Annotated in this window: 63 protein-coding genes, 1 pseudogene and 1 riboswitch (2 of these 65 only partly in view); of the genes and pseudogenes, 43 read left to right on the forward strand and 21 right to left on the reverse strand. The window is 59.1% G+C overall.

The genetic code is table 11. The annotated features are described in order from the left end of the window. From AC1DV9_RS21650 to AC1DV9_RS21660, 3 genes are all read right to left on the reverse strand, one after another. On the reverse strand, positions 1-102 hold the 5' end (the start) of the coding sequence (locus tag AC1DV9_RS21650) for a hypothetical protein (RefSeq protein ID WP_477949976.1). 462 nt of this gene lie to the left of the window's left edge; only the first 102 of its 564 coding nucleotides appear in the window; its start codon is at positions 100-102; the stop codon falls past the left edge of the window. Further along, a complete protein-coding gene (locus tag AC1DV9_RS21655; RefSeq protein ID WP_477949977.1) occupies positions 102-479 on the reverse strand; it encodes a hypothetical protein in 378 nt (125 codons plus the stop codon). The genes AC1DV9_RS21650 and AC1DV9_RS21655 overlap by 1 nt, the downstream gene beginning before the upstream one ends. Positions 480-558: 79 nt before the next feature. After that, positions 559-720 carry an Arc family DNA-binding protein gene (locus tag AC1DV9_RS21660; RefSeq protein WP_477949978.1) on the reverse strand — a complete coding sequence of 54 codons (162 nt, stop codon included), beginning with the start codon at positions 718-720 and terminating at the stop codon, positions 559-561. Between the two features lie 110 nt (positions 721-830). Between AC1DV9_RS21660 and AC1DV9_RS21665 the strand changes: the two genes are divergently transcribed. Then, positions 831-1250, forward strand: coding sequence for an Arc family DNA-binding protein (locus AC1DV9_RS21665; RefSeq protein ID WP_477949979.1), 420 nt, complete (start codon positions 831-833; stop codon positions 1248-1250). A gap of 4 nt (positions 1251-1254) precedes the next feature. On the opposite strand, the gene AC1DV9_RS21670 is transcribed toward AC1DV9_RS21665, so the two are convergent. The 3 genes from AC1DV9_RS21670 to AC1DV9_RS21680 form a co-directional block, all read right to left on the reverse strand. Beyond that, complete coding sequence (locus tag AC1DV9_RS21670; RefSeq protein WP_477949980.1) at positions 1255-2295, reverse strand: hypothetical protein; 1041 nt, start codon at positions 2293-2295, stop codon at positions 1255-1257. Then, on the reverse strand, positions 2282-2419 hold the full coding sequence (locus AC1DV9_RS21675; RefSeq protein ID WP_477949981.1) for a hypothetical protein: 138 nt from the start codon (positions 2417-2419) through the stop codon (positions 2282-2284). The genes AC1DV9_RS21670 and AC1DV9_RS21675 overlap by 14 nt, the downstream gene beginning before the upstream one ends. Positions 2420-2486: 67 nt before the next feature. Beyond that, positions 2487-3221: a helix-turn-helix domain-containing protein gene (locus tag AC1DV9_RS21680; protein WP_477949982.1), complete on the reverse strand. Its 735-nt coding sequence runs from the start codon at positions 3219-3221 to the stop codon at positions 2487-2489. Between the two features lie 97 nt (positions 3222-3318). Between AC1DV9_RS21680 and AC1DV9_RS21685 the strand changes: the two genes are divergently transcribed. Then, positions 3319-3591, forward strand: a complete 273-nt coding sequence (locus AC1DV9_RS21685) for a hypothetical protein (protein WP_477949983.1) — start codon at positions 3319-3321, stop codon at positions 3589-3591. 101 nt (positions 3592-3692) lie between these two features. Here the strand turns inward: AC1DV9_RS21685 and AC1DV9_RS21690 are convergent, their stop codons facing one another. Further along, positions 3693-3818, reverse strand: coding sequence for a hypothetical protein (locus AC1DV9_RS21690; protein ID WP_477949984.1), 126 nt, complete (start codon positions 3816-3818; stop codon positions 3693-3695). On the opposite strand from AC1DV9_RS21690, the gene AC1DV9_RS21695 reads away from it, so the two are divergent. The 4 genes from AC1DV9_RS21695 to AC1DV9_RS21710 all read left to right on the forward strand — a co-directional run bounded on the left by AC1DV9_RS21695 (position 3808) and on the right by AC1DV9_RS21710 (position 8416). Next, a complete protein-coding gene (locus AC1DV9_RS21695; RefSeq protein ID WP_477949985.1) occupies positions 3808-4692 on the forward strand; it encodes a ParB/RepB/Spo0J family partition protein in 885 nt (294 codons plus the stop codon). The genes AC1DV9_RS21690 and AC1DV9_RS21695 overlap by 11 nt on opposite strands. A 565-nt stretch (positions 4693-5257) precedes the next feature. Further along, positions 5258-6745, forward strand: a complete 1488-nt coding sequence (locus tag AC1DV9_RS21700; protein ID WP_477949986.1) for a DEAD/DEAH box helicase — start codon at positions 5258-5260, stop codon at positions 6743-6745. Beyond that, on the forward strand, positions 6735-7685 hold the full coding sequence (locus AC1DV9_RS21705; protein WP_477949987.1) for a DUF7146 domain-containing protein: 951 nt from the start codon (positions 6735-6737) through the stop codon (positions 7683-7685). The genes AC1DV9_RS21700 and AC1DV9_RS21705 overlap by 11 nt, the downstream gene beginning before the upstream one ends. Positions 7686-7687: 2 nt before the next feature. After that, the gene (locus AC1DV9_RS21710; RefSeq protein WP_477950042.1) at positions 7688-8416 is read left to right on the forward strand and encodes a transcription termination/antitermination NusG family protein; all 729 of its coding nucleotides are present in this window, start codon (positions 7688-7690) and stop codon (positions 8414-8416) included. A 133-nt stretch (positions 8417-8549) separates the two neighbouring features. On the opposite strand, the gene AC1DV9_RS21715 is transcribed toward AC1DV9_RS21710, so the two are convergent. Both AC1DV9_RS21715 and AC1DV9_RS21720 read right to left on the reverse strand, forming a co-directional pair. After that, complete coding sequence (locus tag AC1DV9_RS21715; protein WP_477949988.1) at positions 8550-9284, reverse strand: hypothetical protein; 735 nt, start codon at positions 9282-9284, stop codon at positions 8550-8552. A gap of 172 nt (positions 9285-9456) precedes the next feature. Further along, the gene (locus tag AC1DV9_RS21720) at positions 9457-9783 is read right to left on the reverse strand and encodes a hypothetical protein (RefSeq protein WP_477949989.1); all 327 of its coding nucleotides are present in this window, start codon (positions 9781-9783) and stop codon (positions 9457-9459) included. A gap of 101 nt (positions 9784-9884) precedes the next feature. Here AC1DV9_RS21720 and AC1DV9_RS21725 point away from each other — a divergent pair, with 101 nt between their 5' ends. From AC1DV9_RS21725 to AC1DV9_RS21795, 15 genes are all read left to right on the forward strand, one after another. Beyond that, positions 9885-10334, forward strand: a complete 450-nt coding sequence (locus tag AC1DV9_RS21725) for a terminase small subunit-like protein (RefSeq protein ID WP_477949990.1) — start codon at positions 9885-9887, stop codon at positions 10332-10334. A gap of 106 nt (positions 10335-10440) precedes the next feature. After that, positions 10441-11829 carry a terminase gene (locus tag AC1DV9_RS21730; RefSeq protein ID WP_477949991.1) on the forward strand — a complete coding sequence of 463 codons (1389 nt, stop codon included), beginning with the start codon at positions 10441-10443 and terminating at the stop codon, positions 11827-11829. Beyond that, positions 11829-12071: a hypothetical protein gene (locus AC1DV9_RS21735; RefSeq protein ID WP_477949992.1), complete on the forward strand. Its 243-nt coding sequence runs from the start codon at positions 11829-11831 to the stop codon at positions 12069-12071. The genes AC1DV9_RS21730 and AC1DV9_RS21735 overlap by 1 nt, the downstream gene beginning before the upstream one ends. A gap of 697 nt (positions 12072-12768) precedes the next feature. Next, positions 12769-14367, forward strand: a complete 1599-nt coding sequence (locus AC1DV9_RS21740; RefSeq protein WP_477949993.1) for a hypothetical protein — start codon at positions 12769-12771, stop codon at positions 14365-14367. Next, a complete protein-coding gene (locus AC1DV9_RS21745) occupies positions 14364-14708 on the forward strand; it encodes a hypothetical protein (protein WP_477949994.1) in 345 nt (114 codons plus the stop codon). Before AC1DV9_RS21740 ends, AC1DV9_RS21745 begins: the two co-directional genes overlap by 4 nt. Before the next feature lie 27 nt (positions 14709-14735). After that, the gene (locus tag AC1DV9_RS21750) at positions 14736-15992 is read left to right on the forward strand and encodes a hypothetical protein (protein WP_477949995.1); all 1257 of its coding nucleotides are present in this window, start codon (positions 14736-14738) and stop codon (positions 15990-15992) included. 23 nt (positions 15993-16015) lie between these two features. Then, positions 16016-17032 (forward strand): phage major capsid protein, encoded by a 1017-nt coding sequence (locus tag AC1DV9_RS21755; RefSeq protein WP_477949996.1) that lies wholly within the window; start codon positions 16016-16018, stop codon positions 17030-17032. Between the two features lie 13 nt (positions 17033-17045). Further along, positions 17046-17561, forward strand: coding sequence for a hypothetical protein (locus tag AC1DV9_RS21760; protein ID WP_477949997.1), 516 nt, complete (start codon positions 17046-17048; stop codon positions 17559-17561). Positions 17562-17642: 81 nt separating this feature from the next. Beyond that, a complete protein-coding gene (locus tag AC1DV9_RS21765) occupies positions 17643-18455 on the forward strand; it encodes a hypothetical protein (RefSeq protein WP_477949998.1) in 813 nt (270 codons plus the stop codon). Between the two features lie 3 nt (positions 18456-18458). Beyond that, entirely contained in the window at positions 18459-19160 is a 702-nt protein-coding gene (locus AC1DV9_RS21770; RefSeq protein ID WP_477949999.1) for a phage adaptor protein, read from the forward strand. After that, complete coding sequence (locus AC1DV9_RS21775) at positions 19157-20737, forward strand: hypothetical protein (RefSeq protein WP_477950000.1); 1581 nt, start codon at positions 19157-19159, stop codon at positions 20735-20737. Before AC1DV9_RS21770 ends, AC1DV9_RS21775 begins: the two co-directional genes overlap by 4 nt. Then, positions 20734-21114 (forward strand): GNAT family N-acetyltransferase, encoded by a 381-nt coding sequence (locus AC1DV9_RS21780; RefSeq protein WP_477950001.1) that lies wholly within the window; start codon positions 20734-20736, stop codon positions 21112-21114. Before AC1DV9_RS21775 ends, AC1DV9_RS21780 begins: the two co-directional genes overlap by 4 nt. Continuing rightward, positions 21114-21896, forward strand: a complete 783-nt coding sequence (locus AC1DV9_RS21785) for a tail fiber domain-containing protein (protein ID WP_477950002.1) — start codon at positions 21114-21116, stop codon at positions 21894-21896. The genes AC1DV9_RS21780 and AC1DV9_RS21785 overlap by 1 nt, the downstream gene beginning before the upstream one ends. An 81-nt stretch (positions 21897-21977) precedes the next feature. Then, complete coding sequence (locus AC1DV9_RS21790; protein WP_477950003.1) at positions 21978-23933, forward strand: hypothetical protein; 1956 nt, start codon at positions 21978-21980, stop codon at positions 23931-23933. Further along, a complete protein-coding gene (locus AC1DV9_RS21795) occupies positions 23933-25966 on the forward strand; it encodes a hypothetical protein (RefSeq protein WP_477950004.1) in 2034 nt (677 codons plus the stop codon). Before AC1DV9_RS21790 ends, AC1DV9_RS21795 begins: the two co-directional genes overlap by 1 nt. Here AC1DV9_RS21795 and AC1DV9_RS21800 read toward each other — a convergent pair. After that, positions 25942-26184, reverse strand: coding sequence for a hypothetical protein (locus tag AC1DV9_RS21800; RefSeq protein WP_477950005.1), 243 nt, complete (start codon positions 26182-26184; stop codon positions 25942-25944). The two genes, AC1DV9_RS21795 and AC1DV9_RS21800, sit on opposite strands and share 25 nt — an antisense overlap. A 66-nt stretch (positions 26185-26250) precedes the next feature. Between AC1DV9_RS21800 and AC1DV9_RS21805 the strand changes: the two genes are divergently transcribed. The 6 genes from AC1DV9_RS21805 to AC1DV9_RS21830 are packed head-to-tail and all read left to right on the forward strand — an operon-like array spanning position 26251 to position 29842. Then, complete coding sequence (locus AC1DV9_RS21805; RefSeq protein WP_477950006.1) at positions 26251-27714, forward strand: hypothetical protein; 1464 nt, start codon at positions 26251-26253, stop codon at positions 27712-27714. A 2-nt stretch (positions 27715-27716) separates the two neighbouring features. Continuing rightward, on the forward strand, positions 27717-28103 hold the full coding sequence (locus AC1DV9_RS21810; protein WP_477950007.1) for a hypothetical protein: 387 nt from the start codon (positions 27717-27719) through the stop codon (positions 28101-28103). A 1-nt stretch (position 28104) separates the two neighbouring features. Next, a complete protein-coding gene (locus AC1DV9_RS21815) occupies positions 28105-28596 on the forward strand; it encodes a DUF7338 family protein (protein ID WP_477950008.1) in 492 nt (163 codons plus the stop codon). Between the two features lie 18 nt (positions 28597-28614). After that, positions 28615-29145, forward strand: coding sequence for a peptidoglycan recognition protein family protein (locus tag AC1DV9_RS21820; protein WP_477950009.1), 531 nt, complete (start codon positions 28615-28617; stop codon positions 29143-29145). 23 nt (positions 29146-29168) lie between these two features. After that, positions 29169-29483 (forward strand): hypothetical protein, encoded by a 315-nt coding sequence (locus AC1DV9_RS21825; protein ID WP_477950010.1) that lies wholly within the window; start codon positions 29169-29171, stop codon positions 29481-29483. Next, positions 29483-29842 (forward strand): hypothetical protein, encoded by a 360-nt coding sequence (locus tag AC1DV9_RS21830; protein ID WP_477950011.1) that lies wholly within the window; start codon positions 29483-29485, stop codon positions 29840-29842. The genes AC1DV9_RS21825 and AC1DV9_RS21830 overlap by 1 nt, the downstream gene beginning before the upstream one ends. Positions 29843-30207: 365 nt before the next feature. Here the strand turns inward: AC1DV9_RS21830 and AC1DV9_RS21835 are convergent, their stop codons facing one another. Both AC1DV9_RS21835 and AC1DV9_RS21840 read right to left on the reverse strand, forming a co-directional pair. Continuing rightward, on the reverse strand, positions 30208-30684 hold the full coding sequence (locus AC1DV9_RS21835) for a helix-turn-helix transcriptional regulator (protein ID WP_477950012.1): 477 nt from the start codon (positions 30682-30684) through the stop codon (positions 30208-30210). A gap of 304 nt (positions 30685-30988) precedes the next feature. Beyond that, the gene (locus tag AC1DV9_RS21840; protein ID WP_477950013.1) at positions 30989-32026 is read right to left on the reverse strand and encodes an IS110 family RNA-guided transposase; all 1038 of its coding nucleotides are present in this window, start codon (positions 32024-32026) and stop codon (positions 30989-30991) included. 489 nt (positions 32027-32515) lie between these two features. On the opposite strand from AC1DV9_RS21840, the gene AC1DV9_RS21845 reads away from it, so the two are divergent. Together AC1DV9_RS21845 and AC1DV9_RS21850 are read left to right on the forward strand one after the other, a co-directional pair. Then, positions 32516-32791, forward strand: a complete 276-nt coding sequence (locus tag AC1DV9_RS21845; RefSeq protein WP_477950014.1) for a hypothetical protein — start codon at positions 32516-32518, stop codon at positions 32789-32791. A gap of 155 nt (positions 32792-32946) precedes the next feature. After that, positions 32947-33585 (forward strand): hypothetical protein, encoded by a 639-nt coding sequence (locus AC1DV9_RS21850; RefSeq protein WP_477950015.1) that lies wholly within the window; start codon positions 32947-32949, stop codon positions 33583-33585. An 11-nt stretch (positions 33586-33596) separates the two neighbouring features. Here AC1DV9_RS21850 and AC1DV9_RS21855 read toward each other — a convergent pair whose 3' ends face one another. Further along, positions 33597-33950, reverse strand: coding sequence for a hypothetical protein (locus AC1DV9_RS21855; protein WP_477950016.1), 354 nt, complete (start codon positions 33948-33950; stop codon positions 33597-33599). A gap of 265 nt (positions 33951-34215) precedes the next feature. Between AC1DV9_RS21855 and AC1DV9_RS21860 the strand changes: the two genes are divergently transcribed. Then, positions 34216-34740, forward strand: coding sequence for a hypothetical protein (locus tag AC1DV9_RS21860; RefSeq protein ID WP_477950017.1), 525 nt, complete (start codon positions 34216-34218; stop codon positions 34738-34740). Between the two features lie 1374 nt (positions 34741-36114). Here AC1DV9_RS21860 and AC1DV9_RS21865 read toward each other — a convergent pair. The 6 genes from AC1DV9_RS21865 to AC1DV9_RS21890 all read right to left on the reverse strand — a co-directional run bounded on the left by AC1DV9_RS21865 (position 36115) and on the right by AC1DV9_RS21890 (position 40323). Next, positions 36115-36411, reverse strand: a complete 297-nt coding sequence (locus tag AC1DV9_RS21865; protein WP_477950018.1) for a hypothetical protein — start codon at positions 36409-36411, stop codon at positions 36115-36117. 65 nt (positions 36412-36476) lie between these two features. Further along, positions 36477-36971: a hypothetical protein gene (locus AC1DV9_RS21870; RefSeq protein WP_477950019.1), complete on the reverse strand. Its 495-nt coding sequence runs from the start codon at positions 36969-36971 to the stop codon at positions 36477-36479. Then, the gene (locus AC1DV9_RS21875) at positions 36968-37330 is read right to left on the reverse strand and encodes a hypothetical protein (protein WP_477950020.1); all 363 of its coding nucleotides are present in this window, start codon (positions 37328-37330) and stop codon (positions 36968-36970) included. The genes AC1DV9_RS21870 and AC1DV9_RS21875 overlap by 4 nt, the downstream gene beginning before the upstream one ends. A 26-nt stretch (positions 37331-37356) precedes the next feature. Continuing rightward, positions 37357-37539 (reverse strand): hypothetical protein, encoded by a 183-nt coding sequence (locus AC1DV9_RS21880; RefSeq protein ID WP_477950021.1) that lies wholly within the window; start codon positions 37537-37539, stop codon positions 37357-37359. Between the two features lie 70 nt (positions 37540-37609). Next, complete coding sequence (locus tag AC1DV9_RS21885) at positions 37610-37933, reverse strand: hypothetical protein (protein WP_477950022.1); 324 nt, start codon at positions 37931-37933, stop codon at positions 37610-37612. Positions 37934-38751: 818 nt separating this feature from the next. Beyond that, a complete protein-coding gene (locus AC1DV9_RS21890; RefSeq protein ID WP_310297442.1) occupies positions 38752-40323 on the reverse strand; it encodes a putative bifunctional diguanylate cyclase/phosphodiesterase in 1572 nt (523 codons plus the stop codon). Between the two features lie 227 nt (positions 40324-40550). On the opposite strand from AC1DV9_RS21890, the gene AC1DV9_RS21895 reads away from it, so the two are divergent. The 4 genes and pseudogenes from AC1DV9_RS21895 (at position 40551) to AC1DV9_RS21910 (ending at position 43260) form a co-directional block, all read left to right on the forward strand. Then, positions 40551-40793 carry a DUF6894 family protein gene (locus AC1DV9_RS21895; protein WP_112385414.1) on the forward strand — a complete coding sequence of 81 codons (243 nt, stop codon included), beginning with the start codon at positions 40551-40553 and terminating at the stop codon, positions 40791-40793. Positions 40794-40868: 75 nt separating this feature from the next. Further along, positions 40869-41212, forward strand: a pseudogene (locus AC1DV9_RS21900) (hypothetical protein). A 114-nt stretch (positions 41213-41326) separates the two neighbouring features. Continuing rightward, entirely contained in the window at positions 41327-42820 is a 1494-nt protein-coding gene (locus AC1DV9_RS21905) for a sensor histidine kinase (RefSeq protein ID WP_310297447.1), read from the forward strand. Next, the gene (locus AC1DV9_RS21910) at positions 42817-43260 is read left to right on the forward strand and encodes a response regulator (protein ID WP_112385412.1); all 444 of its coding nucleotides are present in this window, start codon (positions 42817-42819) and stop codon (positions 43258-43260) included. Before AC1DV9_RS21905 ends, AC1DV9_RS21910 begins: the two co-directional genes overlap by 4 nt. A gap of 258 nt (positions 43261-43518) precedes the next feature. Here the strand turns inward: AC1DV9_RS21910 and AC1DV9_RS21915 are convergent, their stop codons facing one another. Continuing rightward, positions 43519-44076 carry a histidine phosphatase family protein gene (locus AC1DV9_RS21915; RefSeq protein ID WP_477950023.1) on the reverse strand — a complete coding sequence of 186 codons (558 nt, stop codon included), beginning with the start codon at positions 44074-44076 and terminating at the stop codon, positions 43519-43521. Between the two features lie 57 nt (positions 44077-44133). Beyond that, positions 44134-44284, forward strand: a riboswitch (adenosylcobalamin (AdoCbl) riboswitch). Between AC1DV9_RS21915 and AC1DV9_RS21920 the strand changes: the two genes are divergently transcribed. From AC1DV9_RS21920 to AC1DV9_RS21930, 3 genes are all read left to right on the forward strand, one after another. Continuing rightward, positions 44284-44493, forward strand: a complete 210-nt coding sequence (locus tag AC1DV9_RS21920; protein ID WP_027508197.1) for a CbtB domain-containing protein — start codon at positions 44284-44286, stop codon at positions 44491-44493. It overlaps the preceding riboswitch by 1 nt. A 12-nt stretch (positions 44494-44505) precedes the next feature. After that, a complete protein-coding gene (locus AC1DV9_RS21925) occupies positions 44506-45243 on the forward strand; it encodes a CbtA family protein (protein ID WP_477950024.1) in 738 nt (245 codons plus the stop codon). A gap of 169 nt (positions 45244-45412) precedes the next feature. Next, complete coding sequence (locus AC1DV9_RS21930; protein WP_477950025.1) at positions 45413-46024, forward strand: hypothetical protein; 612 nt, start codon at positions 45413-45415, stop codon at positions 46022-46024. On the opposite strand, the gene AC1DV9_RS21935 is transcribed toward AC1DV9_RS21930, so the two are convergent. Next, a complete protein-coding gene (locus AC1DV9_RS21935) occupies positions 46009-46671 on the reverse strand; it encodes a sulfite oxidase-like oxidoreductase (RefSeq protein WP_477950026.1) in 663 nt (220 codons plus the stop codon). The genes AC1DV9_RS21930 and AC1DV9_RS21935 overlap by 16 nt on opposite strands. Positions 46672-46943: 272 nt before the next feature. Here AC1DV9_RS21935 and AC1DV9_RS21940 point away from each other — a divergent pair, with 272 nt between their 5' ends. From AC1DV9_RS21940 to AC1DV9_RS21965, 6 genes are all read left to right on the forward strand, one after another. Further along, positions 46944-48677, forward strand: a complete 1734-nt coding sequence (locus AC1DV9_RS21940) for a sensor histidine kinase (RefSeq protein ID WP_477950043.1) — start codon at positions 46944-46946, stop codon at positions 48675-48677. After that, positions 48674-50005 (forward strand): sigma-54-dependent transcriptional regulator, encoded by a 1332-nt coding sequence (locus AC1DV9_RS21945; RefSeq protein ID WP_477950027.1) that lies wholly within the window; start codon positions 48674-48676, stop codon positions 50003-50005. Before AC1DV9_RS21940 ends, AC1DV9_RS21945 begins: the two co-directional genes overlap by 4 nt. Before the next feature lie 201 nt (positions 50006-50206). Continuing rightward, entirely contained in the window at positions 50207-51190 is a 984-nt protein-coding gene (locus AC1DV9_RS21950; protein WP_112541106.1) for a tripartite tricarboxylate transporter substrate binding protein BugD, read from the forward strand. Between the two features lie 99 nt (positions 51191-51289). Continuing rightward, entirely contained in the window at positions 51290-51751 is a 462-nt protein-coding gene (locus AC1DV9_RS21955) for a tripartite tricarboxylate transporter TctB family protein (RefSeq protein ID WP_477950028.1), read from the forward strand. A 10-nt stretch (positions 51752-51761) separates the two neighbouring features. Next, entirely contained in the window at positions 51762-53267 is a 1506-nt protein-coding gene (locus AC1DV9_RS21960) for a tripartite tricarboxylate transporter permease (protein ID WP_310297477.1), read from the forward strand. 93 nt (positions 53268-53360) lie between these two features. After that, on the forward strand, positions 53361-53822 hold the 5' portion of the coding sequence (locus AC1DV9_RS21965) for a M20 aminoacylase family protein (RefSeq protein WP_477950029.1). It continues 708 nt past the right edge of the window; 462 of the gene's 1170 nt are visible here — the first part of the coding sequence; it begins with the start codon at positions 53361-53363; the stop codon falls past the right edge of the window.

A 53822-nucleotide genomic window follows, 5' to 3' on the forward strand; every position in this document is an offset into this window, starting at 1 on the left:
GCCGATCCCGAGATCCGGATGCTCGCGGATGATTTCACCGGCCTCCAACATCAAAGCGGTGAGACAATTGTTAGCCTCGTAGTTTTCGAGATCGGTCTTCATTAGAATTCCCTCCGCTTCTGTTCCGCAGAAAGCCAGCCTTTGGCGGCGTTCAACATTGCGGGGATGCGAGGGTGCTCGCCTGTTTCGTAATCCTCGATCGCGAATTCGACAGCCATAAGGGCTTCGACGAGATCCTCGGCGGGACGATCCCAATTTGCAAGGACATCAGATGCCTCGTTCGAATGAGGCAAGTCGCTGTTCTCTCCGCGCTGCTCAGCTTCCAAGCAATCAGCGAGGTACGTGTTCCAGACACCCCGATAGCGGAGGATGGCGGCCGTCAGCGAATAAGGATGCTTCGGCGCGAGCTTCGCGATGATGTTCTTCGAAAGTTCGCCTATACTTTCAGGCGCAGTTTTGCTAGTCCTGTGATCGCTCATCAGGCAAATCCTTTTGCTTGTTGATGTTCAGCAGGGGCGGGGAAAGAGTCGCCAAACTTACATTCCCCGTCCTGCTCTCCTACTTTCCGGCCGTAGCCGGGCCTTCCGATTTTTCCATCTGCTCTCGGATGCAGCGAACGACTTCGCTGTTCATTGAGCTTGCGTACTTTTCTGCCTGGCGCTCCAAGAAGCGCTTGATTTCCTGCGGAAACCGGCAGAGCAATTTAGCTTCGTCTTTCATACGTTATCTCTCCGGTAAGGTTAATATCAACTCGATATCATCGCCTGTCAACTCATCATATCGAGATGATATCATTTATTGTATATCGAGTTGATAGTATGGAGATAAACATGACGAAAGCACCGAAACCTCCCAGTGAAGAACTCGACAAATTTCTATTGCGGCTGCCTGAGGGGCTTCGAGCTAGCTTGAAGACCGTTGCCGACGAGAACAATCGCTCCATGAATGCCGAGATCGTCTCTCGCCTTGAGTTCTCGCTGCGTATGCATCCGCACGCATACATCATCCGGGCCCTCTTGGATCTGCAGGGGGAGCTGCTTGCGCACCACAGCGTTACTCTGTCTGACGAGATCAGCGAAATGCTTACCGAGCGTGCGGAACGGGCTGGCTTTTCACCTTCCGAGTTCCTGAATATGCTTCTCAGATCCGCCCTGCATGAAATGGACAACAAGACTGAGATCGGCCTGAAGATTGCCGAGCACCTTGATAAAGCCCTGACGAGCAGCACCGAAGAGGAGGTTGAAAAATAGGTTGTCACGCCGCCCTCACTTGGGTCGGTCGGCCCTTTTTCGTCTTGCGGAACCATGTGATTGCCAGAGCCTTCCACAGTGGCCACTTGTTCGCCAGAGATATCTGTTTAGCCTCGTCGATATCGTTAAGCCATGCGCCGGTTATTCCTGCCGCAATATCAGCAGGTTTCAGGACCGCACAAAATTCCTCTTTCGTCATCAGTTCTTCGACTGCGCGGATCTGATCCTTCAAGATCGGCGCAAACTTCGCCTTTGCCAGCACCTCAAGAATTTCTCGCGATTTCTCGTTACCGCGGCGACCGACAAGCGAGTTGACGGCGTTGATCGAAATCGTCTCGCCAGGCTGATAGCTGCCGTTGGCGCGCGGTTGGCGCATGATTGTCACGCCGGCCTGCTGGCAGAGCATGTCGATCTTCATGGCGTCCAGATCGCGGGCAACCAACGCCGACTGATGGAGTTGAAGGGCAGTGACCTGCAGGCGCTGCGTGTTCTGGCCGACGAAGGCTTCCGCCTGCAGAGACGTCGCGGCCGCCTCAACGATCATGATCGGGATGAAATCAATTTCCGGATGACTGGCCGCTGCTATCGCCGTGTGCTGACCGTCGAGAACCTTCAGGACCGTGACGCCTGCCTCGTCCTCCGCATACGCGCAGATCGGCGGCTTGAAGCGGTTCCAATTCCAATCTTCGATAATCTGCCGGATCTGCCTCAGTCCGCGCGCGCCGATCTGCCGCTGATAAGCAGGATCGACATAGAGCGCTGCCGGATTGACGCGCTCGCATATCGGCTCCCCGTTGGCCGGGGATGAAATGTCGAGTCCGGTAACGTTGACAGCCTCGATCTTGCGCAGCTTGTAAAGGCTGTCTTTGCCGATGATGTCGTTTGCGAGCCTCAAAGCTTGCTCGATGGTCGCCCGTTCCGTCGTCGGGAACTCTTTCGCCACGACCTTTGCAATGGCGTTGACAGTGTCGTCCTTCGTACCCTTGCGGCCGGTGATCTTCGCCGCCTCGTCGAGGAGGAACTTCGCGATCTCAAGCGGCGTCATCGGCGCCTCCAATAGGCTCGCCGGTGTTGCTGAACACCGCTTCGTCGGCGCCGACCGTCGTACGATGTCGGGCAATTACAATGATGATCGCAGGATTGCGGTCGTCTGAAGCGGTTGTATCCATATTAGCCTCCAACTGTGAAGGCATATTAGTTTGTGGATATATCCATCGTCAAGAGGCAGTGATGGATTTATCCATTTTCCGGAAAGTCCCTCACAAGGCGGGTTACGATGCCGGTAATCATGATCCCGTGGCCTTCGGCCGTGAGCCATCGCTGTGTTTCGGATCCGGGTTTTATCTGCCGGTCGAGGATTATTTCATCGCCTTCGCCGTCAATCGGCCGAGTGCAGAGCGATGTCGTGCCATCCTTGTTGATCTGGACTTGCCGTAAGGACTCTTCCTTTATCCCAGGAGGGTCGATGTAGCGAACGACTGTCACTATATCGCCGTTTCTCAGGGGCGCGTCGATTGTGCGGGTAACGGACGTGACGACGTCGCCTTTCATGATGCCTACGGCTTCCATGCTGTCATCCCCCGCTCGACTTAGAAGCAGGTCACTCGGCCCGAAGTCGCGGCTGTCATACGCAATCCCCCGACCGAATGTCTCTACGATAGACGAGACCGTCTTGCTAAAATTGCCCGAGCTTAAGTTGGCCATTACCGGGACAATTCTCACGTTTTTGATTTGAGCATCGGTTTCGCGAAATCCCGCAGGATGGATCGCGTCTCCGAGGAGGTAAGAAACCGTGCACTCAAGAGTACCAGCCAGCGCCGCAAGAGTGGCTACTGTCGGGCTCTTGGATTTACCAGCAATGATATCCCGTACGGCCGTCTTTCCTAACCCTGAGTTCAACGCGGCATTGGTTGCGTTGATCCCCATGGCCTTCAGTCGTTCTTGGATGCGTTCTGCTAAAATGTTTCTCATGTATGGCAGTATCCATTTTTGTTGAAAAATTCCAAGTCTGATATAACCATACTTTTGGCTTGCTAAAGCCTGATTAATCCATATAGTTAACGCTACTATGGAAAAAGAACTTCGCAACACTCTTCTTGAAACCGCGGCCGCCTTTGCGAAGGCGCGCGGCTGCGCGATCTCTACTGTCTCGAAGCGGGTAAAAAATGACCCTAACTTCTTCGCCCGTCTGCACGACGCAAAGGGCACGTTCACGGTGCGGACCTTTGACGAGGTCATGAGATGGTGCGCCGACAATTGGCCAGAGGGCAAGCCGTTGCCTTTGGTGATGATGAAGTGGATGGCGGATGCCGGATATCAGCCTGAGCGGTCGCCTGCATGAACCCGAGTGGCAGCGTTAACACGCCGCGACTAACGCATACCGAGATGACTGAAGGCCTAGACGGCCTCATAATCTCAAAGTCCGACTGGATCGCGACTTTCTCAACCGGGGCCAAGAAGCGCCCTGACCACGAGATTGAAACTCAAAAACATCACCTCAGAGTTCTTGAGCAGGCCGCCGCTGACTACCGGCGTGCCGCCGCGCGCGGAGATAGTAATGGACGTCATAACGCCAATTCCACTCGATCAGATTGACACAAGCGGGCGTATCCGGTCGCCATCACCGGAACAGGTCGCATCCCTGAAAGCAAGCATTCTCCTGGTCGGTCTACTCAATCCGATTACGGTAATTCACACCGGTGACCAGTCCTATAAGCTCATTGCCGGCGGCAACCGCCTCGAAGCATGCCGGGCAGCAGGATACATGGAAGTCCCGGCAAACGTCGTTGACATGACGGCGCCCGAAGCAGTCATTGCCGAGTGCGATGAGAACCTTTGTGGTCCTAACCTTTCGCCGTCAGAAAGAGCAATTTTTACAGCTCGTCGAAAAGAAGCTTACGAGGAAATTTATCCACACACGCGGCATGGGACAAACCAGCACGAGAGGAGTGGCCAACTTGGCCACTCCTCCGACGAAGGTGATTTTCTTCCCGATGATCAGCCTCGATTCACCGCACAGACAGCCAGTGCCACAGGCCAGTCGGAAAGGGTCGTCCGGCGTGACGCCGAGCGCGGCGGCAAAGTTATTCCCGAAGCTCTGAACCTCATCTCAGGAACAAAGCTCGATACCGGCGTCTATCTTGATACCCTCAAAAATATGCCTCCGAATGACCAGATACAGAAGGTCAGGCGCGACCTCGCGCAGCAGAGACGGACTGATAGTTTGCCGTCATCGACAAAAGTTCCTGAACGTTCCGAAAAGCCGCCAGAAAGGAAGATGCCCACCTACGAAGAGGTGCGCGCGGCGCTCTACGCTCTGGGGGATCTCACGGCACAAGAGTTCCTCCGGCTTTGCCCGCCGGCCAAACGCGCTGCCATGTGCGCGCACTTGGCGAAACTCGCGGCAACGTTCGAAGCCGTTTGCGAGGAGGCCGTCCAATGAGCAAGGAGGCAATGAAATGGGCGTCGGCGCAAAACTTTGCCGATCAGACCCTACGCTCGGTAATCAAGGCAGTCGCGTTCTTGGCCGATAGAGGAACTGTGGAGTGCCGCAGTTCTCAGGCGGATATCGCTAGAGAGATCGGCGTGACGGACCGAACAGTCAGGGGAGCGCTAACCCTCCTGGATCGTTTGGGCGCAATATCGCGCCGGGCTCGGAGTAACGGATTTTCAGGTCGTTCGACGGATGCGATCACGCTCTCCGTTGATAAGACATTCGACCTCACGAAGGCTGACATCGTAGCCGCCAGGCATCTTTTGCAACTGGAAAATTCTTCCGGTTGCAAATCGAGTTCCAACCGGAAGCTCCTTCCGTTGCAACCGGAAGCTCCTTCCGGGGATAGTAACACAGTTAACACAGTATATCCCTTTCATGGGAGAGACTCCTCTCTCTACCTACAAGAGGGTACGTATACGTGTGAGGCAGCAATACCCCCTGCAGAGGGCATTGACGACTGGCTGCCTGATGCCCCGCCATCGAACGTCGTACCGTTCAAGCGGGGTGCGGTATGATCGAGCTTCGCGATTACCAGAGCGCCGCCATCGATCTCGTCTGGAAAGCCATGGCCGCCGGACGCCGCCGCCCGATGCTGATGATGGCGACAGGCGCCGGCAAGACGAAGACCGCAGCTGAGATCATCACCAGGGCGCTGGCAAAAGGCAGGCGTGTTGTCTTCACGGTCCCTGCGATCGAGCTGATTGACCAGACGGTCGTTGCGCTCGGCAAGGAGGGGATCACCGCCGTCGGCGTCATCCAAGCGCAGCACCCGCTGACGGACTATTCGCAGCCGGTGCAGGTTGCCAGCATTCAAACGCTGCGCCGCCGCAAGCTTCCTGAAACTGACCTCGTCATCATCGACGAGGCCCACGTGATGCACAAGATCGTCATGCAGTGGATGGCCGCGGAGCCGAGGCTGCCGTTCATCGGCTTGAGCGCAACGCCTTGGTCGCGCGGGCTGGGGAAGTACTACAATGATCTGATCATCGCCGCGACGACACAGCAGCTCATCCGCTCGGAATACCTGTCGCCGTTCAAGGTCTACGCGCCGAGCCATCCTGATCTGACTGGCGTGAAGACAGTGGCTGGCGACTACCACGAGGGCCAGCTTGCCGAAGCCATGGACAAGCCGACCCTGACGGCAGACGTGGTATCGACATGGATCAAGCTCGGCGAGAACCGTCCGACATTGTGCTTCGCCGTCAACCGAGCCCATGCCCGCAGCCTTGAACGAGATTTCGAAAAGGCTGGTGTTTCCTGCGCCTATGTCGATGGCAACAGCGACCGTGGCGAGCGGGATCGGATTCGTAAGGCATTTGAGGAGGGAACAGTCCGCGTTGTCGTCAACGTCGGCGTTCTGACCACCGGCGTCGATTGGGATGTTCGTTGCATCATTCTGGCGCGGCCGACAAAGTCCGAAATGCTCTACGTGCAGATTATCGGACGAGGCTTGCGCCTTGCGGCAGGAAAGGCGGATTGCCTTGTTCTCGATCATTCCGACACGACACTGAAGCTTGGTTTCGTGACCGATATTCACCATGCCCATCTAGACGACGGCAAGGAACGCCAAAGCTTGTCCAGTTCGCGGCCTGAGCGTGCACCGCCGTTGCCGAAGGAGTGCCCCAAGTGCTCGCGCCTCAAGCCGGCAGGTGTTCGAAAATGCTCATCATGTGGTTTTGAGCCTCAATTCGCGCAGGACGTCGCGACCGTTCAAGGCGAGCTGCTGCAGCTAGGCGGCAAGCAGGCTAAAGTGACGATTGACGACAAGCGAGGGTTTTACGCCGAACTGCTCTGGGTGGCGAAGACGCGCAACAAGAACGCGAGATGGATCACCGCGAATTACAAATCCCGGTTCGATGTCTGGCCGCGCGGTATGGATGACGTGGTCCCTCAACCACCATCGACGAAGACGCTCAGCTGGTTGAAGAGCAAACAAATCGCGTGGGTGAAGAAAGTCCAGAAGGCTGAGAAGCAGGAGGCGGCGCGTCATGCAGGATAGCCGCCAGTCCGTTCACCAGCGCGCGGCAGGCCGGTGGCCTGGTATCTTGGCCGCGCTTGGCGTTGACGCGCCCTTGCTCAATGCGCGCAAGCATCACCCTTGCCCGTGGTGCGGCGGAAAGGACCGGTTCCGCTTTACTGACAAGGATAGCTCTGGTTCGTTTCTGTGCGGCCAATGTGGGAAGAAGAGCCCGATCGATCTTCTGATGCAGATCAAGGGATGGGATTTCCAAACCGCGGCAAAGGAAGTCGAACGCATTGTCGGCGACATCCGGCCGGTGGAGCGCCGGGACAATGGCGATTGGGCTCTAAAGCAAAAAACCGCGATATGGCAGGCGTCAGCGCCGATCGAACCTGGCGACATCGTCGGGCGATACCTTGCATCTCGCGGGCTCGCCTTCAAAAGCTTTCCTCGTTCGCTTCGGACCGTTCCTCGCATGGAACACCTGTCGGAGGACAGGGCAAAAACCTATCACCCTGGAATGATCGCCGTTGTTCGATCTTTCGCTGGTGACCCGGTGAATATCCATCGGACCTATCTTGCGGCGGACGGTCGCAAGGCTGACGTGGACCAGGTTCGCAAGCTGATGGTCGGGGCAATCCCGCCAGGTTCCGCGGTGCAGCTCTTCACAAAGGTAGGGGCTGTTCTTGGCATTGCCGAAGGGATCGAGACAGCTCTGGCCGCATCTTCGATTTTCCGCGTGCCTGTTTGGTCCGCGCTGAACTCGCGGATTCTTGAAAACTGGCAGGCGCCGGAAAGCGTCAGGGAGGTGATCGTCTTCGGCGACAATGATCCGAAATATGGCGGCCAAGCCGCCGCGCTGTCTCTTGCTCACAGGTTATCAGTCAAGGCGGGCGGCCCGAGCGTCCGCGTCGAGATACCCGAAACGGTCGGCGACGACTGGAACGATGTTTTACTGAAAAGGAAGGACGCTGCGTGACCATGCATCAAAAAATTATCGGCGACTGGAATGCGATCGAACGGGAGCGCCGGCAGTCTGCCTTGAGGCAGGAGCGCGAATTGCTGTCCCTCCGGTCGGGAGAGGGCGAGCCAGGCGACTACACGCTACCGAATGGCAAGTGGTTCGCTGTCCGCACAGCACCGAATGCTCAGCGCGCGCCGTCGGCAGATTTGGTGATGGGTCGCCAGACCGCCGCCAGCGTCGTGGAGCGAAATCTGAAGGGTGAAGGCTTTGATTTCTTCATGCCGTCATATCGGGTGATGGTCCGTCATCACCGCAGCAAGCGCTGGATCGAAAAGCGTTTCCCTACGTTCGTGGGTTATCTGTTTGTGGATCTGAGCGCTCGCAGCTTCCAAGAGGTCGAGGCAGTTGACGGCGTCGGCAAGGTGATGAAGGCAAGGCTTTCTGCCGAGCGAGAGCCCGAGCCGTTCGAATTTCCACTTGCGACGATCGACCGCCTCAGGTGGGAGGAGTGGGAGCAGCAGCAGGCCTTTATCGAGGCCAAGGCCCTGATTCTTCGACAGGAGGAGGCGGAAAAGTCTCTCTCGCCGCAGCAACGGCGTCGGCGAGCATCACATGAAATCCGCTCGCGAAATCTTCAGTACCACGGCCTCAGATCCATGCTGTCACGTGGCGTCACGTCGCCAGCTACCGCGAGATTCATCCATGAAACGATGGATAAGCTCGTTCAGATGAACAGCGGGACTTGAAATAGCATAACCGTTTGGTAATGTGAGCGCACTGATTTGTGGATGTTCAGTGCGCTCTTAGTCGCCGGTCCACGCGGATAATTGCAATCCGCACGTTAGCAGAAATGTGCCAAAATTTTCGTACTCGTGCCTTCTAGCTTGATCTATGAACGTTCACGGTGAGAGTCACCGGCGGTTCCGGGCACGAGGGGAAGGGGGTTTGCAAGTCGGTGGTAGCTTCGCCGGACATGTAACCGACCAGGTCGGTGTAGCAGACGCGAATTTCCACGGGGCGAGCAAAGGTGAAGAACCCTTCACGGTCATCGCTCGGCCAGTCTCCATTGAAATCAAAAACGACGAGGTTCTGATCCTTCCCCAGCAGGCGAATAGGGGATTGATAGAAGAAGGGGACCGAAGCTAATTTTTCGGGATCGATTGCCGCGCCTCTCTTGTTGAAGAAGCTTTCGAAGGCTTCGATATCCTTGGACCACGCCCCCCCTTGTTTGACGGTGATCGACCCCTCCGGGCTGCGAACATCCATCTGATAAATCACAGCAGGCCCTAGGCCGAAGTTTGATATTCCAAAGTACCTCTTCTTGTCGCCGCTGAGGCTCGCGCCCATCAGGTTGATGTTAAGACTTGGCGAGTTTGCGATAGCGGAAAACTTGGTTTCGGTCTCAAGGGCGGATATCGATACCGATAGACTTCGCTCGGCCAGCTTTGTGCCCTCGGCAGCTAGCCGGATACCCTCGTTGGCGAACTCAACGGCTTGGACTCCCTGCCGTATGGAGATTACGCCAAGGATGATGGCGACAATCGCTGCTATCGCTTCTGCATTTCGTCCGAACCAAAAACACGCCTGTTTGACGTGCCACCACCTTAACCTCATTTAATCCCCCACAGATACTTAACAATACTTGCCGAGGATTCTCATTGGAGTCGAGAGCGAATCTTAGGTCGCGAGCGTCGGGACCAATTCGAGCCGATGCCTTTATCTTACGTCAGACCGCTCTCGCCCTCCATTTCCCCTCATTACGGTTCATTGGCTCAGAGGGTTCTGATTATTGCTGGACGCAGAAAGTCTGAAAACCAACGGACGCCAAGCCGTCCATAGCCATCATCAGTAACAGCACGAACAAGACAAATGCGAATATGCAAGTCGCGATGCGCCATCGCAGTTGATCTCTGAGAAACACGTAGGCGCCAGCGAGCCCCACCACTGACATCATCAGCACAATCCAGGCGAATGCAGCGGTCTGAAGGAGACCGGCGATGGTCAGGCATGATGCGGCAAGGGAGAAAAGCGACAGCCCCAAGCTGAACCACTGCAGCCGATTTTGGGCGATTTCCGACGACGCTGTCGGTGCTCCAGAAATTTCGTTTGTCAAAAAGCGCTCCATTAATCTGCGGGCGCTGAGAGTTACCATCCAAATATGTGCGCTTTCCTAAAGCGCCCGGCAGCCGCTCAGACCGGCAGAGGCAGTAATTAATGGGTAGACCGACCGGTTTCACGCAGGAGATCGCGGCTGCCATCTGCTCACGCATTGCAGATGGTGAAAGCCTTCGATCGATTTGCCGGGATGAAAGCATGCCCTCGAAATCGACAGTGTTCGATTGGCTGGCAGCTGACGAACACGCGAATTTTCGGACCAAGTACGCGCTCGCCCGCGAAGCCCAGGCCGATGCTCTCTTCGACGACATGATCGATATCGCCGATGACGGCCGAAACGACTGGATGGAGAAGCGCAACGCCGACGGTGACAATATCGGCTGGCAGGAGAACGGAGAGGCGCTTCGCCGTTCCGATCTTCGCATCAAGACGCGTCAGTGGATGGCTTCGAAGCTGCAGCCGAAGAAGTACGGCGACAAGCTCGACCTGAACGTAGACGGCAAGCTGGCGCTCGTTCCTCAGATTTCCATCAATGGCAAGTCAGACTGACGCCCAGCTCAATTTCGACCTTCATCCTAAGCAGATGGCAGCGTTCGAAAGCCGAGCGACGGAAATCCTCTATGGCGGTGCCGCAGGGGGTGGCAAGAGCCACCTGATGCGCATTGCTGCTGTAGTCTGGTGTTCGCTGATACCCGGGCTGCAGGTCTACCTGTTCCGGCGAATTCGCGAAGACCTGGTCAAAAACCACGTCGAGGGTCCGAACGGCTTCCGCGCGATGCTGGCCGGCTGGGCTGAGTGCGGTTTCTGCACCATCGTCGAGGACGAGATCCGCTTCTGGAATGGAAGCAAGATTTACCTCTGCCACTGCAAGGACGAGAAGGACCGCTTCAAATACCAGGGCGCCGAAATCCACGTCCTGCTGATCGACGAGCTGACGCACTTCACGGACAAGATCTACCGCTTCCTTCGAAACCGCGTTCGTATGGTCGGGATCACGTTGCCGGAGAAATACCGCAAGAGGTTCCCGCGCATCATCTGCGGCGCGAACCCTGGCGGTATCGGTCACCAGTTCGTCAAGACGACGTTCATCGATGGCGTCCGGCCGATGCAGACGTATTTCGCGGCGAAGTCCGAAGGCGGCATGCTGAGGCAGTACATCCCGGCGCTCCTCGAAGACAATCCGAGCATGGCGGCGAATGACCCGGGCTATGACGCACGATTGCACGGGCTTGGGTCCGAAAGCCTGGTCCGCGCGATGCGCTACGGCGACTGGGATATCATCGACGGCGCGTTCTTCGACAATTTCCGCAATGATCGTCATGTCCTCAAGCCGTTCCAGATCCCGAAGGATTGGCTGCGGTTCAGGGCAGGGGACTGGGGATCGGCAAAGCCTTTCTCTTTCGGTTGGTATGCAGTGGCGACAGAGCCGTACATCGCCGCGCCTGGCATGCTTATCCCGCGAGGCGCGCTGATCCGATATCGGGAGTGGTACGGCATTAAAGCCGATGCCGAGGGGCGGTATGTGCCCAATCAGGGCCTGAAGATGACCGCCGAGAATGTCGGCGCTCAGGTGCGTCTGAGGGACGGTGCTGACAAGATCACGTATGGCGTGCTTGACCCGGCGGCATTTGCCCAAGATGGCGGCCCGTCGATCGCCGAGCGCATGCGGGATGGTACGAACGGCAAAAACGGCAGCACGTTCCGGCCGGCTGACAACAAGCGTGTCACGGCCCGCGGCGCAATGGGCGGCTGGGACCAGATGCGGTCGCGACTTGACGGTGACGAGGACGGCCGGCCGATGCTGTACTTCTTCGAGACGTGTGTCCACGCGATCCGGACTATTCCGGCGCTTCAGCACGATGAGAACAGGCCGGAAGATCTGAATTCAGACATGGAAGATCACGCCGCCGACGAGGTGCGATACGCCTGCATGTCGCGACCATGGGTCAAAGCCATCGTTGAGGATGCGCCCCAGAAGGCAAAGCGAGGCATGCCATTGCCGCCGCCACCGAGCGCCCAGGGCAAAACGAGGATTGCTGTGTGATGGGAGCTAAAGGTGTCGATCTCATCAAGTTCTCTCGGACCTTCGCTTTCGCGATGCCACGCTCGATGGTGGTCAAAGGACTGCCTCGCGCGTATCCGCCAGACGTCGAACCCATGATCCGTCGTGTTTGCTTCAAGCACGGATTTGCAAATCGCCAGTGGCTCGCCGATCGGCTTGAGCTTCACTACTCGAAAATCGCCATCGGCCCGCGCCTCAAGCATGCGCCAAGGAATCTTGTATGACCGACGACACCGACGAGATCGAGGCAGCCGAAGCGGGTGAGTTTGACCCGAAGAAGCCGCTCAAGAAGTCTGGTCCATACCTCAAGCTGATCGCCGACTACAAGAAGGCCGGCTTTCGTGACTGGGGCGATCGGGCAGACAACATCGACAAGAAGTATGCCGACCTTGAGCGGTTGGCGAATGCCGCGCGTGATCGTGAGTTCTCGATATTCTGGGCGAACATTCAGGTGCTGGCGCCCAGCATCTATTCCCGGCCGCCGGTGCCGGTTGTCATTCCTCGCTTTCGTGGTGACCGGAAGCCGATCCCCCGCGTCGCGTCAGAGCTTCTTGAGCGGTGCGCGACCGTCGGCTTCGAAAAGGAGGACATCGACGGCGTGATGAAAGGCTTGCGCGATGACCTCGCCATCTTGTCCCGCGGCGTCCCCTGGGTTCGCTACCAGGCGAAGAAGGCCAAGGACAAACTGCAGGAGAAGTTCTGCCTTGAGCATGTGAACCGGAAAGACTTTGCCCACGATCCGGCCAGGTCGTGGCGTGAGGTCGATTGGGTCGGCAAGTGCTCGTGGATGACCAAGGGCGAGATGCGCAAGCGTTTCGGGCCAACGTCAAAGGACGCCTACAAGAATGCAGCATTTGCCGTCCAGAAGGACGACAACGGCAACACGACGGACAGCAAGCAGAAGGCTGCAGTCTGGGAACTGTGGATCAAGTCGGCGAATGTGGTCGTCTGGGCACCGAAGGCGTCGATGTCCTGCTCGACAATGACGAACCGCATCTGGAGCTTGAAGGCTTCTTCCCGTGCCCAAAGCCTGCTTACGGCACGACAGAACGCAACAGCCTAATTCCGGTGCCCGATTACGTCCAGTACAAGGACCAGATCGAGGAAATCAACGAGCTCACGGCTCGCATCTCGTCACTGACGGAGGCAGTAAAGGTCAAGGGCTTCTACCCGGCCGGTGCAAGCGATGTCGGCGAGGCGATCGAGGCGGCAATCAAGTCGCTCGACAATCGCCAGATCCTCGTTCCCGTAGCGAACTGGGCTGCCTTTGGTGATCTTGGTACGGGGGAGCCGATCATCTGGCTGCCGATCGAGATCATTGGCCAGGTCATCGTCCAGCTGGTCAACCTGCGCCGGCAGCTGATCCAGGATGTCTACGAAATCACCGGCCTGAGCGACATTATGCGCGGCTCGACCGACGCGAACGAAACCCTTGGCGCCCAGGAGATGAAGAGCCAATACGGTGCGGTTCGTGTCCGCGATCGGCAGGACGAAATGGTCCGCGTCGCGCGCGATCTGACACGCATCGTGTGCGAGATCATGTCGGAGAACTTCCAGAAGGAAACTCTGCTCGAATGGTCGCAGATGGAATTGCCTGAGGACGCCGAGATCAAGAAGCAGATTGCCGAGCTCGAAAAGCAGGTGAAGGGCATTCACGCCCAGATCAAGGAAGCTCAGTCAGATCCGGAGATCCAGGCGCAGGCCAAGGCGAAGCCGGAGATTGCCCAGCAGATCCTTCAGCAGGCGCAAGGCCAGATCGACCAGCTGACAAGCCAGATCAACGAGCTGAACGAAACGGTGACCATCGAGAAGGTCATGGATTTTCTACGCGATCAGCGCGTTCGTCCGTTCACGCTCGACATTGAGACGGACTCGACGATCACGCCGGATGAGAATGCGCAGAAGAAGCGCGCAACCGAGTTCACTACTGCGGTTGGCGGCATCCTTCAGCAGGCAGTGCCGGCCGTTCAGCAGGTGCCGCAGATCGCGCCGCTGATGGCTGAAACCCTGAAGTACGTGGCGAGCCAGTTCCGCGCCGGGCGTCAGCTCGATACGGTTATCGATGAGTTTGCCGAGCAGATGAAGCAGATTGCCTCGCAGCCCAAGCTTAACCCCGAGGGCGACGCCGCCCAGAAGACTGCGCAAGCTGACCTGCAGGCGAGGGCGATGGACGCGAAGATCAAGCAGGACACTTTTCAGCGCGATAGCCAGATCAAGGGAGCGCTCGCCGACCATGACGCGAAAATGCGCACTGTCGAGGCGAACGAAAGGGTCAAGGCGATCCAACTCGAAAGCCAGCGCAGTGCTGAAAAGCACGCCCAGGATATGGAGCTTGGCTCGCTCGACGTCGAGAAGAAGAAACTGGAGCTTCAAAAGCTTGGCGGGCAGATCTTCGCTGATCACCAGAAAGCGGAGATAGCTGCAGATTCAGCAAACCGAAGTGCGGAGCAGTCCAGCGCTGCTTTCGAGCAGCAGTCGCGTCTCAACGAGCAGAAGGCCAGCCAAGGAGCGTCCGAATGACCGAACGCCTTTGCCGCCAATGCCGGAAGTGGCATGATGTCGATGAATGGCCGATCGAGTGCTATTCGCTCCCTCCGCAAGGTGCCTCAGACACTTTGCCGGTTCCAAACGTGATCGCTGACACGATGGAGCCGGTTCAGTCGATGCTGGATGGCCGGATGTACACCAGCAAGTCAGCGCTGCGCTCGACCTACAAAGCCGCCGGCGTTGTTGAAGTGGGCAATGACCCAGCTCGATTGCGGCCGAAGAAGAAAGCCAAGCCAGACCGGAAAGCAATCCGGGACTCGCTTGCCAAGGCAACCGCCCGGTTCAACCGCGGCGAACGCGTGACCCAACAGTAAGCACCCTCTCAGACAGGAAAAATCACCATGTCGGATATTGATACCGGCGCAGCACCCGCTGCCGCTGACACCTCTGCTGCGTCTTCCGATCAGGTCGTTCAGACCCCCAAGCCGATCAGCACAGAATCGCAGCAGGCGCCGAAGCAGGAAGAGCAACCGAGGGAAAAGCCGTCGGCTCGCGAAGCGCTGGCGAAGGCTCGTGAGAAGGTTGCCGAGCAGGAAAAGACGGACACCAAGGCCGTCAAGAGCGCACCGCAGCAGGCGGACACGAAACAGGCCGATAGCAAGACTGCCGATACGAAAGCCGCGGATAAGCAGTCTGATACCGGCAAGACGGAGAAGAACGACAATCGCGACGAGCGCGGCCAGTACAAGGCAAAGGATGCCCAGGCAGACGCTCAGCAGCAGACGAACAAGGCTGACCAGAGCAACCAGCAGCAGGTTCAGAAGCCGCGCTACGAGGCTCCCAAGCGATTTTCGTCGGATACCGCGGCAACGACCGACTGGGACAAGGTTCCGGAATCCGTACAGGCGGCAGTCCACCGCGTTCATCGCGAGATGGAAGAGGGGATCACCAAGTACAAGGCCAGCCATGACCGCTATGAGAACCTTCGCGAGTTCGACGAGGTTGCCAAGTCGAACGGTCATGATCTGCGCGCCTCCCTGCAGAAGGTCGTGGCGATCGAGCAGGCATTTGCTCGCAATCCCGCCGAAGGTTTCCATCAAATCTGTGACCACTTCGGGCTGAATGCCCGCGAGGTGGCAGCCAAGATCGCCGGCATGAAACCGGAAGAAGTTCAGGTTCAGCAGGAAGGCACGATCAGCGACTTGAAGCGCGAAATCGCAAGCCTCAAGGAGCAGGTTTCCGGCGTCAGCAACGGCTTCCAACAGCAGCAGCACGCATCTGTGTCGAAGGAGATCGAAGCCTTCGCCAGCCAGCCCGAATATTCCCGTTTCTACGATCTGATGGGCGACGTCGCCTTCTTCCTGAAGAGCGACAAGATCAGTCCCGATCTGCCGCCCATGGATCGCCTGAAAGAAGCCTACGCGCTCGCCGATCGGCTCAATCCCGATCCGAACGCTCAGATTACCAAACCCGCACCGGCCTCAGACGCCGTCGCAGCAAAGGCCTCAGACGCCAACGCCGAAGCTCTCGCGGCTCAAACCCGCAAGGGCGAGAAATCAATCACTGGTGCTCCGAACGCTGGCTCAGACCTGGCGGACCGCGAGCCCTCCCCAACAGTCTCGGCAGCCCTGAAGCGCGCGTTCGCTCAAGCAGGCTGACCATTTCTTAAAAGGAGGGGCGAATGGCCCTTACTGCAGTTGAAAAGAACCAGGAGATTTTGTCTCTGGCGCTCGAAGATCGTTCTTCGGGGTACCAGGATCTCGTCTCCAACTCGAAAGCTCTTCTCGCCGTCCTGCGGCGCAAGGGCAACTGGAAGACCTATAGCGGTCCGAAGATCCGCGAACGCTTCCTGTACGCCAAGACCGGCTCTGCCGTCTGGTACAACGGCTTCGACTTCCTGAACCCTGTACCGGCAGAACTGTTCAACGATGGTGAATGGACGCCGAAGATGTGCGCCGTCGCCGTCACGCTGAGCAACGAGGAAATCCTCAACAACGAGGGTGAAAATCAGCTCATGGACGTGATGGAATCGCACATCACGGCTGCTGAAGCTGAACTTGAGGACGAAGTCGATCTGTCGCTGCATGGCAACGGTACGCGCTTCGGCGGCAAGGAGCTGGGCGGACTGCAGCTCGCAGTGCCGACGGTTGTCAACTCCGGTACCTACGCCGGTATTGACCGTGGCGCCAACCCGATCTTCCGCACTTCGGCGTTCGACGCGAACTCCTTTGCACCGGACATCGGCACGCAGGTCACCCCAACCACCGTCCGTCCGATGCTCAACCGCATCATGACGCAGCGCTCTCGCAACAGGAACGCAGCAGATCTCCTGCTGATGTCTCCCGAGCACTATGCGGCCTACGACGCGGCCACGGTCGCAATCCAGCGCATCAATGACGAGACCAACCTTGGCAAGCTCGGCTTCCAGACGCTGAAATATTTCGGCGCCGGCCGCCAGGCTGAAATCGTCCAGGAAGGTGGCATCGGCTCGAACATGCCGGCGAACACGACCTACGGTCTCGACACGACCAACCTGCGCGTTCGCTACCATCCGGAGCGCAATTTCAACAAGATCGGCCGCGCGATGATGCCGATCAACCAGGACGCCGTTGTTCAGTACATCGGCTTCATGGGCGAGCTCACCATGACGAACCCGCTGTTCCAGTGGAAGCTCTTCGACTCCAACCCGGCCGCATAAGGAGAACCCTGATATGGCTTTTGTTCCCCATACTCCTCATCTCGGGTTCCCCCCGATCGCCGCTGCGCTCCCGGCCTCGTCGGCCGCGGGTCGCTCCACTCCGGGCCCGTGGCTCGGCGACATCATCCGCGCGCTGGATCCGGTCTACGGCACTGGCGAGTTCATCTACCTGCAGGGCGTGGCAAACACCGCGGTCGGCTCGTGGGTGGTCTACAATGCCGACGACTTCACCACGACGCTGCTCGGCCCCGATGCCATCGGTCCGGTAGCGGTTGCCATGGCGCCGGTCGTTGCCGGTCTCTACGGCTGGTATCAGATCCAGGGCAAGGCGATCGGCAAGGTTCTCGCCGGCTTCCTCGACAACGCCAACGTCTACGCCACGGCCACGGCCGGTTCGGTTGACGACGCCGTCATTGCCGGTGACCGCGTCAAGAATGCCAAGGGTGCTTCCGCAATCGGCACGCCCTCTGCCGGCCTTGCTGAATTCGAAATCAGCCGCCCGTGGGTGGATGACGCCCTCGCGGCGTAATCGCTTCCGAAATCGAACTGAAAACGGCGGGGCTTCGGCTCCGCCTTTTTCGTTGCAACCTCTCAGACAGGAGTCTCGACGATGAGCGAGAACAATTCATCCCTGACGTATCCGGTGTTCAAGCTGCTCAGCTCTCCGGACGAAGCCGAAAGCAAGGCGAAAGGCCGCCCGGTCTTCAAGGACCAGGAAGTCTGCGAAATCCGCTTCTCGGGCAACAAGATGACAGTCGGCGTTTTCCCGGCGCACGAACAGTGCGAATGGGGCGAAGATCCGGCCACCGGCGAGCGTGTCCGGCTGACCTATGCCCAGAAGTACAACGAGCAGTACAAGAAATTCAAAGCCGGTGAGGCCCAGGCTGCGCATGGCACGCCGCTTGAAGAACTGCCGTTCCTCACCCAGGCGAAACGCCTCGAACTGAAGGCGCTGAATATCTACACCGCGGAATCTCTTGCAGCGCTTGACGGCAACAATCTGCACATGCTCGGCATGGGCGGTCGCGACCTGAAGTCTCAGGCGCAATTCTATCTCGACAATGCCGTCAAGAACACTGGTGCGGCCGAACTCGCCGCCGAAAATGCGGACCTCAAGAAGCGTCTTGAAGCACTTGAGAAAGTGCTGGGCGAGGGCGCCGGCACGGCTCCGAAGAAGGGCAAGGGCAAGGCAGCAGCGCCCGAGAAGGAAAAGCCTCAGTCCACCAGCGATGACGGAGACGGCGGCACCAGCGCTGCAGATCCGGACAATCCCTTCAACGACTGGGAAGCCGAAGATATCGCGCTCTGGATCCAGGATACCGATCCTGAATTCGAGATCGATGGCCGTTGGGGCAAGGACACCCTTGCCGAGAAGGCCAAGGAATTGAACGACAAGATCGCGGCCGCAAAGTCCAAGGGCTGATCCATGACCATACTGAGCGCCTGCCAGAAGGCAGCAATCCGCCTTGTAGGCCGGAAGCCGACCTCGATTTTCAGCTCGACGAAGAAGTTTGAGCTGCAGATCTCGGATCTGGTGCAGGAGGCTGCCGTCGATATCGCGAAAGCGTTCGACTGGCAGGCGCTTATGGTCCTTGCCGAACACCAGGGGGACGGCGTTGCGACGGCATTCGATTTCCCGGCCGGGTTTGACCGGATGCCGGTCAAGGGCAATATCCATTCCGCAACCTGGCAGCAGAGCGGATACAGGCCTGCCCGCGATCGGGATCACTGGATCGATCTGCAGACCTACCTGAGCGCCGGGACGCCTGGCTACTGGATCGTGCTCGAAAACAAGATGCAGATCTACCCGCCGATGGGACCGAGCGAGAAGGCGAAATATTACTTCATCACCAATGAGATCGTGAAGGCCGCCAACGGTACCGGCAAAGCGGTGATCGACGCCGACACGGATACGTTCAAACTCGATGAGCGCCTGCTGACGCTTTCGCTGATCTGGCGATACCGCGAGCAGAACGGCCTCGAATATTCCGAATCCATGGCAAACTACGAACGCGCGCTTGCTCAGATCGGCGGCGCCGACAAAGGCAAGCGTATTCTGGCCGTCGGCGCGGGCCGCGTCCCTTATGGCGCCGATCTCGCGTTTCCCGGGACGATTATCGCGCCATGAGAAAGCCCGCTGCAAAGGTCAAGCCGCGCAAGGTAAAGACGAAAAGCTGGCCGGTCGCTGTTGCCGGCTGGATCGCAAACGAAAATATCGCCGCGCCGAACCCCGACGCTCCCCAGGGAGCCTGGGTGTACGAGAACATTCTTCCGACTGCGATCGGTGGCGAGGTACGCCGCGGCAGCGATGTGTTCGCGACGATGCCGACCACCACAAAGCCGGTCCTATCGCTGTTTTCCTACAAGAGCGGAAATCTGCAGTCCCTGTTTTCGGCGAACGAGAATGAGATTGCGGATATCACCGCGGTGCCGACCAACAAGCTGACTGGGCAAACCGGCGGCGATTGGAGTGTGGTGCAGTTCGTCAACGCGGATGGCGCCGCCTTCCTGCGAGGCGTCAACGGTATGGATACGCCGTTTGTCTTTGACGGAGCGAATTTCTCGTCCTCTCCGGCGCTGACCTTCGCAGTGGGCGTGACGGTGACTGCAAACCAGATGTCGCGCGTCTGGGCCTACAAGAGCCGATTGTTCTTCATCCAGAAGGAGACGATGGACGCCTGGTATCTGCCGGTCAACGTGATGGGTGGAGAGCTGGTACGTCTTCCACTGGCGGGCGTGTTCAGCCGCGGTGGGTCGCTTCTATTCGGTTCCGGCTGGTCTATCGAATCCGGCGATGGCCCAAATGAATACATTGCTTTCGTCACGACCGAAGGCGAGGTCGCTGTATTCTCTGGGTCAAATCCTGGCGATGCGAACGATTGGACAAAGGTCGGTGTTTATCGCATCGGCAAGCCGCTTGGCGCGAAGGCATTCTTTCGTGCCGGCGGCGATCTCGTCATATCGACCTCGATTGGACTGGTGCCGCTGTCGCAGGCGATGCAGCGCGATTACGCAGCCCTGTCAGCTTCCGCAATCTCGTTCAACATCGAGGCAGCCTGGAACTCGACGGTAGCAGAACGAAGCTCAGGCGCCTGGCACTGTGAAATCTGGCCGGAAAAGCAGATCGCTATCGTCTGCCTGCCGACGCTTTCCGGCGCGACGGCGCAAATGTACGTCGTCAATACCCGAACGGCCGCCTGGTCAAACTGGACTGCCTGGGATGGGAATTGCCTGGAGGTGTTCAACGGTCGGCTCTTCTTCGGTTCGAAGAACGGGAAGATCATCGAAGGCTTTACCGGCGGCTTCGACCAGGGCGTGCCATACACGTTTACCTATGCGCCGCTCTGCGAGGATTTCGGCAATCCTCTCACCGTTAAAACGGTGAGAATGGCGCGGGCAGTCTTGCGGACGGCGATCGAGGTTGACGCCCAGATCACGGTCCAGAGCGACTACATCCTCGATTTCCCGGCCGTGCCCGCGGCGCCGGCCATCCCCGCTTCAAATGAATGGGGAGCCGCAATCTGGGGCCAGGCTGTCTGGGGTGCGGGCAGGTTCAAGGAAATCCAGCAGGAATGGGACAACGCGTCAGGCCAGGGCAGTGCAATTTCGGCAGCTCTTCGCATCACGAGTGGTGCCGCGGTCCCGCTCGATAGCGAGATCGTGCGTATCGATATCACATACGAAGAGTCGGACATCGCTCGATGAGACTGGTTACCGATGAGCGAGTTGCCCGCATGGTCTCAGGATTGGTCGGGCGGCAGTTCGTGGCGCCGTATACGGCCATGGGTCTCGAAAAGGACGGTGAGGTCATCGGCGGCGTCGTGTTCAACGTCTTCGAAGGCGCCGACCTGCATGTGACTGTCGCGGGGCGGGGGTTCAGCCGCGGCTTTCTGGCTGACGTCGGCGAGTATGTGTTCCGTCAGCTCGGCTGCGAGCGAATGACCGTCCTCACTGAACAAGCCCGCATCGTTCGGATCGCTGAAAAGCTCGGCGGCGAGATCGAGGGGCTTCTGCGCAATCATTTCGGCCGGGGGCGGGATGCATTTCTCGTCGGCATTCTCAAAGACGATTGGAAGTTTTGATGGTCAGCTCTCCCAAGGCTCCTGATCCCGCAAAGACCGCTGCCGCGCAGGCCGGCATGAACGTCGATACCGCCCAGGCGCAGCAGCTCACGAACATGGTCGATCAGATCGGCCCTGACGGCTCCCTGAAATATACGTCCAGTGGCAGCAATTCCTTCGTCGATTCCACTGGCAAGACGGTCACGATCCCGAAGTACACGGCGACGACGACACTCTCGCCCCAGCAGCAAGCGATCAAGGCGCAGACAGACTCGGCGAGCCTCAATCTCGGCACCATTGCGAACGACCAGTCGGCTTTCCTGAAGGACTATCTCGGCAAGCCGGTCGATCTCAGCAATGAGGCGACGGAAGCGCGCCTCATGGAGCTCGGGTCGAAGCGGCTCGATCCGAAATTCGCGCAGGATGAGGAAGCGCTGCGCCAGCGCCTCGCCAACCAGGGTGTCATAGAAGGTTCGCAGGCTTGGAACTCGGCGTTCAACACCTTCAATGAGGGCAAAAACGACGCCTATAACAATCTGGCGCTCACTGGCCGCCAACAGGCGGTGAACGAGGCGCTGACAGAGCGAAACCAGCCGCTCAACGAGATTATCGGCCTTCTCAGCGGCTCGCAGGTTCAGCAGCCGCAGTTCGTCAATACGCCGCAGTCGAATGTGGCCGGGGTCGATTATAGCGGCTTGGTCTCCGACAAATACAAGGCAGACGTTGCGAAGTCTCAGTCGGCGATGGGTGGCTTGTTCGGTCTGCTTTCCGCGCCGTTCGGCATGTTCAGCTTCGGAGCTTGATAGATGGCAATTTCGAAAGCATTCGTCTGGGGCAACGGCGGCGCGCAGCTCACGCCGGAAGAGATTGCCAAGCAGCGCGAGGTGGAAGACGCGCTCTTGCAGCGTGGCGTGGATACGTCTCCCGTGGGCAGCGCCTGGGAGGGTCTTGCGCGCGTGGCAAATGCGGCCGCCGGCTCTTTCCGCCGCGGGCGTCTGCTGAAGGCGGAAGGCGAGAACAAGGCCTACGACGATAACGCTTTCGGTCAGATCGCTTCTCTGTTGGGTGGCGGCTCCATAGCCAATGCCGCCGGCGGTTCCGCCGCAATTCCGATGTCCGGAGCAGCGGCAGAAGTCAGCGCCGTTGATCCGGGCGACATGACCGGCAATCAGGTCTATAGCGACTTCATGGGCGAGGTGGGCAAGACCGTCAAGAACCCGTATGGGCTCGCCGCAATCGCAGCTACGGGCAATGCCGAGAGCAAGTTTTCTCCTGGCAACGTCAATCGAACGTGGAGCGATCCGAGCGAAAGCGGCCAGCCCGGGACGGCGGGCGGCATCATGTCCTGGCGTGGCCCTCGATACGAAGCGTTGGCCGCAACCGGCGATCTGAGCCCGACGGGGCAGGCGAAGTTCTTTGTCGGCGAAGATCCGAACCTTATCGCAAGCCTCAACGGCGCGAAATCCTTGGAAGAGGCGCAGAGCGCTATCAACCGGGCATGGGCATTTCGTGGCTATGATCGCCCGGGCGGTGAGACTGCGCGTCGCCTGGGTCTCGCCAAAGGCTATCTGCCGTCTTTTCAGGGGCAGGGCGCTCAAGTCGCGAGTCTCGATCCGGCGGCTGGCATGCCTCAGCCCGACGCAGCAGCTGCAATCAATGCGGCCGCTCCCGGTTCTGGTTATGTGGATCCGAAGGTTGTTCCCCAGGAAGCAGCCCTACCGCCTTTGCCGAGCCGGGATGTCAGTGCACCGCCTCCCGTAGCCTCCGTTCCGCCCGTCCAGGTCGCGCAGTCAGCGCCCGGCGTTGTCGCGCCCAATGGACAGGCAATCCCACCGGAGGTGCTGAAGGTGCTCGGCGACCCGCGCGTCAGCCAGCGCACCCGTGGCATTGCGCAGTTGCTCATCCAGCAGCAGCAGGCACGCCAGCAGGCAATTCTTGAGCAGCGATTGAAGCAGTCCGACCCCGGCTATCAGGCCGATCTACGTCTGAAGACGATCCAAGCCGACCAGCTTCTCAATCCGCAAATGTCGCCGGCCGAAAAGGCCCGCATTGACATGGATCGGGAGAAGTTCGGCTACGAGAAAACCAGCGATGTCGACAAGCTCGCGCTCGATCGGGACAAGTTCGACGCCGACAAGGCGAACAACGCGCTTACCCCTGACATCAAGGAGTATGACGCCTACGCGAAAGACGAGCGTGACGCTGGCCGCACGCCGCTGGGGAGGCTCGACTATCAGCTGGCAGTCAAAAGGGCGGGCGCCAGCAGCACGAACGTCACCACCGGCGAGGGCAGCAGCTTTTACAAGAAGCTCGACGAGAAGAACGCGGAAACATACGCAAGTCTCTCTGAAACCGGCATGCAGGCCCGCGCCAAGATGGCCCAGATCGACCGCCTCGAAGGCCTGATGAAGAATGCGCCGCAGGGTGGAGTGGGTGTCCTCAAGCAGGCTGCCGGTGAGTGGGGTATCGCGACGGAAGGTCTGAGCGATATCCAGGCAGCGAGCGCGCTCCTCGAGAAAATGGTGCCTGCACAGCGTGCGCCCGGTTCGGGCCCGATGTCTGACGCCGATATCAAAATGTTCCGAAGCTCGCTGCCGCGCGTGATCAATCAGCCCGGCGGCAATCAGCTCATCTTCCAGACGATGCGAGGCATCACCCAGTACGAAATCCAGATGGGCGAGATCGCCGATCGGGTCGCGAACCGGGAGATCGAGCCATCGGAAGCGCGCCGGCAGATCCAGGACCTGAAAAATCCGCTTGCTGACTACAAGTTCAGCGACGGGCCGACGCCGAACGGCGGAACGACGTCATCCGGCATCAAGTGGGGAGTTGAGCAGTAATGCCCGTCCTGAACATCGGAGGCCAGCGCGTCACCGTCGATGATAGCTTCATGAAGCTGTCTCCGGACGAGCAGAATGCGACTGTCGAGGAAATCGCCAAATCGCTGCCGCAGGCGAAGCCGTCAGAAGGCGGCATGTCTGTAGACAATGCCGTGCGCTCGGTCGCTCGTGGCGCGCTCGGTGTCGGTTCGTATCTCGATGAACTCAATGCGGCCACCAACGCCACACTGGCGCCGCTGGTCGATCCGGTCCTGCCTGACAGCTTCAAGAAGCTGACGGGCGATACCTGGGGTGAGCGGTATAACCAGGCACTCGATATCCAACGCGGCAAGGATGCGGCATTTGATGAACGGCATCCCGTCGTGTCCACTGGCCTGAAGATTGCTGGCGGTGTCGGCTCCGGCCTCGGCCTCATCAAGGCGGCGCCCGCCGTCGGTGAAATCGCGCTTGGCAACGGCGGGATTTCGCTACCCGGGCGCATAGCTGCCACTGTCGGAGCGGGCGCAGGCACGGGACTGGTCCAAGGTTTCGGCGCTGGTGAAGGCGGCGCGCTGAATCGCTCGCGGCAAGCTCTCGTTGAGGGTATTACGGGCGGCGCCACAGCCGGCGCATTGATGCCTGTTGCTGCTGGAGTAAATGCTGGACTCAAAGCCGGTGCTAAAGCTCTAGTGGGTGAAAGCGACGATGCGCTGTCGGCCATGACGAGAGAGGGCCGGGATTACGTCACGAAAGAGTTGGCGGAGCCCGAGCAGCTCGGCTGGTACCGCACTGAGCTCGATCGACTTGGCCCTGACGCGACCCTTGCGGACGTATCCCCATCATGGCTGGGTGTTGCCCGCGGTGCGGCGGCTCGACCTGGGACACGCGATGCCATTGTCGAGCCGTTGAACGAGCGCGCCGCGATGGCGAACACGCGTCTGCGGAGCGACGTTGAATCTAGTCTTGGCTCAGATCCGGTTCCGTCCGCGATCGACCGGCAGCTTGTGCAAAGCCAGGATCAGGTTGGCCGGCAGTATCGGCCGATCTTCGAACAGCGGTCACCGTACGACTTCACGCCGATCACAGGGGATCTCGATCATCAGATTTCGACACTTCGCGGCGACGCGCAGCGCCAGTTGATCCGGGTCCGCGGCATGTTGAACGAGTTTGGTGCCGACGGCGTGACGAATGACCCGTCCGTCGCCTTCCAGACCCGCCAGGCGATCGATGGTGTCCTCGCCACCGAGCAGAACCCCAAGGTGATCAACGCGCTCACTGATGCCCGACAGATGATCGACGACGCGCTGACGCGGTCAGTGCCGCGCATCAAGGAGGTGGACGCTAACTTCCACGAACTCGCCCGCCAGCGCGAGGCGTTGGAGATGGGCCGCCCGATCTTGAACAACGAAGCCAGCGCCATGCGCCCGGGTGAACTCGACCAGGCGCTGACGGCCGGCGGCGAACCGCACGGCATGCTGATCGGGCCTTCGGGCGCATCGACGCGAATGCGCCAGAGTGCGCTGGGAGAGGTTCACCGTGCTATCGGCACCAAAGCCAACGACACGACAGCGCTGCGCAACATCGTCCGCGGTGAGGGCGATTGGAACCGCGACAAGCTCGGTCTGCTGTTTGGGCAGGACAATGCGGACACCGCGCTCAACGCGATCGACCGGGAAACGGTCTTCGGAGATACCGCCAATCGCGTAACCCGTGGCTCAGATACAGCGATGGGATCACGCTTTGCAAAGTTCCTCGACGACATCGAGAACGCTCAGGAGATCCCGGCTGACACCACGTTGACCGGTCTCGGTACGAAGGTCGCCCGAAAGGTGCTTCGGTCGATGACGGAAGCCAAGGCATCCGCGGATGCTGGGAAGGTAGCCAGTGAAGTTGGCCGGCTGAGCGTGGCGCAGGGCAAGGCGCGCGACGAGATCATCGAAGCGCTGATGAAGCGCGGCAAGGAAAACGTGATCGACCAACAGCGTCTAGCGGTGATCAACGCTCTTCTGCAAAGCGGCGGCAGGGCAGCCTATCCGTCCCTCGGAGTGCGCTGACCTCGCAAGGTGTCCCAGCGCCCGATGAAGAAGCATACAGGTCCAGCAAGCACGATGCCGCCAAAGAGACCGATGAATAGGTCTGGCAACTGGGTCACGCCCCAGCGGATGGCCATGTTGATCGGAATGATCAGCGCAATCGTGATCACGACCGTCAGGACGCCGACGATTTTCAGCGCCTTGTGTGAAATCTCTCGCGGGTCGTGATCGATCTGCATATCGCAACCAATACAGCAGTCTTCGAAGCCTCGCAATCGCGGGGCCTTTTTCGATTGGAGACCTGAGTGCCCTACGATTCAAACGGCAACTTTACCCTGGTGGACACCTACTTCGTCGAGAACGGCGATACCGTCCTTCCGATCCAGCACAATCCGCCGCTGGAGGATATCCAGGCAGCGCTCAGCAGCTTGTTGGTGCGGGACGGCCGGGCGCCGATGACCGGCAATCTCAACATGGGCAACAAGAAGATCATTGCGCTGGCAGACGCCACTGCAGCAAGCGATGCCGCGACGAAAGGGCAGTTGGACCAGGTCGCACTCCGCTACGTGGTAAAGGCGGCAAACTATAAAGGCCTTGTGACCGACAGCGCGGCGCTTCTGTGGTTTACAGGCGCCGCACCAACGCTGACGCTTGACCCTGCTGCGACGCTCCTTGCGAACTGGTACATTTTGATCAAGGCCGCAGGCGGTGACGTCACCATTGATCCCGACGGCACCGAGTTGGTGAACGGCTCGGCGACGGCGGTTGTCAAAAAGGGATCGCTGGGACTGCTGGTCTGTGACGGGACGGGCTTCAAGCTCCATACAGAGTTTGTCGCGAGCAGTGACTTTCTCGGCGGCTTCAGGGACAAGCTGATCAACGGCGCCGGCGAGATCAATATCCGGTCATACACCACGGTCGCCGACGACACCTACTGGTGCGATCGGAACTATATCCTCACGCAAACAGCTGCGATCACGCCTACGATCCTGCAGGGCGTGTCGAACGGACTGCCATACATGATGCGGCTTACCCAATCTCAGGCCGCCGCTCAGCGTATGGGCAATGCTCAGATCATCGAAGCATCCGTAGCTCAGAGGCTGCGCGGCAAGCAGGTGACGTTGGGCGGAAAGCTGCGCTGCTCCTCTTCACAGCCTATCCGGTTCGCTGTTTTGGAATGGTTCGGCACCTCAGATGTGCCCGTTTCGGACGTCGTCTCAAACTGGGGAAGCGGCAGCTTCACGGCCGGCAGTTTCTTTCTCGGTTCGAACCTCGGGGTCGTTGCGGTCGGCTCGATCACCCCGGCGGCGAACACAATCACGGATTGGTCTCTTGTCGGTAACATTGCGGCCAGCAACAACATCATCGTGATGATGTGGACCGAAGGAACGGCGGCACAGAACGTGACGCTCGATATGACGTGGGGTTTGGTGGTCGGCGATGCTTCGGCAGAGACGTGGCCCTACGAGATGCGCAGCCCGCAGCAAGAACGAGGACTGTGCGAGCGCTATTGCGAGGATGGCGCTTTTGGCTGGTACGGCAACACCGCTTCGGCGGGTAGCTACAGTGTTTTTGTGAATTACCGAACCATCAAGCGAACAACTCCGACGCTTTCCGGCGCGGACCAGGGTGCCAGCGGCTTCCCTGCAGGGGCGCCAACGTTCTCTGTTGTTGATGGGCTTCGCTCGTTCCGAGCCACCAAAACGGCAAACACCACCGGCACCCCATCCTCATTCACATTCACCTATCTAGCAGATTGCGAGCTCTGACCATGCAGGCACAATTCACCGAAGACGGCATGATCCTGCTTACCCGTGACGATGGCACGCAGTGCTACGTTCCCGACGACGAAGCTAATCGAGATCGGCAGATGCTGACAGACTGGGAAGCGGCGGGAAACTCGATTGGGCCGTACGTCCCGCCGCCCGCGCCGCCCTACCAGATCTCCAAGACGACGCCTTGGCTCAGGATGACCGACGATGAGGCAGAGCTCATCACCGGCGCAATGCAGCAGGCCAATGCTCGGCAGAAAGCGATCTATGACGCTGCCAGCTATCTCAGTTCAGGCGATCCGCTGTGGGGAACCCTGCATGACATGATCGCCACCACGCTCGGCTCTGCGGCCCGAGCTGCCGAGCTTCTCGCTCCGGAGACCTGACATGATCCTCCGATACATCCTCTACTGGCCCGTCAACCTCGGGCTGGTCCTGCTTGCGTTCGTCCTGTCGCCAATTCTGGCGGGTCTTTCCATGCTGATCGGCAAGCCTGTCCTGCCTGGCGTCCTGCAATGGTTTTCGACGCTCGACAACACGCTCGATGGCGGCCAGCGGCAAGGATACAAGGTCGGGGTGACCGGCTGGCGTCTCTGGTGGCAGCGAACGTGCTGGATCTGCCGCAACCCGGCCCACGGCTGGCAGTCTCGCCTTCTCGGGATGTCGGCCGATGGCCTCGTCTATCTGAAAGCCCCAGCCGACGCCGACAACCCGCGCTACTGGCTGATGGCGAATAATCATCACCGCTTCTTCATGTGGAAGCGTGAACAGCCGCTCTTCGCCGGCTGGTATCTCAAAATCTGGCTCGGCTGGCTGAACGTCGCCTACGACGGCGTCAACTGCCACTACCAGTTCAACGTCGGCCTAAAGCGCCGATAAACCCTCAAGGACATCGCTATGACTTACAAGCTTCCGCTGGATTGGCTCCAGCCGGTGAAGATGACTCGTATCATCCTGCATTGGTCCGCTGGTGGCTGGAAAGCTTCCAATCTCGACAAGGAGCACTATCACTTCATCGTCGAGAACGCGGGCACCGTGGTGAAGGGTGACCACTCCATCGCCGATAACGTCAAAACGGCCGACGATGACTATGCCGCCCATACTCGCGGCTGCAACACCGGATCGATCGGCGTCTCAATGGCCTGCATGGCGGGGGCGGTCGAAAGCCCGTTCAACGCGGGCAAATTTCCGATGACGGAAACGCAGTGGAACCGGGCGATGGAAGTGATCGCGCATCTCGCGAGCTTCTACAAGATCCCGGTGACGGACAAGACGGTTCTCTCGCACGCTGAAGTGCAGACCAATCTCGGCATTCAACAGGCTGGGAAGTGGGATGTGTCTCGCCTGCCGTTCGAAGGCAAGCCAACGACCGTTGGTGCCAGGGCCTGTGGCGACAAGATGCGCGCCCAGGTGAAGGCTCTGCTGTGAACGGAGCGATCAAGCCAAGGCGCGTGAAAGAAGCCAAGCCCAGCGGTGAACCCGGCTGGTCTTGGCGCAAGGCTCTGATCTTTCCGAACGTCGTGGTGGCCTACTGGATGCTCTACCTGCTGAAGGATTCGGCAGACACCCGCGTTAACGAAACGATCTCCTGGGGAATGACTTTGAACATCATCGGTTCAATCTTCATTTTCACCGGCTTTGCTACCGCCCAGGACATCACCGCCATCTTCGCCACCAGGACCGGCTTGCCATACGCGAACCCTCCCGTGGCCGTCGATGGCGAACCCGTCAATCCAGACGATCCTGATAGGGACGAAAGAGGCTGATGTTCGGTATTTCCAAAGCCGCCGGCACCGCCATTGCCATTCTCGTTCTCGCGCTGCTCGTGATCGGCTCAGGATGGCTGATGGTGCGCGAGGTGCGGTCCATGGCCAATGATGCCGCCGATCGCGCTACAGACGCTGCTGACGCCAAATGGAAGGCGGAAATCGCGAATGCGAACGCCGAGGCAAACCGGAAGGTCGCCGACCAGGCGAAAGCCGCGCTCGCGATCGAGGCCGACGCCAACAGCCGTATCAACGCGGCATCCCAAGAACTCGAAGAACTGAGGAAGCGCAATGCGGCTTTGCCTGGTGCTGATGCTATCGGCCTGTCCCGTGATCGTGTCCGGATGCTCCCCGAGTGAGCCGACGCCGACGGTGAGGAACGTCTACCAGAAGACGACACTGCCGCCGGTTGCTCGCAAGATCTACCCGCTCACTAGGAAGCCCGACAAAGATCTTCCGCAATACGATGTGCTGAACATGTGGTCGGCCGATCGTACGGCGAGGAACCTCACGGAAATAAGCCGGAAGGCTTGTGTCGAGGCTGTCGACGCCACTTCCAATGGAGACCCCCGCTAATGGCAGCACCTGTCGTTAAATCGACCAATGGCTATCGCCTACCGGTGACGGTTGTCACCAGTGGCGGCCTCCCAGTGACCGAAGCATCCAATGGATTCGGCACTCCGATTATCGAGGTCGCCAAGGGCGGCCTTCCGATCACCTATGATCAGGACGCACTTTCAAAAGCAAGGATCGAATCCAAAATACGAGCTACAAGTTTCATTTGCTCTGCCGGCAGCCTCTGGATCAGTTGGATCACGCGCCGTCGTTCGTTTGCCTCTTCAGGCGTTGCTCCCCACAAATGCGGAGCTGCATCGAACAGGAAGTCATCTGGAAAAACCCTAAACAATTCGCACATGTGCAGGATTTGGGTGGCATGAAACTTCGTCAGCGCACGCTCGTATCTGCCGTAGACCTGCTCCAACGAACCCAACAGCACAGCAAGCTCCGCGCGGGACAGATTTGCTGCAGTGCGTTGGCGCCGAGCAGCCTTGGAGATTGCTTGGTCCATCTGTTCTTGCCCGGCCACGGCGTTGAAACTCTTGCGCCGAAAGGTCAGTCTGCCTGACTTCGGATCGTCGACCGGTACCAGACCGTGATCAGCTACATAGTCGGAGACATCCACCATTTTCCCTGCTTTCATTTTGCGGCCTAAAGCATTAGCCAATTGAACGGGTGCTGGCTACCGGTTCGTTTTGGACGAACGCTGCCTGAGAGGGTTGGACGGCCGGTTAGGCCGGCCGCCCCTAGAACGCTATGCCCGATAGTATTTTCTACAACGCCCATACTACACTTCGGCCTTTATCGCTGTGCGATTGGCCCATTTTTAACTCGGAAAGCAGCTGGCTTAAACAATCGAACGCGTTCACTATCGCAAGCTTCAATACGGCCTAATCTACTTACTATGCGTTGCAATAAACGATTCTTTCGGGCTTGCGTCCATGGTTTTAGGACGAATCGGGTCTGAGTGAGGACGCCCCTTGGTAAACACCGCCCTTAGTTAGAAGGGCCCAGATCATCCGTGCCATTTTGTTGCAAAACGCAATAGTTGCTACCTTCTTCGGCTTTCGTTCAATCAAACGCCGCAACCAGTCATCCATTCTTCCAGTGACCCGAGCCGCTGCAATTGCTGCGGTGGCACCCGTGAAAAGCAACGCTCGAAGATTGGAATTCCCCATTTTGGAGATGCCTCGACTTTGTGTCGTACCCCCACTTGAATACGCTTTGGGAGTAAGGCCAAGCCATGCTGCAAACTGCCGACCGGACCTGAACGCGTTGGGGTCGGATACGAACGCTTTAATGGCAAGAGCGGTTTGAACACCAACTCCAGGTATGGTCATGAGACGCTGCAGCTCGGAATCTGCTTTTACCGCTTTATTCAGCAATTTATCAATTCGCCCGAGACGAGCGTTGATCGTCGCGATTTCCTCGCCGAGTTCGTCGAGCGCAACGCGAGCAATTGCTGGCAGCTCAATGTCGGGCTTGTCTCGGACTAACTCGATCATCATCTCAACATCTTGACGACCGAGCTTGGTGGCCAAGCCGAACTCCGCCAAGTGACTGCGCGCCGCGTTGACGATCCTAGTCCTCTGCCGCACCAATAGATTTCTCACACGATGCAAAACCGCCAAACCCTGTTGTTCAGACGTTTTGATGGGAACGAAGCGAATATTTGTCCGCTTGAGAGTTTCGGTTACCGCAACTGCATCGTTAGCATCGGTCTTTCCGCGCGGCACGAAGGCCGTAACCAGTTGCGCGGGAATGAGCTTCACGTCATGGCCACGGGCAGCGATTTGCCTAGCCCAGTAGAACGATGTCCCGCAGGCCTCCATTGCCACGAGGCAAGGTGAGAGGTCGCTGAAGAACCCAAGAACCTCGGCCCGTTTTATCCTTCGATTGAAAAGCGTAGCGCCGAGGGCGTCTACTCCATGGACCTGAAAAACATCCTTTGCCACGTCGACACCAACAATCTTCGGATAGCTCACTTGACATTGCCCTCATTAAATCAGCGGTGCCGATGTAGATGGAAACCATCAAAGATGAAATGCGGCACTACCGACAGGTGTGCGAAACTTCAGCACCATTTTTGGTATCGCGCCATCGCGGACCACGTTCAATCGTAAGCTGTATTTTCCTCGCGTAACGACCAAGCACGATGAGGCCGTTCCGAAAGCTAGCTGCAACATTGACGGCAACAAAGGGGCGAGCAGCGGACAAGTAACTGCCCCTTACAATCGAGTGGGTCATTTATTCCTTGAAGGCGGGGAAAAACTCGGCGACAAGATAGCGCGCTGCCTCATTGGGCAGCGCACGAAGCCCATGCAGAGCGTGCAAGAATTCTAGCGCCGACAGTGTTTCCGGCCAACCCCATTCCATGCACTGAGAAGGTACCGGCTTGATATCGGTCTAGACCGCCTAATTACAGACGGGAGGTATTTCAAAACTCCCCGGCACTATGCTTCCAAGGATCTATCGTGGCGGATCTTAAAAAACTCGACGAGATGACTACCGAGGAACGCATCGAGCTTCTTGAGACCTTAGGTGAAAGCCTCTTGATGTCCGCATCGATCGCGAAACATGAAGACGATCCCATTTGGGAGGACATGTCTGAACTCGGCAATCGCCTTCAAATAAACGCCGAGACTATCGCGCGGGACGAAACGGAGAATGCTGAGCATCTAGTTCTGGAGGCAATCCATCTCCTAGCCAAGTTCGAGCATGGTAGCGGTGGCAGCCACACCAACCACTGAATGGCCGGAACCAGCTGTGCAAAGCGCCGTGACATCGACTGCGGGCAACCAAACACTCAAAGCCGCTCATCTAGGGCGGCTTTTCTTATGGCAGACAAATGAGCACGGCATCGCATTCGAAAGGCAAGGGCAGGGGAATGGCAGGGAGCTTGGAAATGAGCAGCAACGGGAATAGCTTCGATCCGATGGCCTCTTGGGCTCGTCTGTCTGAGCGAGTCGAGAACCAGGGCAAGGATCTGTCAGACCTGCGTTCGAATATGAACACGGGGTTCCAGCAACTGAACGCCGCGATCAACACGCTCTCCAACGAGGTCCGAGGCGGCTCCAAGACCCAGTGGCCTATCATCATCGGCTTCAGCTCGGTGACGATCACGATCCTGGCTGGACTTGGCTTCCTTGCGCTGCAGCCGATCAAAGATAACATCGCGCAGATCCGGGAAGACGCGAAGGTTCAAACGGCCAGCACCTCGACGGCTATTGCAACACTGGTCGATAAGATGGTCAGCAAGGATGAGATGCAATGGCGGACGCAGCGCGGTGTGGAAGACAGGCAGCGAACTGACAGCGCCGTAAAAGACCTTCGAGACGCCCAGGTGCCACGCGCAGAACTCGATCGCGTGTTCGCGGCCTACGATCAACGCTTCCTCGACCAGCAGCGGCAGCTCAGCGACATGAAGGAATCGCAGGGCAGTGTGTACGGCGCCCGTGACGTCATCATGGATCTGAAGACCAATCAGCAGCGGCTTGAGCGAGAACTGTCCGACATGAAGACAAGGGCGGGCGCACAGCCATAGCTCCTGGGCGATCAATGCATTCTACGAGGCCGGGGCAGCATGCCGGCAGCCTTGTCGGCAACTATTTTAAGCGTCTCCCAATCCGGCAGATCCCGTTCGGCCGCACGCTCCTGTACAGCAGTCAACATCCATGCGGCAGCTTCGACGCTTTGGGCTTCCTTGCATTCGTTGAAGTGCTTTAGACAAGCAACGATCCTTGGTCTGGCAGATCCGTCAGCCCATGGAATTGACGCGGCCAGTGATCGAGCCTCCGAGTAGGCGTCGGCTATTTGCTGCTTCTCTCTCTCACTGCTTTCGGTGATGACGCCCAATGTAAAGATCAGTGTTTTCATCAAGTGGCGGCTTTCATCAAATTGATCAGGCAAAGGTGTTCTCCCACGTTCGAGGGGAGACTAGATCAAAAGATATTAAGATTGCAATTTTTGAATGTATTTTTCCGAAGCGGCACAGGGGTAAGAGCGCGAGCTTTCAGACATGAAGGAGAGGGCGGCTGACAGCTATGGCTCGTATCTTCAACGCTCCGCGCGTGGATTTTGATCCAGCGCACCCAAAAAAGCGAGGCGCTTTTGCTTGCACCCATTTGGCCTAGATGTTTATACATGTTGAGAATTAAACAAATAGGTCAAAAAGATGCGCCTGATCTTGGTTCTGCTTGCTAGTCTCTTCGTTTGGTCTTCCGCGTATGCTCAGTCGCGGGAGGACACGGTAACTTATATACTTCTTGGCATTGAAAATGGATCGAAGAGCGATTTCACCAAGTCTCTTTGGGTGAAGGACGGCGACGGCAGTTTCCTCACAAAATACGTTGGCCCCAACAAAGCCGAGGCTACGAATCTTCTGACAGTGACTGCGATCAGTGATTGTGAGTATGAGATGAAAGACCAGCGCGGCGATAAGCCTCCAGTTATCTCCCGCTTCAATTTTGAGAAAGCGGGCGATGCTCAACCTTCGATCCCGCTCGACAAAATCGACGGACACAACCCGGCCAGGATCACTATTCCCAACGTGGCGGTCTGCCTCGTGGCAGATTCCAATGGAAAGTGCGTTCCTATCAACCCGTTTGAGAGCAGGCTGATGGTCAACCCTCAAGCGACGCGGACAGTAGCAGCTATGAAATACTTCAAAGAAAGCTTCTGCAAGGGTGCGTCGTTCTAGCCCGCGCGGTCGCATGCGTTGGACTTTGGTCTGATATCTTAGGGAAAGAAAACCCCGCTCAGAGGCGGGGCAAGGTGCTGTGGGAGTTTGATGTCGGGGAAAGTGACATCGGTAACATAACTCGGAAGGCTGCATGTTGGTTCTGCGCTAATGTCTCCGCGCGGACAGGTCGTAGACTGCCGGTGGGTAGGATTTGGTGAAATCTCCGGTGTTGCAGTTGCGCTTTCGTCAATGACAAACTCGGCGTCAAACCTTGAGTTCTAGATGAATGGAAAAGCAGATATTTGCCCAAGGGCGAGGTAGCGATTGCAGCACACGAGAAGCGCAGCAAATTTTCAAAATTTAAATCTGAAAGATTTGCGCTGCACCGTATCTACACGATACTTGCGCAGCGAGTACCATTGTTGACGGGAAAAGTCAATCGATTTCATCGTTGACGTGAATCAGGTCCTTTCCTATCTCTGTTTCATCACCCACCCGCAGCTTGCTGTGGGCTCAAAGGCCGCAAGGGGTTCGCCTCTCAGCGGCCTTTGCTTTTTTTGGGGGATGACCATGCGGACAATCGTCTACATTGACGGCTTTAATTTGTACTATCGCATGCTCAAGGCACGACCGGAATCAAAGTGGCTAAACCCACTTCGGCTCGCCCAGAATGTCCTCTCATCAGTCAATAACATAACTCAAGTCAATTATTACATCGCCCGAGTCTCCGCGCGAGCCCATGACCCTCTCGCCCCAGCTCGGCAGGCTACATACCTGAAGGCGCTGGACACCGTCCCCGAGGTTAAAATCCATGAGGGTTCGTTTATGCTGTCCCGTCCTTGGATGCAGCTTGCAACGCCGCCTTCAGCGAAACCACCTGGTTACGTGTGGACGAACCCAGCTCCCACTTTAGTGAGAGTGATTAAGAGCGAAGAGAAGGGAAGCGATGTTAATCTCGGTGTCCACCTAGTGCGTGACGCGTTTACTGATGCATTCGACGTCGGTGTTGTGATAACGAATGACACGGACCTGGTGGAACCCATCCGTATCGCTATTGAAGAGGCCGGCAAGCAGGTCGGCTTGCTCATTCCAGTAAATAACCCATCCCAAAGCTTAACAAGTGTAGCCTCATTCGTGAGGCACATTCGTCCCGGTCATCTCTCGCAATCCCAATTCGCAAATCCACTTACGCTCCCGGACGGGAATATGCTCCAAAAGCCGTCAACTTGGGTGTAGCTCCTAAGCCTTGGTACTTGCCTCTCGCGGCGCGCTTTGGCGATCCCGATCAAGACATCGAGCCCACCTTTCTCGCGCTCCGCTCGCGGCGCTGCGAGAGGCCCCGGCGATTGGTCAGATGAATGCCACAGATGAAGCGGCAATCCACGAGCTCGCCTAGGGCTGCTTAGAACCCTCGGCCCCATTGGCCGACATCAGAACATGATACCGTTCTTCCACCCGGCGCATAGCCTCCCGGCCTTCGTCGTTGAAGCCCGATTGCGGCATGACCCGTAGCCGAACGTGGGTGGCGAGCAGGTTCCACATCCATTTCCCCTTCATCGTCCCGTGCAACTGCTTCTGAATGCGGCCGATGCAGTTTTCGCCGTCATATCCGGACCAGTCATTGTCGTCCGGCGGATCGTTCTCGTCGATCTGGGTTCGGCGCCAATGGTAGAGGGGTTGGTAGGGCATTCGCTTAGTCTAGCAGTGAGGGGCGTCGGTTAAAATTTCCAAAGAACTCGATCGCGACAGTCTGCCTATAATCCTTTCCAGTACTTCTCGTCGTGAGCCTCTTGAGCCTTCCAGTCCGCCATGCCCTTCTTGGTAATGCTCACCTCGTCATCCTGACCGCTGAGGCCATGAATGATTTCGAGATATCCGCGATCTGCAAGTTTCTTTTGGGTGTGCGGCCCAAAGCCGCGAACCTCGGACGGATGAAGCTTTCTACCGACGCCAAGCTCCACAAGCCGTTTCATTGCGGCGTATTCTCTATGATCGAAGGCCTTCTGGATTGGTTGCGGGGGGTCGGTAACTGGGTCCCATAGCCGCCATTTCGATGTGCTATTATCTTCCCGGTCGTCTACGTCGTCTGAGACAATACTAGGCGAAAGGCCGAGCTTTGGCGGCGGACCTGCACCTGGGAAGATAGTAGCGACGTAAGTCTTGAGATCGACCTGTACCAATGAACCTGTCTTTTCGGCAGCTCGGATCAGTCGCTCAATGTCTGCTTGTCGGAGTGATGCGCGTGTCATTTTCTACCCCGCTTTGCGGCCTTCACCGCCTGCGGTTCCGACGCGCGCTCCTGTTCACGCCACTCCTGCCATTGTTCAAGCGTCTCGAAGTCTTCCGGCCGAACCTTATCCGCGTACAATCGATCCCCAAACCTACGCTTGGGAACCGCATCCTGTTTGTTTGGATCCAACGCGGCCAACCATTCGTCAAGGCGTTGGCGCAGATATCGCTCTCCCCGTGACGAGCCGGTGAAAGATATAGGCCGAACAGGACAGACCTTGTCGAAAGTCTCTGGGCTCAGGCCGCAATACGCTGCGGCAAGCTTCTTGTTGAGGGCAGCAGGCCACCCCGGCAACTCGTTCAAAGGCTCGCCCTTCATTTGCCCTCCAGTCCTAATTTTCGATATCACAGATCTGGCGCGCTGTAGTCGATGCCTGGATCTCGATATGCGGGTAAGGCGCTGGGGCGATCCGGATAAACGCGAACGAAGACGCCGTCGGCATCGACCTCGACCCGAATGCCGAATTCCTTGGCGACAGACGCCATGCGTTTCATGTCGGATTGCTTGATAAAGGCTTTAAGGGTCATGACTTGGTCTTTGAGGATGAGCGAGGGGAGGTCTTTGCCCGCATTCTCAACAGATTTTCGTAGTCACTTCCTATTGATGGTTCAAAAGGGAAAGTGGACTTCCCTGTAACTGCTCCTGCAGGCTTTTTTTCACGGTAAGCTTATTTCTTAACTTGTCGGTGTCGGCATCGGTCCAACGCGATGCCGGGGTCGCGGGACCCCTGCCTTTAGGTCTCGATGCCTCCAACAGGGCTTCGACATCTTCCGGCATCAGGAACATTGTCTTGCCGATTAGGCGGTAAGCGCCAATCTGGCGTGCCTTATCCCGCAAGGTTCGTTCCGAAATTTGGATGCCGGCTTTCGCAAATCTTTCGACTAGCTGAGTCGGCGTGATCGCACTTTCTATATCTGGCATCGATATCTTTTCGCTCCCCGCATTTGATCGCCAACTATTCGAGGCGGTGACGGCGATTGCCAACATCTTGCCCGTTGGAAGGTACTGGCGGATCGATCTTGAGATAGCTGGAAATGGCATGCTTCAAGGCGATTTGCCAGGTGCCGAAGTCAATTAGGGCCTCGTGGTCTTGTCGGCTATAAAGACCACTCCTTCCCCCCGCTACCATTTTTCATCACCGAATACGCATTCTAAGGTGAGGCTTGAGAAAGCCTCTGATCGCTCTTTTGCGATGAGACTTTTGGGCAGCTCTGCTTGCTTTGATTCTGGTCAGATGCGTTCTGTGCCGGCAGCGTCTTCATCCTGACATTTCCCAAGCGCTCGACGTTTTGATCAAAAATGCCCGCCGCAATGGTGTGCGACGGGCATAGGTTGATCCGAAGACTGATCTGTCAGGCTATCACCGGCAAATCCGTTCACGTCTTTGAATGAGATCACCGTGACGCCAATAGCGAACGGTCTCCGTATGGCAACGTGGACGGTAACGTCTGTCGTCGCGGTAATCGCGGCTATGGCGCAACGGACGATACTCCTGTCCGTGGGTTCTCGCCCACGTTTCCCTTTGCCGCTCCGTGGGAGCCGCCATGCTTGGCGACGGGATTGCCGAAATCGAGGTGATGGCGAGCAGGCAGGCCACTATTATTTTCTTCATGCTTCTTCCAACGTTCTGTTGACGAGACTGGAAAAGCAACGCGGTCTGCGCGGTTTGGTTCCTGAGAGCGTGGTGATTTGCATCGGCTCGCCGGATTCAGGCCCGCAGGCTTTCAGGATACCTCCGGCTATCCCGCAGCAGACAGCGTCTGCATCCGCTCGGCGATAAACGCGCTGGCCTGATCGGCTGGCATGGCCTTTCCGAACAGGTAGCCCTGGCCGATGTCGCAGCCGAGGCGGGTGAGGTAACCGAGCTGGCTGTGTTCCTCGATGCCCTCGGCCGTCGTTTTGATGTTCAGGCTGTGGCCGAGGCCGAGCATGGCGCGGACGATCTTTTCCTGGCGTTCGTCGTCCTGGTAGGTGGCAACGAAGCTCTTGTCGATCTTGATCTTGTCGAAGCGATAACGGGCGAGCTGGGCAAGGCTGGAATAGCCGGTGCCGAAGTCGTCAAGGGCGATCTGGACGCCCGCCGCATGCAGTTCATCAAGGATGACGGCGGCCACCGCCGGATCCTGGATCAGGGCATTTTCGGTAATCTCGATCTCCAGCCGCTCCGGCGGCAGGCCGGAGGCGACCAGCACCTTGAGTACGCGCGAGGCCAGCAATCTGTCTTCCATCTGCACCGGCGAGATGTTGAAGGAGAGCACGATCCGGTCATGCCAGGCCAGTGCATCGCCACAGGCCTGGGTCAGCAGGTTTTCGAAGAGCTCGGTGATCATCCCGGTCTCTTCGGCAATGCCGATGAAGACAGGCGGCGGGATGCTGACACCGCTATCGTCGGTCCAGCGGGCTAGCGCCTCGAAGCCGCAGATATCGCCGGTCTTCAGGTCGATCAGCGGCTGGTAGAAGGGCCGGATGGCCTTTTGCTGGATGGCGGTGCGCAGTTTGGCTTCGAGAGCCGCGCGTTCGGCGACCTTGTCCTGCATCGAGGCTTCGAAGGCGAGGGCATGGTTGGGGCCGCGCGACTTTGCTTCGTACATCGCAAGATCGGCGCGGTGCGCGGCGTTTTCGAGCGGCTCGCTGCCCTCGATCCAGCGCTCGTAGCCGACACTGGCGCCAACCTCGACGGCAAAGCCGTCGATGCTGATTGGCCTGGTGACGGCCTGAATCAGGACGCGCGCGAAATGCCGCTCGCGCTCCTCGGTCATGCCGGCGCCGATGATGACGAATTCGTCGCCGCCGAAGCGGTAGACGCAATCGGCATTGCCGAGCGAACAGATGCGCCGGGCAACCTCGATCAACAGGATGTCTCCGCCCTTGTGGCCGACGAGATCGTTGACCTTCTTGAAGCCGTCGAGATCGACGGAAAACACGGTGACATTCAGCGCTTCCGCCTCTGCATGCTCGTGGTTCTTCGGCGTGGAGCGGGTGAGTTTCTTGCGCTCGAAGGCGTAGCGGTTCGGAAGCTTGGTCAGGTGATCGTGGGTGGCCGTCCAATCGGCCTTGAACTGGGCCGCGGCACGAAGCTCCATTTCCTGGCGGAGATCGGCAATGCGCAGGATCGAATAGATGAAGCTCATCGCACCGGCGATGACGAAGGCGAGCACCAGCTTCTCGGCGCCGTAATCATCGAACATCTGCACAAAAGCCGACAGCCCGTCGCCGAATTGCAGCCAGGCGCCGAGCAGCCAAAGGACCGTTCCCAGCATCATGACCGATAAACATTGCCTTCCGGCACGGCTACGAAAGAACCCCGGCATCGTCATTCCTCACCCCATATAAGACATAGCAATATCATCGAAGTCTGAAATGTTCGTTGAAAACGGGTAGTGATTGTTTGCTGCAATCACTGGGCTGCAGAACGACGCAAGGGATCGGTGGTCGCACGGAAACGACGGGCCTGGCCGGCTCCGCCCAAGTTTTTAGACGCGAATTGAAACCTTTAGCCTGTTTCCCGCTTTAAAGAGCAAAACCAGAGTGGGAAGCAATGTCCGCATTCTATTTCAAGACGCATGACAATGACGGCACTGTGCCAGCCGACCGGGCTTTCGAGTTTCCGGATCTGATCTCGGCCGTTGAACAGGCCAAGCGCGTGCTGGCGGAAATGGCGCTGGATGGGTTGCCGTCGGCGCCGGGCGAGCGGCTCAGCATCGAGGTGCAGAACGGTCAGCGCATGCCGATCGTCAATCTTGAACTCGAGCTGACCATCAGCTACCTGCGCCAATCCTGATAGCCGTCCCGCGGAACCAAGCGATCGCCTCTGCCGTTTGGACATTGAAGTTGAAACGCTCAGGAGGATAGGTCCATGCAGGTCGTCGGCACTCAGGTCATTCCCAGCCATGGCGGAAAATCGGGATTCACCGTCGAATTCGTCAGTGATGGCGGCGAGGTCGTCTCCGTTCAGATGAAGGGAGCCGATATCTCAACCGGCAAAACGCAATCGACAAGGCGAAGGCGCTGATGGGCGAATTTGCTTCGGCCGAGGCGCAGGAAGGCGGCGATATGCGCGTTCGCGAGAGTGCGCGCGTTTCCAAGGCAGAGCAGGAGCTGGAAGCGCAGCTTGATCGCGGCCTTGAGGATACGTTTCCGGCAAGCGATCCGGTTTCGGTGACCAGTCCGTCGATAGCGGGCGACGGCGTCAAACACTGACGCAAATCCCATTTATAGTCACGCTGGGTATCATTGCCTTGCGGTCATCGGGTTGATCGCAGGGCGTTTTTCCGTCACTTGTATTTCAGAAAATCCTTTTCAGAGAAATCCCTGATGTCATCCAACACCTCCTTCGTTCGCTCGACGCTGATCATGCTCGGGCTCGGCGTTCTGCTTCTGGTGGGCATCGTCGGGACCTCGCTGTGGTTGACGAGAGAAAACCGGGTCTATTCCGATACCGTTGCCGAGATGCGCCGGATCCGCAGCGGCTCGGCCGATCTGCTGTCGGCGCTTCAGGATGCCGAAACCGGCCAGCGCGGCTTTCTGCTGACCGGCGAGCAGAGCTATCTCGATCCTTTCAATCTGGCCTTGAAAAATCTGCCGGAGCGGCGAAAGCGCCTTGCCGATGCCGTTGCCAACTACCCGGAATATGCCGGGAAACTGCCTGACCTCGACAAGGCGATCGACGGCAAGCTGGCAGAGGTCGAGAACACCGTAGCGCTCGCCCAGAGCGGAAGGCAGCAGGAAGCGCTTGCCATCGTCAGCAACGACAGCGGGCGCGTCTACATGGACGATGCCCGGCGCCTTATGATCGGCTTCATTGGGCTGACCGACGAGCATTTGCGGGTGATCGTTGCCGAGCAGCTCGAGGCCGCCAGCGATCTGCAATGGGTCACCGTCGGCGGTGCGTTGGCGATCGTGATTGTGCTTGGCGGCGCCATCCTCATTATCTTCCAACATGTGCGCGATCTGTCGCGGGCGCGTGAGGAACTGGAAGCGCTGAACAGCGGCCTTGAGGAGCGCGTCAACGAGCGCACGGAGGATCTGATGCAGGCGAACCAGGAGATCCAGCGCTTCGCCTATATCGTCACCCACGACCTGCGCGCGCCGCTGGTCAATATCATGGGCTTCCTCAGCGAGCTGGAGGCGAGCCTCATTGCAGTGACGGCCTATGTGATGGCCGACGAGAAGAAGCCGAGCGAAAGCGAGATCAAGGAAGCGCGGCTGGCGGTGGAGGAAGACCTTCCGGAGGCGATGAGCTTCATCCGCTCGTCGACGCGGAAGATGGATTCGCTGATCAACGCCATCCTGAAGATTTCCCGCGACGGGCGCCGCAAACTGGTTCCGGAGAGGGTCGACCTCAAGGCCGCGATGGAGACTGCGGCTGCGAGCGTTCACCACCAGGTGGTCGCTGCCGACGGGACGATGGAGATGGACATTCGCGTTCCGGCGCTCATCACGGACCGCTTCTCGCTGGACCAGATCGTCGGCAACCTTTTCGACAATGCGGTCAAATACCGCTATCCTGGCCGCCCGGTGAAGATTGCGGTCCGGGCAATGCCTGCCGGCAAGGGCCGTATCAAGATCGATGTCGAGGATAATGGCCGCGGTATTGCAAAGAACGACCGCGAGCGCGTTTTTGAGCTGTTCCGCCGCGCCGGCGAGCAAGACCAGCCGGGCGAGGGGATCGGCCTCGCATATGTGCGTTCGTTAATACGAAATTTGGGCGGCGACATTACTGTCGAGTCGATTGAGGGTACCGGCAGCACGTTCACGCTGCTCCTGCCTTCGGATCTCACCACCATCGTAAAGGGTACAGAGTCATGAAAGCCACGGGCCAGGAAGTCACGATCGTGATGATCGAAGACGATGAGGGGCATGCCCGCCTTATCGAGAAGAACGTGCGCCGGGCCGGCGTGAACAACGAGATCGTTCCCTTCACCAATGGCAAGAGCGCTCTCGATTTCATCCTTGGTGCCGATCGCAGCGGTGAGGTCAGCAGGGACCGCTATCTGCTGGTGCTGCTCGATCTCAATCTGCCTGACACCTCGGGCATCGACATTCTCGAGCAGATCAAGGGCAACGAGCACACCAAGCGCATGCCGGTGGTGATCCTGACGACGACCGATGACGAGCGTGAAATCCAGCGCTGCTACGATCTCGGCGCCAATGTCTACATCACCAAGCCTGTGGATTATGAAGGCTTCGCGCACGCGATCCGCCAGCTCGGCCTGTTCTTTGCGGTCATCCAGATTCCGCAGCAATAATGCGAAAAGGCGAGCAGTTTGGCTGCTCGCCCTTCTTTCAGCTCACCAGCATCGGGATGCTGATGACAAAGCCTATGAGAACAACGGCGGTCGCGATCTTCAGAAGACGCATGCGCCGTGTACGCTCCCCACTCCAATCATACGTCATGGCTGGTCTCCCCGGGGCAAGGACTTAGCGCCCGGCAAGCCGGGTTCAATAGGTATCGCGCAACTTGCTTGCGTAAGGCTTATCTAAATTTCGCGTTGGGAATGGTAGCTTTAGCGGCCGAAGCGCAGCGCCCAGCGGCGGCCGTCATGGCTCATGCGCAGGATGGCAAGCGGTTCGATATCCGTCAGCCAGAACGAGGCGAGCGGCGCGTTCAGTACATGGAGAACGGCGGCCCGGATCACCGCGGCATTGGCGATTGCGATCATGTGCCCGTCGAGGTTCTGCTGTTCCTCCATCCAGCCGGTGACGCGAGATTGAACTTTCGCGAGACTTTCGCCGCCATGCGGCGCCGATTGCGGATCCGTCATCCATTGAACCAGAGCGTCCGGCTCCTTTGCCTGCAGATCGGCGAGTGAGCGTCCTTTCCAGCGACCGTAGTCAGGATCGGCGAGCCTGGGATCGCCGGTGGCGGCAAGGCTCAAGATTTCGGCCGTCTGCAATCCTGCCAGGGCAGGGCTGTTTGCGCTCCGATCGGCGTGCCGAAGCCTCTCCGTCAACGCTGCGGTTTCCACAACGGCGCTCTGTTCCAGTGGCTCGTTCAGAGGGAAGCGGCCTTCGCGGTTTGCGCTGGTCGGGCCGTGGCAGATCCAGGTCAGCCGGGTATGCACAGGTGAGCCTCCGGCTTGCCGTGGATGGCAAATGAAGTTTCGTTGACAGTTCTCAGCCTAGAGATATAACGGGCATGTTGCGGGTTTGGAAGCCGGTGGAAATCCGGCGCGGTCGCGCCACTGTGACCAGGATGCGAAAGCAGGCTGGAAGTCAGACCTTGCCGCCAACACTCTTTCGACTGAAACGCGTCATTCCAGGAGGAATATATGTCTGACACCACTTTTGCGCCTGTTGCAGCACCAGCGCCAATCCCGGTAGGCGAAATCCTGCCATGGGCGATCTTCGGCGGCCTGCTGATGATCATCGCCATCTATTTTGTCGGCACGGAAGAGGGCGCCATGGCGCTATTCTCGGGCGGCTACGTCCACGAATTCGTGCATGACGGCCGCCACCTTCTCGGCTTCCCCTGCCACTAAAGGACGACAGACATGGTTGGAAATCTTCTACTCCGTGGGATGATCGCGGGGGCGATTGCTGGCATCCTGGTGTTTGCCTTCGCCCATACATTCGGTGAGCCGCTGGTCGACAAGGCGATTGCCTTCGAGGAAGCCGCTGCCACGGCTGCCGGCGAAGCCGCCGAACCCGAAATCGTCAGCCGCGCCACTCAGGCCGGCATCGGCCTCTTCACCGGCGTGATGGCTTACGGCATCGCCGTCGGCGGCCTCTTTGCTCTCGCCTTCGCCTTCGTGCATGGCCGCTTCAGCAAGCTCAGCGCCCGCGGCACCGCTGCCGTCATCGCGCTGGCAGCCTTCGTCGCCATCATCCTCGTTCCCGGCATCAAGTACCCGGCCAATCCGCCGGCTGTCGGTAATCCGGACACGATCGGCGTTCGCACCGAGCTGTTCTTCCTGATGATCGTCGTCTCGGTTGGGGCGCTCGTCGCCGCCGTGGCCTTGGCCCGCAATCTGGCTGTCCGCTTCGGCATCTGGAACGGCTCGATCATCGCCGGTATCGCCTACATCGTCTTCATCGGCCTCGTGCAGTACCTGCTGCCGCCGATCAACGAGGTGCCGGAAAAATATTCGGCAGCGGTGCTCTGGAGCTTCCGCACGACGTCGCTCGGCATGCACGTGATCCTGTGGTCGGTGCTTGCGGTGGTCTTCGGCTTCCTGGCCGAGAAGCGGCTGGAAACGCGGTCCCCGGTTGGCCGTCCGGCGTTTCGGTGAGAGCTTGGTGAGGGAGGTGTTCCGCACTCTCCCTCATTCCTGTGCTCGTCACAGGAATCCAGCCACTGCGCGTCGGCGCGGTGAATGACTCTAGTTTCCCGCGTCCATGGACATGGACGCACTGGATTCCTGTGACAAGCACAGGAATGAGGGATTGGTAAGGTCTGCGATGAAACGGCTGCTTCTTCGTTCGGCGATCTCTGTAGCTGCGCTCGCGCTGCTGACCGGCGGAGCCATGGCCCATAGCCGCACCGCGTCGGAAAACCACAGCGGCATTCCTGTCCCTGAAATTTCGCATGGCGAAATGGCCGTCATGGCTGATTATCGCGACCGGATCATCGCGCTGGCGTCCACCGCCACCGATACCAACGAGCCGTTCCGCCGTGTGCTGAACTATGCGCAGATCCAGTATTCCTACTGTCTCTGGGGCCGTATGCCCGGCAGCGTGACCGACGAAGAGAGTCCGTTCAACGAATGCGCTCACGCCTATCTGGCCGCCACCAAGGCGGTTCTGCTGTCGCTGCGGGATATGCCGCGCGAGGCTGGAGAGGCTGACGCGATTATCTCGGATGCCGATGCCGACATGGTGCGCCGCGGCCTGTCGCTGATCACCTGCCGTTTCAGCGGCGAGGCTTTCAACACTGCCGATGTCATCAAGCCGCGCTGGAGCGAAATTCCGCTGCATACGGCTAGCATGGCGTCGCTGACCGGTTTCTTCGCGATGATCTTTGGCGTCTTCTTCGCCGGCCGCAGGCTGCTGAAGGTTCAGTCCTCGGAGTAGCGCTGCTCGCGCCAGGGGTCGCCGAGCATGTGATAGCCGTTCATTTCCCAGAAGCCCGCCCTGTCCGACGGCATCAGGTCGATGCGGCGCAGCCATTTGGCGCTCTTCCAGAAATAGAGATGCGGCACGACCAGCCGCATCGGGCCGCCGTGATCAACCGTCAGCGGCTGCCCCTCCCAGGCGGTCGCCAGGATCGCGTCTTCGGCGGCAAAATCCGCCAGCGGCAGATTGGTCGTGTAGCCGTCATAGCTCGTCAGCATGACGTAGCCGGCTTCGGCCTTCGGCATGGCGGCATCCAGCAGATCGCGGGTCGAAACACCTTCCCAGCGGTTGTCGTAGCGCGACCATGTCGTCACGCAATGGATGTCGCTGACACGGGTGCTCTGCTGCATCGACTGGAAATCAGGCCATGTCAGCGCAAGCGGTGTCTCTACGAGACCGCGCACCTCGAGCTTCCAATCATCCAGCGATATCGCCGGCTGCTCGCCGAGATCGAGCACCGGCCAGTTCTTCACCAGATGCTGCCCGGGCGGCAAGCGCTCGGTCTCCGGGCGGGCAATTCGCCCTGTCAGGAACTTGCCTTCCGCCGCCCAACGGCGCTTGGACGTGGTGAGCTTGCTGTCAACAGGCGCCTGTTCGTCGGTCATCGCGGTCTCCCATCACAGTCGGCCGATAGGACAATTCCGGGCCCGGAGTGTCAAGGGCAGGGTGATCGCCTTGGCCATGCCGCTGGCCTCTTGGAATTCGCGGCGCCGGTCAGTACAATCGGGCGGTCGGGGTTGCCTTCCTGGGGAGGGAGGCAAAATGGGAGGAGCCGCCGCTGTCTCAGAGGCATAGGCTTACATTTGCGCTGTTTTCAGTGCCTTTCGTCGTTTTCGCCTTCTTCTATTACGGCGGATCGCTGGCGACGCGCGCCTATATGGGCGAGGCCTCGGCGCAGGCTGGGACGGCGCTGCGGCTGGCCGTCTCCGCCCTCAGCGGTCACCTGAACCGCTACGAGGCACTGCCGGCGCTGATTGCCGATCACGATGACATCAAGGAACTGGTCACGCATCCCGACGACAAGGATCTTCGGGACGCCGCGAACCTCTATCTCAAGGAGATCAACCATCTCCTCAAGTCCTCAGACATCTATGTGATCAAGCCCGACGGCGAGACGATCGCCGCCAGCAATTTCGATATGCCGGGAAGCTTCATCGGCGAGAATTTCAGCTACCGCCCGTATTTCCAGGAGGCGATTGCCGGAAAGCAGTCGCGTTTCTACGCACTGGGGACGACCTCGCTGAAGCGCGGTTATTATTTCGGATCACCGATCAGGGCCGGCGATGACATCCGCGGCGTCATCGTCTTCAAGGTGGATATCGACATGATCGAGTCTTCCTGGACCAGCGGCGAATATCGCATCTTCGTCTCCGATCCTGAAGGCATCATCTTCATGTCCGGCAAGCCGGCCTGGCTCTATAACAGCATCCTGCCGCTGACGGCGGATCGCATGCAGCGGACCGAGGCCTCCCGGCGCTATGCCAACGCGGCGCTGACGGCACTGCCGCTCGGCCGCAGCCGGTTCGCAGAGCATGATCTGATGACGATGATCGAGGAGGGCGCGCAGAAGGAATATCTGGTGCTCTCGCAATATATGCAGGCGGAAGACTGGACCGTGAACGTTCTGCTCGACACCGGCTCCGTCCGGGCGCGGGCGCGCACGGCGCTGGTTGCCGGTTTCCTGATGCTCTGCATTGCCGGTCTCGCCTTTGCCGTTCTGCGCCAGCGCCGGATGCGGCTCAATGAACGCATGCAGTTGCAGGCCGACGCCCGCAACCAGCTGGAACGGCGCGTCGAAGAGCGCACGGCCGATCTCGCGCGGGTCAACAGCCGGATCGAGGAAGAGATCGCCGAACGGCGCCTGACGGAGCAACAACTGCGGCAGACGCAGGCCGATCTTATCCAGGCCGGCAAACTTGCCGGTCTGGGCCAGATGTCGGCGGCACTCTCGCACGAATTCAATCAGCCGCTGGCGGCTGCCAAAACCTACACGGATAGCGCGGCCGTGCTGCTCGACCGCGGACGAAACACCGAGGCACAGGACAATATCCGCCGTATCGGCGGGCTGATCGACCGGATGGCGGCGATCAGCAAGCATCTTCGCAATTTCGCCCGCAAGCCGAACGAGAAGCTCGGGCCAGTGCCGCTCGACGAGGCGATCCGCGATACGCTGGAGATCGTCGCCTGGCGGCTGAAGGCGGCCGATGCCGATCTGCAGCTCGATCTTGGCCTGCATCCGCCGGTCGTCCGGGCGGGTTCCGTGCGTCTGCAGCAGGTGCTGGTCAATGTCATCTCGAATGCGGCTGATGCGGTGGAGGGCCTGAACGACCGGCGGATCGAGGTCAGCGCCTTCGAGAGTGCCGGCAAAGTGGTGCTGACAGTGCGCGACTTCGGGCCCGGCGTGCCGGCCGCCATTGCCGAGCGCATCTTCGATCCGTTCTTCACGACCAAGGGCGTCGGCAAGGGGCTCGGTCTCGGCCTCTCGATCTCCTACAATATCATCAAGGATTTCGGCGGCAGCCTGACTGTGGCGAACCATCCCGATGGCGGGGCCGAGTTCCGCATCGAACTGCAATCGGCGGCTGGCGCCATGCCGGAGGCCGCGGAATGAGTGAACAGAAGATCCTGCTCGTTGATGACGAGGAGGAGCTGCGCCGTTCGACGGCGCAGGCGCTGGAGCTTTCGGGCTTCAATGTTGAGACCTTCTCGAACGCCGACCATGTGCTCGAGCTGATCGGTTACAGTTTCCCGGGCGTCGTCGTCAGCGATATCCGCATGCCCGGCACCGATGGCATGACGCTGATGAACCGGATCCGCGAGATCGATGCGGAAGTGCCTGTGATCCTCGTCACCGGCCATGGCGATGTGCAGCTGGCGGTGAAGGCAATGCGCGAAGGCGCCTATGATTTCATCGAAAAGCCGTTCACGCCGCAGATGCTGGCCGGTGTCATCAAGCGCGCCCTGGAGCGCCGCAGTCTTGTCCTCGAAAACCGGCTGCTGAAAGCCGTCGCCGGAAAGCGCGATGACATCGAGTCACGGCTGCCGGGACGGACGCAGGTAATGGTCGATCTGCGCTACCGCATCCGCGCGATCGGAGCGAGCGATGCCGATACGCTCATTGTCGGCGAGACCGGGGCGGGCAAGGAAGTGGTGGCCCGGGCGCTGCACGATATCAGCGCCCGGGCCAGCCGCCCCTTCATCGCCATCAACTGCGCGGCCTTGCCTGCGAACCTCATTGAGAGCGAGCTGTTCGGCCACGAGGCCGGTGCCTTTCCCGGCGCCGTGCGCCCGCGTTACGGCAAATTCGAGCACGGCCGCGGCGGGACAATCCTGCTCGACGAGATCGGCTCGATGCCCTTCGATCTGCAGGCGAAGTTTCTCCGGGTGCTGCAGGAGCGGGTAATCTCGCGGCTCGGCTCCAACGAAATCGTGCCGCTCGACGTCCGCTTCATCGCCACCAGCAAGGTCGATCTGGAAGCCGAGGTCGCCGCCGGCCGCTTCCGCGCCGATCTCTTCTACCGGCTGAATGTCGCGACCCTGCATGTGCCGGCGCTGACGCAGCGGCGGGCGGATATTCCGCTGCTGTTTCTCCAGTTGGTACGAGAGGCGGCGGCGCGCTATGGGCGCGACGATCTGCCGGTTTCGCCTGACCTGATCTCCGATATCGCCCAGCGGGACTGGCCGGGCAATGTACGAGAACTGCGCAACGCGGCAGACCGGCTGGTGCTCGGCCTCGACGGTGGCGAGCGGCCCAATAGCGAGGTGTCCGGGCTTGCCGATCGCGTCGCCGAATTCGAGCGCGGCGTGATTGCCACGGCGCTTGTCGCGCATGGCGGAAGCCTCAAGCCCGTCTACGAGTCGCTGCAGATTTCCCGCAAGACGCTGTACGAAAAGATGCAGAAATATGGGCTCGACAAGAAGATGCTCGTTTCCGAATAGTCGAAATGGGTGGATTTCCACCCATCGTCTTTGGCCTTTGTTTCCAAATCGACCCATGGTGCAGCGCACGCAGGCGAAATCTCTGCCTGGCGGTGGCGCCTGACGATTGCCGGGGCGCGTTTACCTCCTGTTAATGGCCGCCATTCCACCGGCGCATGGGAAGCGCCGGTGGACAGCCTGTTTTCATCAGGGAGGAAAACGATGAAACTCTTCAAGGCCATGCTTGGCATGACGGCCGCTGCCGCCGTCTCTCTTTTCGCTGCCGGTGCATCCGCACAGGGCTATCCTGAACGCACAATCACCATGGTCGTGCCGTTCGCGGCCGGTGGCCCGACGGATACCGTCGCGCGCCTCGTTGCCGAATCCATGTCGAAGGATTTGGGACAGCAGATCGTCGTCGAAAATGTCGGCGGTGCCGGCGGTACGCTCGGCGCCGGACGCGTCGCGTCGGCCGATGCTGATGGTTACACCATCCTGCTTCACCACATTGGCATGGCGACGTCCGCTACGCTCTACCGCAAGCTTGCCTATGACACGCTCAATGCCTTCGATTACGTCGGCCTCGTCACCGACGTGCCGATGACGATCGTCGCCCGCAAGGATTTCGAGCCGACCGATCTCAAGGGCCTGGTCGAATATGTCAAGGCGAACAAGGACAAGGTCACCTACGCCAATGCCGGTATCGGTGCGGCCTCGCATCTCTGCGGCATGATGTTCATGAGTGCCATCCAGACACCGCTGACGACGGTTCCCTACAAGGGTACCGGCCCGGCGATGACCGATCTGCTCGGCGGCCAGGTCGATATCATGTGCGACCAGACCACCAACACCACCAAGCAGATCCAGGGCGGCACGATCAAGGCCTATGCCGTGACCTCGCCGAAGCGCCTGGATGTCCTGAAGGACGTTCCGACCGCTGTCGAAGGCGGCCTGCCGGGCTTCGAAGTCGGCATCTGGCACGGCATCTACACGCCGAAGGGCACGCCCGCTGAGGTCAACGAGCGTCTGTCGAAGGCACTGCAGGTGGCGCTGAAGGACAGCAACGTTGCTGCCCGCTTCGCCGAACTCGGCACCGTGCCGTCGCCGGACGCCGATGCGACGCCTGCGGCCCTGAAGGCAAAGCTCGAGAGCGAAATCACCCGCTGGAAGCCGGTGATCGAAGCTGCCGGCGAATACGCTGACTAAGCATCTGCTGCAATTGCGCACCCTCTCCTTTGCCGGAGAGGGTGTTCGTGCAGCCAGATGCTTCCTGCGAGGTTCCATCTCCAACCCCACGGAGACACCATGAAATCTGTCACATTCGACACCACCAATGCGATCTGCGGCGCGCTGCTCGTCGCGACCGGCGCATTCTTCGCCTACCAGTCCTTCACGCTCGAACTCGGTACCGCGTTGCGCATGGGGCCGGGCTATTTTCCGCTGGTGCTCTCGGGGGTGCTTGTCATCCTTGGCGGGATCGTGTTCTTCCAGGCGCTGCGCGTCGAGGGTGAGCCGATCGACCCCTTTGCCTGGCGCGGCATGCTGTTCATTCTGCCGGCGCCTGTGCTCTTCGGCCTGACGGTGCGCGGTCTCGGCTTTGCGCCCTCGCTGTTTCTCACCGCCTTCGTCGCCTGCTTCGCGTCGGAGAAGATGAATGTCTTCTATGCGCTGATCCTGTCGCTGGGCCTGACAGTCTTCTCGGTCGCGGTGTTCAGCTATGGCCTCGGCCTGCCGTTCGAGCGCTTCGGTCCGTGGACCAGGTTCTGAGGAGAGAGATATGGAACTTTTCAACAATCTCGCACTCGGTTTCGCCACGGCAGCAACGCCTGCTAACCTGCTCTTCTGCCTGATCGGGGTTCTCCTGGGCACGCTGATCGGCGTGCTGCCTGGCATCGGCGCCACGGCGACGATCGCCATGCTGCTGCCGATCACCTTCCAGCTGGAGCCGGTCTCCTCGCTAATCATGCTTGCCGGCATCTATTACGGCGCGCAGTATGGCGGTTCGACGACGGCGATCCTCATCAACATGCCGGGCGAGTCATCCTCGGCGGTGACGGCGATCGACGGCTATCAGATGGCCCGTAAGGGCAGGGCGGGGGCAGCACTTGCGATCGCCGCACTTGGCTCGTTCTTCGCCGGAACGGTCTCGACCTTCCTTGTCGCCATCTTCGCGCCGCCGCTGACGGAGATCGCGCTGAAATTCGGCGCGCCCGAATATTTCTCGCTGATGATCGTCGGCCTGGTGTCGTCGATCGCGCTGGCGCATGGCTCGATCATCAAGGCGCTGGCGATGGTGGCGCTCGGGCTGCTGCTCGGGCTCGTCGGCACCGACATCTACACCGGGACACCGCGCTTCACGCTTGGCATCCGCGAATATGCCGATGGGCTGAATTTCGTGGCGCTCGCGGTCGGTGTTTTCGGCATCGCCGAAATCCTGCGCAATCTCGAAGGCGAGAAGACCCGGACGGTGCTGATGGCAAAAGTCTCCGGATTGCTGCCTTCGAAGAGCGAGTTCAAGCAGATGATCGCGCCAGTCATCCGCGGCACGGCGATCGGCTCGGCACTGGGCATCCTGCCCGGCGGCGGTGCCATTCTGGCGTCCTTCGCCTCCTATACGGTGGAGAAGCGCACGTCGAAGAACCCGGAAGAGTTCGGGCATGGTGCGGTGGCCGGTGTAGCAGGTCCTGAATCGGCCAACAATGCGGGCGCGCAGACCTCGTTCATCCCGCTCTTGACGCTCGGCATTCCGGCCAACCCGGTCATGGCGCTGATGGTCGGCGCGATGATCATTCAGGGGATCGTCCCCGGTCCGAATGTCGCGACCGAACAGCCGGCGCTGTTCTGGGGCATCATTGCCTCGATGTGGATCGGCAACCTGATGCTCGTCATCCTCAACCTGCCGCTGATCGGTCTCTGGGTGAAGCTGCTGACGGTGCCCTACTACGTGCTCTTCCCTGTCATCATGGCCTTCTGCTCGATCGGGGTCTACAGCGTCAACGCCAATGTCTACGACCTCTATGCCGTCGCCTTCTTCGGCCTGATCGGCTACGTGCTGGCGAAGCTGCGCTGCGAGCCGGCGCCGCTGCTGCTCGGCTTCGTGCTCGGGCCGCTGCTGGAAGAAAACCTGCGGCGGGCGATGATCCTGTCGCGCGGCGATCCGACGACCTTCGTGACGCGTCCGATCAGCGCCGTGCTGCTTGCCATCGCGCTCGGCGTCTTGATCATCGTCTTCCTGCCGAGCGTCAAGAAGAAGCGCGAAGAGGTGTTCGTCGAGGAAACGTGAGGGGTTGAACTCACCGCTCCTTTGTTGAACAAAGGATCCATGAAGCGGGCGCCGGTCTGGCGCCCGTTTTCGCATGCAAGGACATCCCGGCTCATGACCATTCCCGCAGGGATCATCGACGATCTGCCCTTTCTGACCTCGCTTCGCCGCGATCTGCACGCCCATCCGGAACTCGGCTTCGAGGAGGAGCGCACCAGCGGCATCGTCGCGAGACTGCTGGAAGAGGCAGGCATCAAGGTGCATCGCGGACTGGGGATGACGGGCGTTGTCGGCACGCTGCAGGTCGGCAACGGCACGCGCGTCATCGGTCTGCGCGCGGATATGGATGCACTGGCGATGCCCGAGATTGCCGAGCGGCCCTACAAGTCCACTGTTCAGGGCAAGATGCATGCATGCGGCCATGACGGCCACACCGCGATGCTTCTCGGCGCGGCGCGCTATCTCGCGGAAACCAAGGGGTTTTCGGGCACGGTTCATTTCATCTTCCAACCGGCCGAAGAGGGACGGGGCGGTGCGCGGCGGATGGTCGAGGAGGGACTGTTCGAGCTCTTTCCC

Source organism: Rhizobium sp. 01L410 (assembly GCF_056400165.1).

What these genes read in the sequence shown, in the direction of transcription:
- AC1DV9_RS21870 (WP_477950019.1), bottom strand. Translation starts at nt 36,971, where the DNA reads ATGACACGCGCATCACTCCGACAAGCAGACATTGAGCGACTGATCCGA.
- AC1DV9_RS21665 (WP_477949979.1), top strand. Translation starts at nt 831, where the DNA reads ATGACGAAAGCACCGAAACCTCCCAGTGAAGAACTCGACAAATTTCTA.
- AC1DV9_RS21785 (WP_477950002.1), top strand. Translation starts at nt 21,114, where the DNA reads ATGGTCAGCTCTCCCAAGGCTCCTGATCCCGCAAAGACCGCTGCCGCG.
- AC1DV9_RS21955 (WP_477950028.1), top strand. Translation starts at nt 51,290, where the DNA reads ATGAAATCTGTCACATTCGACACCACCAATGCGATCTGCGGCGCGCTG.
- AC1DV9_RS21945 (WP_477950027.1), top strand. Translation starts at nt 48,674, where the DNA reads ATGAGTGAACAGAAGATCCTGCTCGTTGATGACGAGGAGGAGCTGCGC.
- AC1DV9_RS21925 (WP_477950024.1), top strand. Translation starts at nt 44,506, where the DNA reads ATGGTTGGAAATCTTCTACTCCGTGGGATGATCGCGGGGGCGATTGCT.
- AC1DV9_RS21705 (WP_477949987.1), top strand. Translation starts at nt 6,735, where the DNA reads ATGCAGGATAGCCGCCAGTCCGTTCACCAGCGCGCGGCAGGCCGGTGG.
- AC1DV9_RS21920 (WP_027508197.1), top strand. Translation starts at nt 44,284, where the DNA reads ATGTCTGACACCACTTTTGCGCCTGTTGCAGCACCAGCGCCAATCCCG.
- AC1DV9_RS21960 (WP_310297477.1), top strand. Translation starts at nt 51,762, where the DNA reads ATGGAACTTTTCAACAATCTCGCACTCGGTTTCGCCACGGCAGCAACG.
- AC1DV9_RS21725 (WP_477949990.1), top strand. Translation starts at nt 9,885, where the DNA reads ATGGGTAGACCGACCGGTTTCACGCAGGAGATCGCGGCTGCCATCTGC.
- AC1DV9_RS21895 (WP_112385414.1), top strand. Translation starts at nt 40,551, where the DNA reads ATGTCCGCATTCTATTTCAAGACGCATGACAATGACGGCACTGTGCCA.
- AC1DV9_RS21675 (WP_477949981.1), bottom strand. Translation starts at nt 2,419, where the DNA reads ATGGATACAACCGCTTCAGACGACCGCAATCCTGCGATCATCATTGTA.
- AC1DV9_RS21875 (WP_477950020.1), bottom strand. Translation starts at nt 37,330, where the DNA reads ATGAAGGGCGAGCCTTTGAACGAGTTGCCGGGGTGGCCTGCTGCCCTC.
- AC1DV9_RS21750 (WP_477949995.1), top strand. Translation starts at nt 14,736, where the DNA reads ATGTCGGATATTGATACCGGCGCAGCACCCGCTGCCGCTGACACCTCT.
- AC1DV9_RS21940 (WP_477950043.1), top strand. Translation starts at nt 46,944, where the DNA reads ATGGGCGAGGCCTCGGCGCAGGCTGGGACGGCGCTGCGGCTGGCCGTC.
- AC1DV9_RS21700 (WP_477949986.1), top strand. Translation starts at nt 5,258, where the DNA reads ATGATCGAGCTTCGCGATTACCAGAGCGCCGCCATCGATCTCGTCTGG.
- AC1DV9_RS21860 (WP_477950017.1), top strand. Translation starts at nt 34,216, where the DNA reads ATGCGCCTGATCTTGGTTCTGCTTGCTAGTCTCTTCGTTTGGTCTTCC.
- AC1DV9_RS21795 (WP_477950004.1), top strand. Translation starts at nt 23,933, where the DNA reads ATGCCCGTCCTGAACATCGGAGGCCAGCGCGTCACCGTCGATGATAGC.
- AC1DV9_RS21930 (WP_477950025.1), top strand. Translation starts at nt 45,413, where the DNA reads ATGAAACGGCTGCTTCTTCGTTCGGCGATCTCTGTAGCTGCGCTCGCG.
- AC1DV9_RS21710 (WP_477950042.1), top strand. Translation starts at nt 7,688, where the DNA reads ATGCATCAAAAAATTATCGGCGACTGGAATGCGATCGAACGGGAGCGC.
- AC1DV9_RS21730 (WP_477949991.1), top strand. Translation starts at nt 10,441, where the DNA reads ATGCGCATTGCTGCTGTAGTCTGGTGTTCGCTGATACCCGGGCTGCAG.
- AC1DV9_RS21775 (WP_477950000.1), top strand. Translation starts at nt 19,157, where the DNA reads ATGAGAAAGCCCGCTGCAAAGGTCAAGCCGCGCAAGGTAAAGACGAAA.
- AC1DV9_RS21910 (WP_112385412.1), top strand. Translation starts at nt 42,817, where the DNA reads ATGAAAGCCACGGGCCAGGAAGTCACGATCGTGATGATCGAAGACGAT.
- AC1DV9_RS21735 (WP_477949992.1), top strand. Translation starts at nt 11,829, where the DNA reads ATGGGAGCTAAAGGTGTCGATCTCATCAAGTTCTCTCGGACCTTCGCT.
- AC1DV9_RS21880 (WP_477950021.1), bottom strand. Translation starts at nt 37,539, where the DNA reads ATGACCCTTAAAGCCTTTATCAAGCAATCCGACATGAAACGCATGGCG.
- AC1DV9_RS21715 (WP_477949988.1), bottom strand. Translation starts at nt 9,284, where the DNA reads ATGAGGTTAAGGTGGTGGCACGTCAAACAGGCGTGTTTTTGGTTCGGA.
- AC1DV9_RS21905 (WP_310297447.1), top strand. Translation starts at nt 41,327, where the DNA reads ATGTCATCCAACACCTCCTTCGTTCGCTCGACGCTGATCATGCTCGGG.
- AC1DV9_RS21865 (WP_477950018.1), bottom strand. Translation starts at nt 36,411, where the DNA reads ATGCCCTACCAACCCCTCTACCATTGGCGCCGAACCCAGATCGACGAG.
- AC1DV9_RS21820 (WP_477950009.1), top strand. Translation starts at nt 28,615, where the DNA reads ATGACTTACAAGCTTCCGCTGGATTGGCTCCAGCCGGTGAAGATGACT.
- AC1DV9_RS21780 (WP_477950001.1), top strand. Translation starts at nt 20,734, where the DNA reads ATGAGACTGGTTACCGATGAGCGAGTTGCCCGCATGGTCTCAGGATTG.
- AC1DV9_RS21745 (WP_477949994.1), top strand. Translation starts at nt 14,364, where the DNA reads ATGACCGAACGCCTTTGCCGCCAATGCCGGAAGTGGCATGATGTCGAT.
- AC1DV9_RS21950 (WP_112541106.1), top strand. Translation starts at nt 50,207, where the DNA reads ATGAAACTCTTCAAGGCCATGCTTGGCATGACGGCCGCTGCCGCCGTC.
- AC1DV9_RS21810 (WP_477950007.1), top strand. Translation starts at nt 27,717, where the DNA reads ATGCAGGCACAATTCACCGAAGACGGCATGATCCTGCTTACCCGTGAC.
- AC1DV9_RS21935 (WP_477950026.1), bottom strand. Translation starts at nt 46,671, where the DNA reads ATGACCGACGAACAGGCGCCTGTTGACAGCAAGCTCACCACGTCCAAG.
- AC1DV9_RS21885 (WP_477950022.1), bottom strand. Translation starts at nt 37,933, where the DNA reads ATGCCAGATATAGAAAGTGCGATCACGCCGACTCAGCTAGTCGAAAGA.
- AC1DV9_RS21655 (WP_477949977.1), bottom strand. Translation starts at nt 479, where the DNA reads ATGAGCGATCACAGGACTAGCAAAACTGCGCCTGAAAGTATAGGCGAA.
- AC1DV9_RS21770 (WP_477949999.1), top strand. Translation starts at nt 18,459, where the DNA reads ATGACCATACTGAGCGCCTGCCAGAAGGCAGCAATCCGCCTTGTAGGC.
- AC1DV9_RS21690 (WP_477949984.1), bottom strand. Translation starts at nt 3,818, where the DNA reads ATGACGTCCATTACTATCTCCGCGCGCGGCGGCACGCCGGTAGTCAGC.
- AC1DV9_RS21800 (WP_477950005.1), bottom strand. Translation starts at nt 26,184, where the DNA reads ATGCAGATCGATCACGACCCGCGAGAGATTTCACACAAGGCGCTGAAA.
- AC1DV9_RS21755 (WP_477949996.1), top strand. Translation starts at nt 16,016, where the DNA reads ATGGCCCTTACTGCAGTTGAAAAGAACCAGGAGATTTTGTCTCTGGCG.
- AC1DV9_RS21815 (WP_477950008.1), top strand. Translation starts at nt 28,105, where the DNA reads ATGATCCTCCGATACATCCTCTACTGGCCCGTCAACCTCGGGCTGGTC.
- AC1DV9_RS21850 (WP_477950015.1), top strand. Translation starts at nt 32,947, where the DNA reads ATGAGCAGCAACGGGAATAGCTTCGATCCGATGGCCTCTTGGGCTCGT.
- AC1DV9_RS21660 (WP_477949978.1), bottom strand. Translation starts at nt 720, where the DNA reads ATGAAAGACGAAGCTAAATTGCTCTGCCGGTTTCCGCAGGAAATCAAG.
- AC1DV9_RS21835 (WP_477950012.1), bottom strand. Translation starts at nt 30,684, where the DNA reads ATGAAAGCAGGGAAAATGGTGGATGTCTCCGACTATGTAGCTGATCAC.
- AC1DV9_RS21670 (WP_477949980.1), bottom strand. Translation starts at nt 2,295, where the DNA reads ATGACGCCGCTTGAGATCGCGAAGTTCCTCCTCGACGAGGCGGCGAAG.
- AC1DV9_RS21685 (WP_477949983.1), top strand. Translation starts at nt 3,319, where the DNA reads ATGGAAAAAGAACTTCGCAACACTCTTCTTGAAACCGCGGCCGCCTTT.
- AC1DV9_RS21765 (WP_477949998.1), top strand. Translation starts at nt 17,643, where the DNA reads ATGAGCGAGAACAATTCATCCCTGACGTATCCGGTGTTCAAGCTGCTC.
- AC1DV9_RS21890 (WP_310297442.1), bottom strand. Translation starts at nt 40,323, where the DNA reads ATGCCGGGGTTCTTTCGTAGCCGTGCCGGAAGGCAATGTTTATCGGTC.
- AC1DV9_RS21760 (WP_477949997.1), top strand. Translation starts at nt 17,046, where the DNA reads ATGGCTTTTGTTCCCCATACTCCTCATCTCGGGTTCCCCCCGATCGCC.
- AC1DV9_RS21695 (WP_477949985.1), top strand. Translation starts at nt 3,808, where the DNA reads ATGGACGTCATAACGCCAATTCCACTCGATCAGATTGACACAAGCGGG.
- AC1DV9_RS21830 (WP_477950011.1), top strand. Translation starts at nt 29,483, where the DNA reads ATGTTCGGTATTTCCAAAGCCGCCGGCACCGCCATTGCCATTCTCGTT.
- AC1DV9_RS21680 (WP_477949982.1), bottom strand. Translation starts at nt 3,221, where the DNA reads ATGAGAAACATTTTAGCAGAACGCATCCAAGAACGACTGAAGGCCATG.